The organism is Nonomuraea rubra, from assembly GCF_014207985.1.
GTDB classification, from domain to species: domain Bacteria; phylum Actinomycetota; class Actinomycetes; order Streptosporangiales; family Streptosporangiaceae; genus Nonomuraea; species Nonomuraea rubra.
Genome location: NZ_JACHMI010000001.1, coordinates 7450072 through 7507228, shown reverse-complemented (window position 1 = coordinate 7507228; position 57157 = coordinate 7450072). Strand labels below are relative to the sequence as shown.

Annotated in this window: 51 protein-coding genes and 2 pseudogenes (2 of these 53 running past the window's edge); 26 read left to right on the top strand and 27 right to left on the bottom strand. The window is 73.6% G+C overall.

The features are described 5' to 3' along the window. On the bottom strand, positions 1 to 71 hold the start of the coding sequence (locus HD593_RS34210; protein ID WP_312903910.1) for an extracellular solute-binding protein. Its footprint begins 1300 nt before the window's first position; 71 of the gene's 1371 nt are visible here — the first part of the coding sequence; its start codon is at positions 69 to 71; its stop codon lies beyond the left edge, outside the window. 363 nt (positions 72 to 434) lie between these two features. Between HD593_RS34210 and HD593_RS34205 the strand changes: the two genes are divergently transcribed. From HD593_RS34205 to HD593_RS64605, 7 genes and pseudogenes are all read left to right on the top strand, one after another. Then, positions 435 to 2972, top strand: coding sequence for a glycoside hydrolase family 3 N-terminal domain-containing protein (locus tag HD593_RS34205; protein ID WP_185106072.1), 2538 nt, complete (start codon positions 435 to 437; stop codon positions 2970 to 2972). After that, the gene (locus tag HD593_RS34200; protein WP_185106071.1) at positions 2956 to 3978 is read left to right on the top strand and encodes a LacI family DNA-binding transcriptional regulator; all 1023 of its coding nucleotides are present in this window, start codon (positions 2956 to 2958) and stop codon (positions 3976 to 3978) included. Before HD593_RS34205 ends, HD593_RS34200 begins: the two co-directional genes overlap by 17 nt. A 54-nt stretch (positions 3979 to 4032) precedes the next feature. Continuing rightward, on the top strand, positions 4033 to 5091 hold the full coding sequence (locus HD593_RS34195; protein WP_185106070.1) for an NAD(P)-binding domain-containing protein: 1059 nt from the start codon (positions 4033 to 4035) through the stop codon (positions 5089 to 5091). 152 nt (positions 5092 to 5243) lie between these two features. Then, complete coding sequence (locus HD593_RS34190; RefSeq protein ID WP_185106069.1) at positions 5244 to 6938, top strand: serine/threonine-protein kinase; 1695 nt, start codon at positions 5244 to 5246, stop codon at positions 6936 to 6938. A 92-nt stretch (positions 6939 to 7030) separates the two neighbouring features. Next, on the top strand, positions 7031 to 8044 hold the full coding sequence (locus HD593_RS34185; RefSeq protein WP_312903908.1) for a coiled-coil domain-containing protein: 1014 nt from the start codon (positions 7031 to 7033) through the stop codon (positions 8042 to 8044). Positions 8045 to 8164: 120 nt separating this feature from the next. Continuing rightward, the gene (locus HD593_RS34180; RefSeq protein ID WP_185106068.1) at positions 8165 to 9187 is read left to right on the top strand and encodes an iron-containing redox enzyme family protein; all 1023 of its coding nucleotides are present in this window, start codon (positions 8165 to 8167) and stop codon (positions 9185 to 9187) included. After that, positions 9177 to 9299: pseudogene (locus HD593_RS64605) on the top strand (hypothetical protein); the annotation flags it as partial. The gene HD593_RS34180 and the pseudogene HD593_RS64605, both read left to right, overlap by 11 nt. Here HD593_RS64605 and HD593_RS64600 read toward each other — a convergent pair. From HD593_RS64600 to HD593_RS34165, 3 genes are all read right to left on the bottom strand, one after another. Further along, complete coding sequence (locus tag HD593_RS64600) at positions 9263 to 10387, bottom strand: glycosyltransferase family 2 protein (protein ID WP_185106067.1); 1125 nt, start codon at positions 10385 to 10387, stop codon at positions 9263 to 9265. The pseudogene HD593_RS64605 and the gene HD593_RS64600 overlap by 37 nt on opposite strands. Positions 10388 to 10464: 77 nt before the next feature. After that, complete coding sequence (locus HD593_RS34170) at positions 10465 to 11964, bottom strand: sugar ABC transporter ATP-binding protein (protein ID WP_312903906.1); 1500 nt, start codon at positions 11962 to 11964, stop codon at positions 10465 to 10467. Positions 11965 to 12029: 65 nt separating this feature from the next. Then, positions 12030 to 12830, bottom strand: coding sequence for a DeoR/GlpR family DNA-binding transcription regulator (locus HD593_RS34165; RefSeq protein WP_312903904.1), 801 nt, complete (start codon positions 12828 to 12830; stop codon positions 12030 to 12032). Positions 12831 to 12994: 164 nt separating this feature from the next. On the opposite strand from HD593_RS34165, the gene HD593_RS34160 reads away from it, so the two are divergent. The 5 genes from HD593_RS34160 to HD593_RS34140 all read left to right on the top strand — a co-directional run bounded on the left by HD593_RS34160 (position 12995) and on the right by HD593_RS34140 (position 20089). Then, the gene (locus HD593_RS34160; RefSeq protein ID WP_221525134.1) at positions 12995 to 15511 is read left to right on the top strand and encodes a PA14 domain-containing protein; all 2517 of its coding nucleotides are present in this window, start codon (positions 12995 to 12997) and stop codon (positions 15509 to 15511) included. Positions 15512 to 15573: 62 nt separating this feature from the next. Then, entirely contained in the window at positions 15574 to 16641 is a 1068-nt protein-coding gene (locus tag HD593_RS34155; RefSeq protein WP_185106064.1) for an ABC transporter substrate-binding protein, read from the top strand. Between the two features lies 1 nt (position 16642). Next, positions 16643 to 18172 (top strand): sugar ABC transporter ATP-binding protein, encoded by a 1530-nt coding sequence (locus HD593_RS34150; RefSeq protein WP_185106063.1) that lies wholly within the window; start codon positions 16643 to 16645, stop codon positions 18170 to 18172. Beyond that, positions 18165 to 19139 (top strand): ABC transporter permease, encoded by a 975-nt coding sequence (locus tag HD593_RS34145; protein ID WP_185106062.1) that lies wholly within the window; start codon positions 18165 to 18167, stop codon positions 19137 to 19139. The genes HD593_RS34150 and HD593_RS34145 overlap by 8 nt, the downstream gene beginning before the upstream one ends. Then, a complete protein-coding gene (locus HD593_RS34140; RefSeq protein WP_185106061.1) occupies positions 19136 to 20089 on the top strand; it encodes an ABC transporter permease in 954 nt (317 codons plus the stop codon). The genes HD593_RS34145 and HD593_RS34140 overlap by 4 nt, the downstream gene beginning before the upstream one ends. Before the next feature lie 29 nt (positions 20090 to 20118). Here the strand turns inward: HD593_RS34140 and HD593_RS34135 are convergent, their stop codons facing one another. The 3 genes from HD593_RS34135 to HD593_RS34125 form a co-directional block, all read right to left on the bottom strand. Beyond that, positions 20119 to 21036, bottom strand: a complete 918-nt coding sequence (locus HD593_RS34135; RefSeq protein WP_185106060.1) for a pirin family protein — start codon at positions 21034 to 21036, stop codon at positions 20119 to 20121. Positions 21037 to 21061: 25 nt separating this feature from the next. Continuing rightward, positions 21062 to 22183, bottom strand: coding sequence for an MBL fold metallo-hydrolase (locus tag HD593_RS34130; protein ID WP_246546855.1), 1122 nt, complete (start codon positions 22181 to 22183; stop codon positions 21062 to 21064). Between the two features lie 81 nt (positions 22184 to 22264). Then, positions 22265 to 23053, bottom strand: coding sequence for an oxidoreductase (locus HD593_RS34125; RefSeq protein ID WP_185106059.1), 789 nt, complete (start codon positions 23051 to 23053; stop codon positions 22265 to 22267). A 111-nt stretch (positions 23054 to 23164) separates the two neighbouring features. Between HD593_RS34125 and HD593_RS34120 the strand changes: the two genes are divergently transcribed. Further along, positions 23165 to 23740 (top strand): TetR/AcrR family transcriptional regulator, encoded by a 576-nt coding sequence (locus HD593_RS34120; protein WP_185106058.1) that lies wholly within the window; start codon positions 23165 to 23167, stop codon positions 23738 to 23740. A gap of 10 nt (positions 23741 to 23750) precedes the next feature. Here HD593_RS34120 and HD593_RS34115 read toward each other — a convergent pair whose 3' ends face one another. Both HD593_RS34115 and HD593_RS34110 read right to left on the bottom strand, forming a co-directional pair. After that, positions 23751 to 24440: a DUF3152 domain-containing protein gene (locus HD593_RS34115; protein WP_185106057.1), complete on the bottom strand. Its 690-nt coding sequence runs from the start codon at positions 24438 to 24440 to the stop codon at positions 23751 to 23753. A 129-nt stretch (positions 24441 to 24569) separates the two neighbouring features. Continuing rightward, the gene (locus HD593_RS34110; protein ID WP_185106056.1) at positions 24570 to 25787 is read right to left on the bottom strand and encodes an NAD(P)/FAD-dependent oxidoreductase; all 1218 of its coding nucleotides are present in this window, start codon (positions 25785 to 25787) and stop codon (positions 24570 to 24572) included. A 149-nt stretch (positions 25788 to 25936) separates the two neighbouring features. On the opposite strand from HD593_RS34110, the gene HD593_RS34105 reads away from it, so the two are divergent. Then, the gene (locus tag HD593_RS34105; protein WP_185106055.1) at positions 25937 to 26821 is read left to right on the top strand and encodes a hypothetical protein; all 885 of its coding nucleotides are present in this window, start codon (positions 25937 to 25939) and stop codon (positions 26819 to 26821) included. Between the two features lie 9 nt (positions 26822 to 26830). Here HD593_RS34105 and HD593_RS34100 read toward each other — a convergent pair whose 3' ends face one another. The 3 genes from HD593_RS34100 to HD593_RS34090 form a co-directional block, all read right to left on the bottom strand. Next, complete coding sequence (locus tag HD593_RS34100) at positions 26831 to 27280, bottom strand: hypothetical protein (protein ID WP_185106054.1); 450 nt, start codon at positions 27278 to 27280, stop codon at positions 26831 to 26833. An 88-nt stretch (positions 27281 to 27368) separates the two neighbouring features. Continuing rightward, a complete protein-coding gene (locus HD593_RS34095; protein ID WP_185106053.1) occupies positions 27369 to 28256 on the bottom strand; it encodes an AfsR/SARP family transcriptional regulator in 888 nt (295 codons plus the stop codon). Positions 28257 to 28557: 301 nt separating this feature from the next. Then, positions 28558 to 29490 (bottom strand): zinc metalloprotease, encoded by a 933-nt coding sequence (locus HD593_RS34090; RefSeq protein WP_221525133.1) that lies wholly within the window; start codon positions 29488 to 29490, stop codon positions 28558 to 28560. 171 nt (positions 29491 to 29661) lie between these two features. Here HD593_RS34090 and HD593_RS34085 point away from each other — a divergent pair, with 171 nt between their 5' ends. The 5 genes from HD593_RS34085 (at position 29662) to HD593_RS34065 (ending at position 34262) form a co-directional block, all read left to right on the top strand. Then, a complete protein-coding gene (locus tag HD593_RS34085; RefSeq protein ID WP_185106052.1) occupies positions 29662 to 30462 on the top strand; it encodes a MerR family transcriptional regulator in 801 nt (266 codons plus the stop codon). A 37-nt stretch (positions 30463 to 30499) separates the two neighbouring features. Beyond that, positions 30500 to 32656, top strand: coding sequence for a prolyl oligopeptidase family serine peptidase (locus HD593_RS34080; RefSeq protein WP_185106051.1), 2157 nt, complete (start codon positions 30500 to 30502; stop codon positions 32654 to 32656). A gap of 183 nt (positions 32657 to 32839) precedes the next feature. Further along, the gene (locus HD593_RS34075; RefSeq protein WP_185106050.1) at positions 32840 to 33037 is read left to right on the top strand and encodes a hypothetical protein; all 198 of its coding nucleotides are present in this window, start codon (positions 32840 to 32842) and stop codon (positions 33035 to 33037) included. An 81-nt stretch (positions 33038 to 33118) separates the two neighbouring features. Further along, positions 33119 to 33400 carry a hypothetical protein gene (locus tag HD593_RS34070; protein ID WP_185106049.1) on the top strand — a complete coding sequence of 94 codons (282 nt, stop codon included), beginning with the start codon at positions 33119 to 33121 and terminating at the stop codon, positions 33398 to 33400. A gap of 121 nt (positions 33401 to 33521) precedes the next feature. Continuing rightward, positions 33522 to 34262, top strand: a complete 741-nt coding sequence (locus tag HD593_RS34065) for a CAP domain-containing protein (RefSeq protein ID WP_185106048.1) — start codon at positions 33522 to 33524, stop codon at positions 34260 to 34262. A 520-nt stretch (positions 34263 to 34782) separates the two neighbouring features. Here the strand turns inward: HD593_RS34065 and HD593_RS34060 are convergent. The 5 genes from HD593_RS34060 to HD593_RS34040 all read right to left on the bottom strand — a co-directional run bounded on the left by HD593_RS34060 (position 34783) and on the right by HD593_RS34040 (position 42140). Further along, positions 34783 to 37686 carry a sugar-binding protein gene (locus HD593_RS34060; RefSeq protein WP_185106047.1) on the bottom strand — a complete coding sequence of 968 codons (2904 nt, stop codon included), beginning with the start codon at positions 37684 to 37686 and terminating at the stop codon, positions 34783 to 34785. A 14-nt stretch (positions 37687 to 37700) separates the two neighbouring features. Beyond that, a complete protein-coding gene (locus tag HD593_RS34055) occupies positions 37701 to 38501 on the bottom strand; it encodes a carbohydrate ABC transporter permease (protein WP_185106046.1) in 801 nt (266 codons plus the stop codon). 96 nt (positions 38502 to 38597) lie between these two features. Further along, positions 38598 to 39476: a carbohydrate ABC transporter permease gene (locus tag HD593_RS34050; protein WP_185106045.1), complete on the bottom strand. Its 879-nt coding sequence runs from the start codon at positions 39474 to 39476 to the stop codon at positions 38598 to 38600. A gap of 2 nt (positions 39477 to 39478) precedes the next feature. Continuing rightward, positions 39479 to 40903, bottom strand: coding sequence for an extracellular solute-binding protein (locus HD593_RS34045; protein WP_246546848.1), 1425 nt, complete (start codon positions 40901 to 40903; stop codon positions 39479 to 39481). A gap of 4 nt (positions 40904 to 40907) precedes the next feature. Continuing rightward, positions 40908 to 42140 (bottom strand): PfkB family carbohydrate kinase, encoded by a 1233-nt coding sequence (locus HD593_RS34040; protein ID WP_185106044.1) that lies wholly within the window; start codon positions 42138 to 42140, stop codon positions 40908 to 40910. A gap of 114 nt (positions 42141 to 42254) precedes the next feature. On the opposite strand from HD593_RS34040, the gene HD593_RS34035 reads away from it, so the two are divergent. Both HD593_RS34035 and HD593_RS34030 read left to right on the top strand, forming a co-directional pair. After that, positions 42255 to 43025, top strand: a complete 771-nt coding sequence (locus HD593_RS34035) for a DeoR/GlpR family DNA-binding transcription regulator (protein ID WP_185106043.1) — start codon at positions 42255 to 42257, stop codon at positions 43023 to 43025. 10 nt (positions 43026 to 43035) lie between these two features. After that, positions 43036 to 44376 (top strand): 6-phospho-beta-glucosidase, encoded by a 1341-nt coding sequence (locus HD593_RS34030; RefSeq protein WP_185106042.1) that lies wholly within the window; start codon positions 43036 to 43038, stop codon positions 44374 to 44376. On the opposite strand, the gene HD593_RS34025 is transcribed toward HD593_RS34030, so the two are convergent. Continuing rightward, positions 44331 to 44846, bottom strand: coding sequence for a MarR family winged helix-turn-helix transcriptional regulator (locus tag HD593_RS34025; protein ID WP_185106041.1), 516 nt, complete (start codon positions 44844 to 44846; stop codon positions 44331 to 44333). The two genes, HD593_RS34030 and HD593_RS34025, sit on opposite strands and share 46 nt — an antisense overlap. A 61-nt stretch (positions 44847 to 44907) precedes the next feature. Here HD593_RS34025 and HD593_RS63705 point away from each other — a divergent pair, with 61 nt between their 5' ends. Then, complete coding sequence (locus HD593_RS63705; protein ID WP_281402488.1) at positions 44908 to 46023, top strand: hypothetical protein; 1116 nt, start codon at positions 44908 to 44910, stop codon at positions 46021 to 46023. A 49-nt stretch (positions 46024 to 46072) separates the two neighbouring features. On the opposite strand, the pseudogene HD593_RS34020 reads toward HD593_RS63705, so the two are convergent. The 6 genes and pseudogenes from HD593_RS34020 to HD593_RS34000 all read right to left on the bottom strand — a co-directional run. Beyond that, a pseudogene (locus tag HD593_RS34020) lies at positions 46073 to 46786 on the bottom strand (aminoglycoside phosphotransferase family protein); the annotation flags it as partial. A gap of 110 nt (positions 46787 to 46896) precedes the next feature. Continuing rightward, a complete protein-coding gene (locus HD593_RS60575; protein WP_221525131.1) occupies positions 46897 to 47454 on the bottom strand; it encodes an SMI1/KNR4 family protein in 558 nt (185 codons plus the stop codon). A gap of 2 nt (positions 47455 to 47456) precedes the next feature. Then, positions 47457 to 47882 (bottom strand): VOC family protein, encoded by a 426-nt coding sequence (locus HD593_RS34015; protein ID WP_185106039.1) that lies wholly within the window; start codon positions 47880 to 47882, stop codon positions 47457 to 47459. Beyond that, the gene (locus HD593_RS34010) at positions 47879 to 48199 is read right to left on the bottom strand and encodes a hypothetical protein (RefSeq protein ID WP_185106038.1); all 321 of its coding nucleotides are present in this window, start codon (positions 48197 to 48199) and stop codon (positions 47879 to 47881) included. The genes HD593_RS34015 and HD593_RS34010 overlap by 4 nt, the downstream gene beginning before the upstream one ends. Positions 48200 to 48202: 3 nt before the next feature. Beyond that, entirely contained in the window at positions 48203 to 48628 is a 426-nt protein-coding gene (locus HD593_RS34005; protein ID WP_185106037.1) for a type II toxin-antitoxin system PemK/MazF family toxin, read from the bottom strand. 93 nt (positions 48629 to 48721) lie between these two features. After that, positions 48722 to 49825: an epoxide hydrolase family protein gene (locus tag HD593_RS34000; RefSeq protein ID WP_221525130.1), complete on the bottom strand. Its 1104-nt coding sequence runs from the start codon at positions 49823 to 49825 to the stop codon at positions 48722 to 48724. Positions 49826 to 49887: 62 nt separating this feature from the next. Here HD593_RS34000 and HD593_RS33995 point away from each other — a divergent pair, with 62 nt between their 5' ends. After that, positions 49888 to 50826 carry a helix-turn-helix transcriptional regulator gene (locus HD593_RS33995; RefSeq protein WP_185106035.1) on the top strand — a complete coding sequence of 313 codons (939 nt, stop codon included), beginning with the start codon at positions 49888 to 49890 and terminating at the stop codon, positions 50824 to 50826. Positions 50827 to 50837: 11 nt separating this feature from the next. Continuing rightward, complete coding sequence (locus tag HD593_RS33990; protein ID WP_312903902.1) at positions 50838 to 51605, top strand: acyl-CoA thioesterase domain-containing protein; 768 nt, start codon at positions 50838 to 50840, stop codon at positions 51603 to 51605. A 15-nt stretch (positions 51606 to 51620) separates the two neighbouring features. Here the strand turns inward: HD593_RS33990 and gndA are convergent, their stop codons facing one another. Further along, complete coding sequence (gndA, locus tag HD593_RS33985; protein WP_185106034.1) at positions 51621 to 53045, bottom strand: NADP-dependent phosphogluconate dehydrogenase; 1425 nt, start codon at positions 53043 to 53045, stop codon at positions 51621 to 51623. A gap of 62 nt (positions 53046 to 53107) precedes the next feature. Then, entirely contained in the window at positions 53108 to 53800 is a 693-nt protein-coding gene (locus HD593_RS33980; RefSeq protein ID WP_185106033.1) for an HAD family hydrolase, read from the bottom strand. Between the two features lie 23 nt (positions 53801 to 53823). On the opposite strand from HD593_RS33980, the gene HD593_RS33975 reads away from it, so the two are divergent. Both HD593_RS33975 and HD593_RS33970 read left to right on the top strand, forming a co-directional pair. Next, positions 53824 to 54468 carry an SDR family oxidoreductase gene (locus HD593_RS33975; protein WP_185106032.1) on the top strand — a complete coding sequence of 215 codons (645 nt, stop codon included), beginning with the start codon at positions 53824 to 53826 and terminating at the stop codon, positions 54466 to 54468. A gap of 88 nt (positions 54469 to 54556) precedes the next feature. Next, positions 54557 to 57067: an ATP-dependent Clp protease ATP-binding subunit gene (locus HD593_RS33970; RefSeq protein WP_185106031.1), complete on the top strand. Its 2511-nt coding sequence runs from the start codon at positions 54557 to 54559 to the stop codon at positions 57065 to 57067. 30 nt (positions 57068 to 57097) lie between these two features. On the opposite strand, the gene HD593_RS33965 is transcribed toward HD593_RS33970, so the two are convergent. Continuing rightward, positions 57098 to 57157: the 3' portion of a phosphoenolpyruvate--protein phosphotransferase gene (locus HD593_RS33965; protein ID WP_185106030.1), read on the bottom strand. It continues 1650 nt past the right edge of the window; the window shows 60 of its 1710 coding nt (coding positions 1651-1710); the start codon falls outside the window, past its right edge; it ends in the stop codon at positions 57098 to 57100.

Here is a 57157-nt window from a genome sequence, read left to right as displayed (position 1 = left end):
GCTGCTCCTAGGGGGACGCCCATGGAGACGAGGCTGAGGAAGTTGCGGCGAGAGGTTGTCCTGGACTCCACGCTGATCTCCGTACTTGTATGCCGCGGGCTGGGGTTCGCGGCGCGTTGATCACTGGATGCGATGGCCGGCGGCCGTGGATCGGCATCGTCGCGATGCCACTTTCCACTCCTCCTAAAGTCAGCTCATCGAAACATTTTCGACATGACCGCGGGGTTCGCCAATCTAGATTTCGGCCATAAAGGTGTCAAGACCCAGTCGATCAGGAAACCACTGGATTTCCTGGAGCTCACGTGTAAGGTAACTCCACGCCAGCCTTCGCCAGGTCCGTGGCATGGCGGAAGGTTCGCGCGGAGGTCGCCCATCGGTGTCGAAACATTTCGAAAACTTACGGCAGCACCGCACCTCTTTAAGGAGCGCAGTAGATGACGGCTCTTGATCGGACCCCGACGGCGGAGCGGGCACTTCGCCCGTGGCAGGACCCGGCGCTCGCCGTGGCCGACCGAGTCGAAGCCCTCCTTGCGGAGATGACCCTGGAGGAGAAGGTCGGCCAGCTCGGCAGCCGGTGGCTCGGCAACGACATGAGCCCCGCGTCCGGGGACGCCGGCGAGGCACCGGACGAGACACCGGGCGAGACACCGGGCGAGACACCGGGCGAGGCGCTGAACGTGGCGCCGATGCAGGACGTGTTCGCCGCCTCGGGGACCGTGCCGCTGGAGGAGTCCGTCCGCCACGGGCTCGGCCACCTGACCCGCGTGCACGGCAGCGCCCCGGTCACCCCGGCGGAGGGCGCGGCCGAGGTGGTCCGCCTGCAGCGCGCCGTCCTGGCGGCGTCCAGGCTCGGCATCCCCGCGATCGTGCACGAGGAGTGCCTGACCGGCTTCACCGCGTACGGCGCCACCGTCTACCCGGCGGCCATCGCCTGGGCCGCCACGTTCGACCCCGGGCTGGTCGAGCGGATGGCCGCCGCGATCGGCGCCGACATGCGGGCCGTGGGCGTCCACCAGGGGCTGTCCCCCGTGCTGGACGTGGTGCGCGACTACCGGTGGGGGCGGGTCGAGGAGACCATGGGCGAGGACCCGTACCTCGTCGCCACGCTCGGCGCCGCCTACGTGCGCGGCCTGGAGAGCGCCGGGGTCGTCGCCACGCTCAAGCACTTCGCCGGCTACTCCGCCTCGCGCGCCGCGCGCAACCACGGCCCCGTGCCGATGGGGCGGCGCGAGCTGATGGACATGATCCTGCCGCCGTTCGAGACCGCCATCGCGCTGGGCGGGGCCCGGTCGGTGATGAACTCCTACTCCGACGTGGACGGCGTGCCCGCCGGGGCCGACCCGTGGCTGCTGACCGAGGTGCTGCGCGAGGAGTGGGGGTTCACCGGGACCGTCGTCTCCGACTACTGGGCCGTCCCGTTCCTGGCCACCATGCACCTGGTCGCCGCCGATCCGGAGGAGGCCGGCGTGCTCGCGCTCGGCGCCGGCATCGACGTCGAGCTGCCCGACACGCTCGGGTTCGGGCAGCACCTGGCCGAGCGGGTGCGGCGCGGCGAGCTGCCCGAGGCCCTGGTGGACCGGGCGGTGCGCCGCGTGCTCACCCAGAAGGCGCAGCTCGGGCTGCTCGACCCCGGCTGGACGCCGGAGGAGTCGGTCGCCGGAGCCGGGTCCGTGGACCTCGACTCGCCCGCCAACCGGGCGCTGGCCAGGGAGCTCGCCGAGCGGTCGATCATCCTGCTGGACGCCGGAACCGTGCTGCCCCTGCTGGGCGAAGGCAAGGGTGCGGGCGACAACGCGGGCGAAGGCGACAACGCGGGCGAAGGCGAGGGTGCGGGCGAGAACGGGGGGCGTACGGTGCCGCGCCGGGTGGCCGTGGTCGGGCCCGCCGCGCACGACCCCCGCACGTTCATGGGCTGTTACGCCTTCCCCAACCACGTGCTGCCCCGCCACCCCGGCCTCGGCCTCGGCCTGGAGGCGCCCACCGTGCTCGACGCGCTCACCGCCGAGCTGCCCGGGGCGGAGATCCGCTACGCCCAGGGCTGCGAGGTGCGGGGCGAGGACCGCTCGGGCTTCGCCGGCGCGGTGGCCGCCGCCCGCGACGCGGACGTGTGCGTGGCCGTGGTGGGCGACCTGGCGGGCCTGTTCGGCCAGGGCACGTCGGGGGAGGGCTGCGACGCCGACGACCTGCGGCTGCCCGGCGTGCAGGGCGACCTGCTGGCCGAGCTGGCCGCCACCGGCACGCCGCTGGTCGTGGTGGTCGTCTCGGGCCGCCCGTACGCGCTCGGCGAGGTGCACGCGTACGCCGCCGCGCTGGTCCAGGCGTTCATGCCCGGCGAGGAGGGCGGCGCCGCCATCGCCGGCGTGCTGTCCGGCCGCATCCAGCCCGCGGGCCGGCTGCCCGTGCAGATCCCGCGCGGCCCAGGCGGCCAGCCGGGCACCTACCTGCAACCCCCGCTGGGCACCGACAGCCACGGCATCAGCAACCTCGACCCGACACCGCTGTTCCCCTTCGGGTACGGCGCCTCCTACACCACCTTCGAGGTCTCCGGCCTGCGCCTGAGCCACGAGGAGGTGCCCACCGACGGAGAGTTCACCGCGACGGTCACCGTGCGCAACACCGGCGGCCGGGCCGGGGAGGAGGTCGTCCAGCTCTACCTGCACGACGTGCTCGCCCAGGTCACCAGGCCCGTACGGCAGCTCACCGGCTACGCGCGGGTCCGGCTGGAGCCGGGGGAGAGCGCCGAGGTGGCCTTCGGCGTGCACGCCGACCGCACCGCCTTCACCGGCCGGGACCTGCGCCGCGTCGTCGACCCCGGCGACGTCGAGGTGCTGGTGGGCACGTCCGCGGCGGACCTGCCGTGCCGCGGCGTCGTACGATTGACCGGCTCGTCCAGGCACGTCGGCCACGACCGGCGGCTCGTCACCCTCGCCGAGGTGCGGGGGCGAGGGGGTGCGGATGCCATCCAGTCCTAGACGCGCCACGCTGGCCACGGTCGCGGCCTCGGCCGGAGTGTCGGTCGCGACCGTCTCCAAGGTGCTCAACGGCCGCAGCGACGTCTCGCCCGCCACCCGCTCGCTCGTGCAGTCGCTGCTGCAGCAGCACGACTACGTCGCGCCCGCGCCGCGCCGCGAGCCGCCCGGGCTGGCCACGGTGGAGCTGCAGTTCGACGCCGACCTGAACGCGTACTCCACCGAGATCATCCAGGGCGCGGTGGCCGCCGGGGCGGAGGCCGGGGTCGGGATCGTCGTCAGCATCAGAAGCGGCGCCGCCCGTACCACCGCCTGGGCCCGCGGGCTGGTCGCGGCCGGCCGGCGGGCGCTGATCGCCGTCACCGGCGAGCTCACCTCCGGACAGCCGGCGGCGCTGGCCAGGGCGCGGCTGCCGCTCGTCCTCATCGACCCGCTCAACCTGCCGCGCACCCAGGTCACCAGCATCGGCTCGACCAATTTCGCCGGCGGACTGGCCGCCACCCAGCACCTGCTCTCGCTCGGGCACCGGCGCATCGCCTACATCGGCGGGCCGGCCACCGCGGGCTGCAACCAGGCGCGGCTGCACGGCTACCGGGCGGCCATGGAGTCGGAGGGGGCGCCGGTGCTGCCCGGGTTCGTGCGCTCGGGGCACTTCCGCTACCACGACGGGATGGTGAGCGGGGCGGCGGTGCTCGACCTGCCGCACGCGCCGACGGCCATCTTCGCCGGCTGCGACGAGGTGGCCGTGGGGATCATGGAGGCGGCCCGGGCACGGGGGCTGCGGATCCCCGAGGACCTGAGCGTCGTGGGGTTCGACGACACGCAGATCGCCCAGCTCACCTCGCCGCCGCTGACGACCGTCAGGCAGCCGCTGCGGGAGATGGGCGGGGTCGCCCTGCGCACGGCGCTGCGGCTGGCGGCCGGGGAGAGGGTCGACTCCCACCACGTGGAGCTGGCCACAGAGCTGGTCGTGCGCGGCTCCACCGCCCCGGTCCCGCGCCGCGCCTGACGCCGGCGCCACCCGGCGGGAAGACGCGGCGGCCGATCACGGTTGCAGCCTGTCGTGGAGCAGAGCGAGGCCGTGGTCATCGGCGCCGGGCAGGCGGGGCTGTCGAGCGCCTACTTCCTGCGCCGGTACGGCATCGAGCCCGTCGTGCTGGACGCCGGCCAGGGCGCGGGAGGGGCCTGGCGCCATCGGTCGCCCACGCTGACCATGGAGAAGGTGCACGGCGTCTTCGACCTGCCCGGCCTGCCCCAGCGGGAGGCCGACGGGGACGGCGAGCGGCCCGCCGCCGAGGTGGTGCCCGCGTACTACGCCGCGTACGAGAGCGGGACGGGCCTGCACGTGGTCCGGCCCGTCAGGGTCACGGCGGTCCGGGACGGCGCGGCCGGCCGGCTGGTGATCGAGACGGACGCGGGGGAGTGGGCGGCCAGGGCCGTGATCAACGCCACCGGCACCTGGACCAGGCCGTACTGGCCGTACTACCCGGGCGCGGCCGGCTTCGCGGGGCGGCAGCTGCACTACGCCGGTTACCGGGGGCCGGAGGAGTTCGCCGGGCGCGGCGTGGTCGTGGTGGGCGGCGGCGCCTCGGCGATGCACGTGCTGTCCGAGCTGGCGGGCGTGGCGGCCGCGACGGCCTGGGTCACCCGCAGGCCGCCCGTCTTCAGGGACGACGACTTCGGCCTGGACGCCAGGCGGGAGGCCGTGGCCCTGGTGGACTCGCGCGTGCGCGCGGGCCTGCCGCCCCAGAGCGTCGTCAGCGCCACCGGCCTCACCTACAGCACGGTCGTGCGCGAGTCGATGGAGAAGGGCGTGCTGAACCGGCTGCCGATGTTCGAGCGCATCGTGGAGGACGGGGTGCTGTGGGCCGACGGCACGCACCTGGCCGCCGACACCATCGTCTGGGCGACCGGCTTCCGCGCGGCCCTCGACCACCTGGCCCCGCTGCGCCTGCGCGAGCCCGGCGGCGGCATCCGCGTGGACGGCACCCAGGTCGTCAAGGAGCCCCGGCTCCAGCTCGTCGGCTACGGCCCCACGGCCAGCACGATCGGCGCCAACCGGGCCGGTCGCACGGCGGCCCGCAACGTGCGCGCCCTGCTGTCCGACCCCGTCGCCGCCTGACGGGACGGGGAGCCCGCTCACCTACTATGGGCGGTAGGAGAAATACCGATTGCGGCGGTACGCCGGTTACCCGCGCGGAGGGCCTCGACACGTGCGGTGACGCCGGGATAGCGTCCTGACATACGGATCTTTATCGGGTCAGGAGGTCCCACATGGAGGTTCCCGGCTACACGGAGATCCGGGAACTCGGCCACGGAGGGACCGGCCGGGTGATGCTCGCCGTACGCGAGTCCGACGGCCTGGGCGTCGCGATCAAGCACTTATCCGGCCCCTTACGCCAGGACGCCGCCTTCGTCGCCAGGTTCCGCTCCGAGGCCCTGGTCATCCGGGAGATCGACAGCCCGCACACCGCCCGCGTGCTCGACTACGTGGAGTCCGGCGACGACGCCGTCATCGTCATGGAGCTGGTGGAGGGCGTCACGCTGCGGCGGCTGCTGGAGCACGAGGGCGCGACCGGCGCGGAGGCCGCGCTCACCGTGCTGAAGGGGGCGCTGCTCGGCCTGGCGGAGGCACACCGGCACGGCGTCGTGCACCGCGACTTCAAGCCCGAGAACGTCCTGATCACCGAGGACGGCGACAGCAAGCTCGTCGACTTCGGCGTGGCCGCGCACGTCGGCGAGACCGCCGAGCTGTCGGGCACCCCCTCCTACATGGCGCCCGAGCAGTGGGACGACGCCCCCGCCGGGCCGCAGACCGACGTGTACGCCGCCGCCCTGGTCTTCTACGAGTGCCTGACCGGCCACCGCGCCTTCCACGCCGAGAACGTGGCAGCCCTGGCCTACCAGCACCAGCACGTGCCGCCCCCCATGGAGGACGTCGAGGAGCCGCTGCGCCCGCTGGTCGAGCACGGACTGGCCAAGGATCCGGCGGACCGGCCAGAGTCGGCGGAGGCGTTCCTGGAGGAGCTGGAGGAGGCCGCGCGCGCCGCGTACGGGGAGGACTGGGAGCTGCGCGGGCGGACCGGGCTCGGCATCCTGATCCTGCCGCTGGCCGCGCTGCTGCCCAGGCCGCAGGCGGCCGCCGACGGGGGCGGCGCCACGAGCCTGTTCCACAACACGCTCTCGCCCGTGGGCAAGCTGGCGGTGACCGGCGGGCTGGTGATGGCGACGGCGGCGGCGGTGGTGTCGGCGTTCGTGATCCTGGGCGGGCCCGAGCCGGAGAGCGGCGCGGCGCTGCCGCCCGCCGCCTCCGTTCCGCCCTCCGCCGGACCGCCCGCCGCGACGCCGGCGCCCGAGGAGACCTCCCCGGCCCCGACGGAGCCGGTGCCCACGTCGTCCGAGCCGATCGTGGTGACGCCGCCCATCACGTACGCCGGGCCGCCGACCTTCGCGCCCACCGGCGGGCCGGCCACCCGCGAGCCGACCCGCGAGCCGACCCGCGATCCGACTCGCGAGCCCACCCGTGAACCGACCCGCCAGCCGACGGGCGAACCGTCGGGCGAGCCGACCAGGACCGGCGCGCCGGCGCCGAGCACCCGCCCGCCCGCCACCTCGCCCCAGCCCGACGACCCGGACGACGACCCGCCCGGCGAGCCTCCCGGCAACGGCGAGAACCCGCCCGCCACCACCCAGGCCCCGCCGACCCGCGCCCCCGACCCGGAACCCGCTCCCACCAGGCCGAAGGACCCGCTCGTCTCGATCTCGATCAGCGTGTCGCTCGGCCTGCCGCTGCTCGGCGGCGACGGCGACGGGCTGGTGGACGCCGACGTCGGCCTGGGGCTCGGCTCCAGCCTGCTGGGCCTGATCGTGGTGCCGGGCTCGGTGCTGGCCGGCAGGCAGATCGTGGTCCGCAGAGTACGCAAACGCCGCGAAGCGGAAATAGCCGAAGTTGCGCGCAGGGACGGGTGATCCTCTACTATCGTGCGTCGAATAGAGGGCATTCCGCCGGTCTGATTTCTTCATGACCGGAACCTGCCCTGCGGCTCGGGCTAAGGAGAAGCGTGGCGGTTGCGTCCTCCGCCGTCCGGTTGAACCCTGCCCGGGCCTCCAGCCCGCGCCACGGCTGGGCCGTCGCGGCCACCGCGATGCTGCTGCTGCTGGCCGCCGCCCCCGCGCAGGCCGAGCCCAAGCCCACCGTCAAGCAGCTCAAGAAGGAGCTGACGGCGCTGCAGAAGGACTCGGACAAGCTCATCACCGAGTACTACAACAGCCGCATCGCCCACCAGAAGGCTGAGAGCGCCGAGAAATCGGCCAAGGAGAAGCTGGCCGCCGCCCAGGAGGTCTACGACCGGCACTCCACCGAGCTGCGCGCCATGGCCGTCGCCCGCTACATCGGCGGCGACCCCGGCGCGATGGCCCTGCTCGCCGGCGGCCAGGACCCCGCCACGCTGCTCAGCCGGATGGCGCTGACCCAGCACGTGATCGACGAGGAAGAGGCCGTGCTCCGCGGCTACGCCGAGGTCAGGGACGCGCGGGGCCGGGCCGAGCAGGAGGCTGCCGACCGGGCCGAGGAGCTGGAGCGTACGGTCGGCGACCTGGAGGAGCGCAAGGAGAAGGCCGAGAAGCAGATCGAGAAGATCAAGGACAGGATCGACCTGCTCTACACGGCCCCCGGGATCCGTCGGCCCGACGGCACCTGGGTCCCGCAGCTGCCCCAGGGGGCCGACAACATCACGCCCCGGATGGCGCTGGTCAAGAAGCTCATCCAGGAGCGGTTCGAGGTGCCGTACGGGATCGGGTGCTACCGCGCGATCCAGGACGGCGGCGAGCACCCGCTCGGGCGGGCCTGCGACTTCATGCTGAGCCGGGGCGGCGCGTTCCCGTCGGCGGCCGAGCAGAAACGCGGCGACCAGATCTCCGCCTGGGCGATCAAGAACGCCAAGCGGCTGGGGATCATGTACGTGATCTACCGGCAGCGCATCTGGCACGTCAGGACCGGGGTGTGGCGCACCATGTCCGACCGGGGCGGCGCGACGGCCAACCACTACGACCACCCGCACATCTCGGTCTACTAGCCCCCTGCCTGATCAGCGGGTTTGCGCCGCCTGACGGCGGGCAGCCGCATGGGTGCGGGAAGGGGGGCCACTCGTGGGAACGGCTGGTGCCGGGGAGCCGGCGACGGGCGGGAGCCCGCGATGAGGCTTCCGGCGGCGCGCGGGCCCGTCACCGCGACGCTCTTCGCCCGCCTGACGCGCCCGCCGGAGCACCGGCCGGTCCCGCTGGACCCGGCCCGGACGGACGGCTCGCCCGCCGGCGACGTGCTGGCCGACGCCGACTTCCAGCTCGCCCTGTTCGCCTGCTACGAGCTGCACTACCAGGGCTTCGACGACGTGGACGACCGCTGGGAGTGGGAGCCGGCGCTGCTGGCCGCCAGGGCGGCGCTGGAGCGGCGCTTGGAGGAGGCGCTCGCGCGGGCCGTGCCGCGCCCGGCCCTCGACGGGTCGCAGGGAGTGCGGCGCGCGCTCGTCGAGCTGGTCGCCGCGGACGACGGCCCGTCGCTGTCCGGGTTCCTGGCGCGCCGGGCGGACCTGCGCCAGTTCCGGGAGTTCGTCATCCACCGGTCGATCTACCACCTGAAGGAGGCCGACCCGCACACCTGGGCGATCCCCCGGCTGGCGGGCGGGCCGAAGGCCGCGCTGGTGGAGATCCAGGCCGACGAGTACGGCGGTGGCCGACGCGAGCGCATGCACTCCGAGCTGTTCCGCGCCACCATGCGCGGCCTCGGCCTGGACGACTCCTACGGCGCCTACCTGGACCGGGTGCCCGGCGTCACGCTCGCCATCTCCAACGTCATGTCCCTGTTCGGCCTGCACCGGCGGCTGCGCGGCGCCCTGGCCGGGCACCTGGCCGCGCTGGAGATGACCTCCTCCCTGCCGAACCGCCGCTACGGTGACGCGCTGCGCCGGCTCGGCGGCGACGCCGGCGCCGTTCGCTTCTACGACGAGCACGTGCAGGCCGACGCCGTGCACGAGCAGATCGCCGCGCACGACCTGTGCGCCGGCCTGGCCGCCGCCTGCCCGTCCCTCGCGGGAGACGTCCTGTACGGCGCCGCGTGCGCGCTGGAGCTGGAGCGCCGGTGGGCGGGGCACGTCCTGGCCTGCTGGGAACGGGACACCACCTCGCTGACCGGGCCACCGGGGGACGGCCATGCCGCCTAGGAAGGACGACAGGGTGACCGTGACGCCGTGCGAGGACGGCCCGCTGCTGGTCCGGGGACCGTTCGAGCTGGTGACTCAGGACGGCGAGTCGATCCCCGCCGACCGGGCCACCGTCGCCCTGTGCCGCTGCGGGCGCTCGTCGGCCAAGCCCTTCTGCGACGGCTCGCACAAGGCGGCCGGCTTCCGGGCGGCCAGCGGGCCCGACCGGCGCAGCCACCGGGCCGAGCGAGCCGGCCAGCGCAGCCGCGGGGAGGAGTGAGCCGATCTGCGCAGCCACCGGACGGAGTGCGCCGACCGCCGGAGCCTGCGCCCGGCGTACGGCACGCCGCCGCACAGCGCCGCCCCCAGGGCCAGCCAGCTGCAGACGGCCCGCTCCAGGACCCAGACGGGAGCGAACAGCGCGGCCGTGCGAGGGAAGACCCGGGCGCCGCCCGCCCTGCGCCGCCCGAGCTCCGCCAGCGCCACGGCCACGCCCGCCCCGGCGGCCACCGGGCCGTACCTGCGGCGCAGCACGCAGGCGGCCACCGCGGGCAGCACGGACAGGAACAGCGCCAGGCGCGCGGGCTGCGCCAGGTCGTCGTAGGCCTGGCGGACGCGCTGGCCCCAGAACCGCGCGGCGCCGGGCGGCAGGCGCGGCACGTAGAGGTCGAGCGGCCGCAGCTCCCTGCCGCCGTGCGCACGGACGGTGCGGATCAGCTCCAGGTTCTCGAACAGCACGTCGCCGTCGTAGCCGCCCATCCGGGCGAAGAACGAGCGGCGCACGCCCAGCGTGCCGGGATAGTCGGCGCCGAGGCCGCGGTTGAGCAGGGTCCTGGCGGTGTCCCAGCGGGCGTGCCACGGGGACGGGGCGAAGTGGTTCTGCGGGCGGACCAGGTCGGCGCGGGCGAGCAGGGCGTCCATCCTGGCCAGCGCGTGCTCGTCGTAGCGGACGTCGTCGTCGGCGATGACGACGTGCTCGGCCCTGGCCAGGCGCAGGCCGGTGATCACCCCGTTGACCTTGCCGTTGGCGAAGCGGAGGTCGGGGGCCGGCCGGACGTGCTCCGCCAGGCCGCGCCAGGCGGTGGCGTGCCGGTCGAACAGCTCCTGGGGTGAGCCGTCCACGACGACGATCCGCACGTGACGGCGCAGCGCGCGCAGGTAGGCGGTCAGCTCCTCGAGGCCGGAGTCGTCGTCCCAGCGCAGGGGCAGCACGTAGTCCATCGGCCGGGCCTCCGTTCTCGAATCCCTGATCGACAACAGAAGGCTACACCGTCATCGCACAGAGTAAGGACGGCGCGTCAGTCCTTGGCCAGGGCGGCCAGCAGGCGGTCCTCGGTGACCTCCGGGCCGGTGAGCTGCTCGGTGATCGCGCCGTCCCTGAGCACGACCACGCTGTCGCAGTTCTCCACCAGCTCGGCCACGTCCGACGAGATCAGCAGGATGGCCAGGCCGTCCACGGCCAGCTCGTCGAGCAGCGCCTGCATCTCCAGCTTGGTCGCCACGTCCACGCCCCGGGTCGGCTCGTCCAGCAGCAGCACCTTGGGATGCATGGCCAGCCACCGGGCCAGCAGCACCTTCTGCTGGTTGCCGCCCGACAGCTCGCCGGCGGGCTGTCGGGGCGAGACCGCCTTGATGCCCAGCCGCCGCATGAACGTCGCCACGATGCTGTCCACCTGCGTGTCCGACACGATGCCCGCCCGCGACAGGCGGGGCAGCGCGGCCAGGGCGATGTTGTCGCGCACCGACAGGGTCGGCACGATGCCCTCGGTCTTCCTGTTCTCCGGCACCAGGCCGATCCCGGCGCGCACGGCGCTCCTGACCGACCACTTGCGCGCCTGCGCCGACGCGCGGCCGGCCACCGTGACCTGGCCTGCGTCCACCGGCAGCGCGCCGGCGATGGCGCGCGCGGTCTCGCTGCGCCCGGCGCCGAGCAGGCCGCCCAGGCCGACGACCTCGCCGGCCCGCATCTCCAGCGACACCCCGTCCAGCATGTGGTGCCGGGTCAGGCCCTTGGCCTCCAGGATCGGCGCGTCGGCGGGCACGTCCGGCTCGCCCGCCTGCGGCGCGGGCTCCACCGGGTGGAAGGGGCGGCCGAGCATGAGCGAGACCAGCCGCAGCCGGTCGAGCCCGGCCAGCGGGCCCGTGTGCACGACGCGGCCGTCGCGCAGCACCGTGACGCGGTCGCAGATCCCGTACAGCTCCTCCATGCGGTGCGTGACGTAGATGACCGAGCGGCCCTGCTCGCGCAGCCGGCCGACGGCGGCGAACAGGGTCTCCAGCTCGTCGTGGTCCAGCGCCGTGGTGGGCTCGTCCATGATGACCAGGCGGGCGTCCGCGGAGGCGGCCCGCGCCAGCGCCACGATCTGGCAGGCGCCCTCGCCGAGCGACCCGAGCGGGCGGCGCACGTCCACCTCCAGCCCGTACGCGGCCAGCACCTCCTCGGCGCGCGCGTGCACGGCGGCGGCGTCGATCAGCCCGAGCCGGCCCCGCGGCTCCCTGCCGAGCAGCAGGTTGCGGGCCACGCTCATGGTCGGTACGAGGTTCGTCTCCTGGTGGATGGTGGCGATCCCGGCCCGTCTGGCGTCGGCGGGCCCGGTGAACCTGACCGGCTCGCCGAGCAGGCGCAGCTCGCCCGCGTCGGGCTGGTGGACGCCCGACAGCACCTTCACCAGCGTGGACTTGCCCGCGCCGTTGCCCCCGACCAGGGCGTGCACCTCGCCGGTGCGCACGGACATGGTGACGTGGTCGAGGGCGGTGACCCCCTGGAACGCCTTGAGAACGCCAGCGACCTGTAGCACGGTTGCCTCCGCCTCGATCGTGGTCGAGTAAGGAAACATTCCAGTAACGGTGTTGTCACATTCGATCAGAACTGGGCCACGTGCAGCCGGACCCCGCGCGCGCTCAGGTCGTCGAGCACCTCGCGCGGCGCGGCGTCGTCGGTGACCAGGTGGTCGATGCGGTCGGGCGGCACGGTCTGCACCATCGTGTCGACGCCGATCTTGGTGTGGTCGGCCAGCACGACGACCTCCTCGGCCGCCGCCGCCAGCGCCCGATCGACGCCCGCCACCTGCATGTTCGGCGTGGACAGGCCGCGCTCGGCGGTCAGCCCGTTGCCCGAGACGAACGCCCTGCGCACGCGCAGCCCGGCCAGCGACTGCTCGGCCGCGCTGCCCACCAGGGCGAGGATCGGGCCGCGCAGGGAGCCGCCGGTCAGCATCACCTCGATGCGCGGCGAGCCGGCCAGCACCTGCGCGACCAGCAGCGAGTTGGTGACCACGGCCAGCTCGGAGTGCCTGGTCAGGCGGCGGGCGAACTCCTGGGTGGTGGTGCCGGGGCCGACCACGATCGCGTCGCCGTCCTCGACCAGCGCGCCGGCCAGGTCGGCGATGGCGGCCTTCTCGGCCGCCTCCAGCGAGACCTTGTGCGCGTAGCCGGTCTCGCGCGACAGCTCGCCGGGCAGGGTCGCGCCGCCGTGGTGGCGGTTGAGCAGGCCCTCCGACTCCAGCGCGCGCAGGTCGCGGCGGACGGTGACCTCGGAGGAGTGCACCGCCTGGGCCAGCTCGCGCAGCGACACGGCGCCGTTGGCACGCACCAGCTCCAGGATGCGCTGCCGGCGCTCGGCGGCGAACACGGGCCTGCGTCCGTCACTCTGCGTGTCGCTCACGGCTCCGATCATAGTCGATCCGCCAAGTAGCGTTCACCTCTGACCGAACGAGAACGGATCTGATCGGAAATCTTGACCATCTCGGTCCGTCGGTGCTTACTTTGGAGCGTGTCAGGGTCAAAAGCTGTCCGAACCTGATCGGCTGCGTTGCGAAAGGACCCCCCGTGCGTAAGCGCCTCCCGTTGCTGCTGGCCGTACTGATGTCCGTGTTATGGCAGATGCCGACACCAGCCTCGGCAGCCCTTCCCGAGCGGAACGGGCTGCGCGGCGACTACTACCTCGCCTCGGCGGCGGGAAAGTTCGACTTCGCCGAGCTCAAGGCGAGCATCATCGACCCGAACCTGGAACTGCCCGACCTGAACCCCACGTTCAAGCTGCTGACCGGCAGGGAGGATGACGTTACCGTCCGATGGACGGGGCAGATCACTGCCAAGTACTCCGAGACCTACACCTTCTCCATGATCGGCGACAACGGCTTCCGCCTGTGGGTCGACGGGCAGCCGATCATCGACCACTGGGTGGACGACTGGGACAAGGAGCAGACCGGCACCCCCATCGCCCTGGAGGCGAACAGGAAGTACGACATCAAGGTCGAGTACTTCGAGCACTTCGGCGGCGCCAACCTGCGCCTGCGCTGGCAGAGCCCCAGCCAGCCGAAGGCCGTCGTGCCCATGGACGCGCTCACGGTGCCGGCGGACTTCCAGCCCGACGGGCCGTACGACGCCAGGCTGAACACCACCGGCGACGTCGCCACGCTCACCTACGCCAAGCCGCTCGCCGCGCTGCCCGCCGACGCCGCGAAGAAGCTGGCCGTCACCGTCGGCGCCGCCGCCTGGCCGGTCACCTCGGCGACGCTGAAGAGCCCCGAGACCGTCGAGCTCAGGCTGGAGCACCCCGTCCCGGCGAAGGCGGGCGGCACCGTGCGCACCTCCTACGACGGCGCGGGCGGCATCACCTACGCCGACGGCACGCCGCTGGCCGCCTACCCGTTCGCGCACGTGGTCAACGCCTCCACCTACGTCCTGAAGACCAAGTGGACCGACCAGGTGGACAGGAACAACCCGCTGCCCGAGTACCCCAGGCCGCAGCTCGCCCGCGAACGCTGGCGCAGCCTCAACGGCGTCTGGCAGTTCGCGCCGGCCAAGGAGGGCGAGGCCGCGCCCATCGGCAAGAACCTGGCCGAGAAGATCGTCGTGCCGTACCCGGTGGAGTCGCAGCTGTCCGGCATCGGCCGGCACGAGGAGCGCATGTGGTACCGCAGGACGTTCGAGGTGCCGCGCACCTGGCGCGGCGAGCGGCTGATGCTGCACCTCGACGCCGTGGACTGGGACGCCACGATCTACGTCAACGGCAAGCAGGTCGCCACCCACAAGGGCGGCTACGACCGGATCAGCGTGGACGTCACCGGCGCGCTCAAGGGCTCCGGCGAGCAGGAGCTGGTGGTCGGCGTCTTCGACCCGACCGACAACGGCGCCCAGGCCATCGGCAAGCAGCGGCTCAACCCGAGCGGCATCTGGTACACCTCGGTGTCCGGCATCTGGCAGACCGTCTGGATCGAGCCGGTCGCCAGGGAGCATGTCGAGCGCGTGGACACCGAGCCCGACCTGCGCGGCCAGGCCCTGTACGTGACCGTCCACGGCTCGCCCGGCACCGCCACCGTGATCGCCAGGGACGGCCGCAAGGTCGTCGGCACCGTCCGCGGCGAGACCGGCAAGGAGTTGCGCCTGCCCGTCCCGAACCCCAGGCTCTGGTCGCCGGACGACCCCCACCTGTACGACCTGGAGGTCAGGCTCGGCCACGACAAGGTGGAGTCGTACTTCGGGATGCGCTCCATCTCCGTCGCCGGCTGGCGCATGATGCTCAACGGGAAGCCCGTCTTCCAGATCGGCCCGCTCGACCAGGGCTTCTGGCCCGACGGCATCTACACCCCGCCCACCGACGAGGCGCTGCGCTACGACCTGGAGCAGACCAAGGCCCTCGGCTTCAACGCGGTGCGCAAGCACGTCAAGGTCGAGTCCGACCGCTGGTACCACCACGCCGACAAGCTCGGCCTGCTGGTCTGGCAGGACATGCCGGCCGCGTTCAGGACCACCGACAGGCCGCAGTACGAGGCCGAGCTGAAGGAACTGGTCGACCAGCACCGCAGCAGCCCCTCCGTCATCATGTGGGTGCCGTTCAACGAGGGCTGGGGCCAGTACGACCAGGCGCGCGTCGCCAACCTGGTCAAGAGCTGGGACCCGTCCCGCCTGGTCAACAACATGAGCGGCATCAACTGCTGCGGCGCCGTGGACGGCGGCAACGGCGACGTCAAGGACTTCCACATCTACCCCGGCCCCGGAAACCCCGGCAAGCCGTCCGGCAGCCGCGCCAACGTGATCGGCGAGTACGGCGGCCTGGCCCTGCCCGTGGTCGGCCACACCTGGTCCGGCGGCGGCTGGGGATACGCGGTCGAGCCCGACCCCGAGGCCCTCACCACCCGCTACGTGAACATGGCGAAGGAACTGGAGAAGCTGCACGCCTGCGAGCAGCTCAGCGCCGCGATCTACACCCAGACCACCGACGTCGAGACCGAGATCAACGGCCTCATGACGTACGACAGGGCGATCACCAAGCCCGACGTCAGGCGCGTCCACGACGCCCACAAGGCGCTCACGAGCGCGATCGACCCCGCCTGCAGCTGATCCACCCGCCGTGCCCGGGGGCCTCGTCCCCGGGCACGGCACCTGATAGGAAAGGAACCGCGATGACCCCCCACATCCGGACGGCCGCCCTCGCACTGGCCGTCCTCCTCACCGCGGCGGCCTGCGCCAAGGCGGAGGAGCCGCAGGCCGCGCCCGCCGCCACCAGCACCGCCGGGCAGCAGGTCGTCCAGAGCCCGTCCGGCACGGCCGGGCCGACGTGCACGCTGCAGCAGTTCGGCGGCACGAAGTTCGACCTCAAGACGGCCGTGGTCGGCTTCTCCCAGTCGGAGAAGGAGGCGAACCCGTTCCGGATCGCCGAGACCAAGTCGATCAAGGACGAGGCCGCCAAGCTCGGCATCACGAACCTCAAGGTCACCAACGCCCAGTCGCAGTTCTCCAAGCAGATCACCGACGTGCAGCAGCTCATCGCCCAGGGTGTGCAGCTCCTGGTCATCGCGCCGCTCAACTCCGACGGCTGGGAGCCGGTGCTCCAGCAGGCCGCCGCCAAGAAGATCCCCATCATCACGGTCGACCGCAAGATCAACGCCAAGGCGTGCAGCGACTACCTGACGTTCATCGGCTCCGACTTCTACGAGCAGGGCAAGCGCGCCGCCGACCGCATGATCGAGGCCCTGAACGGCCAGGGCAAGGTGGCCATCCTGCTCGGGGCGCCCGGCAACAACGTCACCACCGAGCGTACGAACGGCTTCAAGGACCGCGTCAAGGAGAAGGCGCCCGGCCTCACGATCTCGTTCGAGCAGACCGGCGAGTTCGCCCGCGAGAAGGGGCAGCAGGTCACCGAGCAGCTCATCCAGTCCAACCCGGACATCAACGGCATCTACGCCGAGAACGACGAGATGGCGCTGGGCGCGGTCACCGCGCTGAAGGGCGCGGGCAAGGAGCCCGGCGACATCAAGATCGTGTCGGTGGACGGCACCCGCAGCGCCGTCCAGGGCATCGCCGACGGCTGGCTGCACGCGGTCATCGAGTCGAACCCGCGCTTCGGCCCTCTCGCCTTCGAGACCGCCCAGAAGTTCCTCGACGGCGACGCCATCCCCGACAAGGTGATCATCTCCGACCGGGACTACACCACGGAGAACGCCAAGGACTCCCTCGGTGAGGCGTACTGAGTTGGAAGCGGTACTCGAGGCCAAGGGGATCAGCAAACGCTTCCCCGGCGTGCTCGCCCTCGACGACGTGTCCCTCGCCCTGCGTCCGGGCGAGGTGCACGCGCTGGTCGGCGAGAACGGCGCGGGCAAGTCCACCCTGATCAAGGTCTTCACCGGCGTCTACCAGCCGGACGGCGGCGAGCTGCGCTACCGCGGCGGCCCCGCCGCCTTCGCCACCCCCATGGAGGCGCAGCGCGCCGGCATCCAGACGATCTACCAGGAGGTCAACCTCGTCCCCATGATGTCGGTGGCCCGCAACCTGCTGCTCGGCCGCGAGCCGCGCGGCAGGTTCGGGGTGATCGACGCCGCCGCCATGTACGGCGAGGCCGAGCGCGTGCTGTCCGGCTACGGCGTCGAGACCGACGTCCGCCGCCCGCTGCGCACGCTCGGCGTCGGCGCGCAGCAGATGGTCGCCCTGGCGCGGGCCGTGTCCGTGGACGCCCGGGTCGTCATCATGGACGAGCCCACCTCGTCCCTGGAGCCGCGCGAGGTCGAGACGCTGTTCGGGGTGATCAGGAGGCTGCGCGACAGCGGCATCGCCGTCATGTACGTCAGCCACCGCCTCGACGAGCTCTACCAGGTGTGCGAGCGGGTGACGGTGCTGCGCGACGGCCGCCTGGCCCACACCGGGCCACTGGCGGAGCTGGAGCGGATCGAGCTCATCTCGCTCATGCTCGGCCGCGCCCTGAACGAGGTCCGCTCCCAGGGCCTGACCAGCTTCTCCCGCGACCAGGCGGCGGGCCCCTCGGGGAACGGGCAGGTCCCGGTCGTCGAGGCGCGCGGCCTGACCCGGCGGCACGTGCTCGACGGCGTGGACGTCAGCGTCAGGCCGGGAGAGGTCGTCGGCCTGGGCGGGCTGCTGGGCGCGGGGCGTACCGAGACCGCGAAGGCCATCGTCGGCGCGCTGCCGCTGGACGGCGGCCAGGTGCTCGTGGCCGGCGCGCCCCTGCGCGGCGGCTCCACCGCGGCGGCGATCAGGGCCGGCGTCAGCCTGCTGCCCGAGGACCGCAAGGCGGAGGGCATCATCCCCACCCTGTCCGTCCGCGAGAACATCGCCCTGGCCGCCCTGCCCGCCCTCGGCAGGGCCGGAGTGGTGTCCGAGGCGAAGATCGACAAGGTGGTCGAGATCTTCATGCGGAGGCTGAGGATCAAGGCCGCCTCGCCGCACCAGCTCGTCTCCGAGCTGTCCGGCGGCAACCAGCAGAAGGTGCTGCTGGCCCGCTGGCTGGCCGTGCGGCCCAAGGTGCTGCTGCTGGACGAGCCCACCCGCGGCATCGACGTCGGCGCCAAGGCCGAGGTGCAGGCGCTGATCGACGAGCTGGCCGAGGAGGGCCTGGGCGTGCTGCTGATCTCCTCCGACCTGGAGGAGCTGGTCGAGGGCGCCGACAGGATCCTCGTGCTGCGCGAGGGCGCGGTCGTGGGCGAGCTGTCGGGCGACGAGGTGACCGAGGAGAGGATCATGGCGACGATAGCGGAGCAGTCGGATGGCTGAGCTCACCTCGCGTCAGGGTGGCGGGCGCGTCGCCGTGCTCAAGCCCCAGGTGTACGCCTGGGTGCAGGACTACGGCGTGTACGCGGCCGTGCTGGCGCTGCTGCTGTTCAACGTGCTGTTCACCCCGCACTTCCTGGACGCCGCCAACTTCCGCACCCAGCTCGTCCAGGTCACCCCCATCGTGATCGTCTCCCTGGGCATGGCGCTGGTGATCGGCACCCAGGGCATCGACCTGTCGGTCGGCTCGGTGATGGCGCTGGCCGCCGCGCTGACCGTGCTCTACCTCGGCTACGGCTGGCTGCCCGCGCTCGTCGTGGCCGTGATCGGCGGCGCGGTCGTGGGGGCCGCGGGCGGGGCGCTGGTGGCGTACGTCGGGGTGCAGCCCATCGTGGCGACACTCGCGCTGCTGGTCGGCGTGCGCGGCCTGGCCAACGTGCTGGTGCCGCAGCTCGTCGAGTTCCGCAACCCCGGCCTGATCGCGCTGGGCAGCAGCTCGGTCGCCGGCATCCCGGTCATCGTGCTCATCGCGGCGGCGCTGACCGTGATCGTGCTGTTCGTGGTGCGGCGCACCACGTTCGGGCGGCAGGTCGTCGCCATCGGCGGCAACCGGCCGGCCAGCGAGCTGTCAGGGCTGCCCGTGAAGCGGGTGCTGCTCACCGTGTACGTGATCTCCGGCCTGCTCGCGGCCCTGGCCGGGGTGCTCGCCACGGCCCGGCTGCAGGCCAGCGACCCCACCTCGCTCGGCCTGTTCATCGAGCTGTCGGCGATCACCGCCGTCGTCGTCGGCGGCACCCCGCTGACGGGCGGCCGGATCAGGGTGCTCAGCACGGTCATGGGCGCGCTGCTCATGCAGCTCCTCGCGGCCACGCTGATCAAGCACAACCTCCCGCAGTCGTGGACCCAGATGGTCCAGGCGGTCATCATCCTGGCCGCCGTCTACGCCACCAGGAAGCGGGGCACGCGATGAACCGCGAGCAAACCAGCCGGCTGCTCCAGCAGCACGGCGCCGTCATGGTGCTGGGGCTGCTGGTGATCGTGGGCAGCCTGGCCTTCGACACCTTCGCCACCCCGACCAACGCCGCCAGCGTGGTCGTGTCCTCGTCGTTCCTGGCGATCATCGCGATCGGGATGACGTTCGTGATCATCAGCGGCGGCATCGACCTGTCGGTGGGGTCGCTGTTCGTGCTCGGCGGGGTGCTCGCGGCCTACGGCTCCCAGTACGGCATGCTGGTGGCGCTGCTCCTGCCCCTGGTGGTCTGCGGCGTCGTCGGCCTGCTCCAGGGCCTGGTGATCGCGCGGACCGGCATGGCGCCGTTCATCGTCACCCTGGCGGGCCTGCTCGGCGTCCGCGGCCTGATGCTCGCCATCTCGGACGAGGGCGCCACCACCTACCTCGTGAAGGACCAGGCCTTCGCCGCCCTCGGCCAGGGCGAGCTGCTCGGCCTGTCCTACCCCGTCTACGTCACGATCGCCCTCGCCCTGATCGCGATGGTCCTCCTGCAGCGCACCGGCTTCGGCCAGAACGTCTACGCCATCGGCGGCAACGAGCAGGCCGCGGCCCTGATGGGCGTGCCCGTCGCGCGCACCAAGGTGCTCGTGTACGTCATGTCGGGCCTGCTGGCGGGCCTGGCCGGCGCGCTCAACGCCGCCCGGCTCTCCTCCGGCGTGACCATCCTCGGCATCGGGCTGGAGCTCGACGCCATCGCCGCCGTCGTGATCGGCGGCACCCTGCTGACCGGCGGGGCGGGCGGCATCACCGGATCGGTGGCGGGGGTGCTGCTGCTCGGCGTCATCCAGAGCCTGATCAACCAGGTGGGCAGCCTGACCTCGGCGTTCCAGCAGGTGGTCAGCGGGGCGTTCCTGGCGCTCGTGGTGGTGGCGCAGCGGCTGCTGAGCAAGGCCCAGCGGCTCACCTGACCGCCGCGCCGACCACAGCTGGCGGCGGGCTAGCGGACCCGGCCGCGCGGCTTGAGCCGGGTGCCGGGCAGGACGGGCGCGGGGAGCGGCGCGCCGTCGAACCCCTCGACGGTGCCGAACCCCTCGCCCTCCATCCACTCCTTGCGATAGGCGGCGATCTCGTCGTGGGAACGCCCGACGAAGTTCCACCACATGACGATCTCCTCGCCGAACGGCTCACCGCCGATCAGCAGCACCCGCCCGCGCCCCGACAGCCGCACCCCGGACCGCCCCGGCGGCAGGTACACCAGCGGCCCCCGCCCGACCTCGGCCACCTCGCCGTCGAGCAGCAGCAGCCCGTGCTCGAACGCCGGATCCACCGGCACCTCGCAGTCGCCGTCCACCGCGATCTCGGCCCCGGCGAGCGGGCTGTAGGCGGTGGCGGGCGAGGTGACCCCGCCGAGCGTCCCCATGACGACGGTCGCCGCGAAGCCGGGCCCGGACAGCACCGGCAGCGCGGGGTGGTGCTCGAAGCCCGGCTCCACGTGCCGGGACGCGTCCGGCAGCGCCACCCAGAGCTGCACGCCGTGCAGCACCGACCCGGCCGGCGACTCCTCCGAGTGGGAGATGCCCCGCCCGGCGGTCATCAGGTTGAGCCGGCCGGGGCGGATCTCCTGCAGCGTGCCCAGGCTGTCGCGGTGCAGCACCTCGCCCGCGACCAGCCAGCTCACCGTCTGCAGCCCGGTGTGCGGATGCGGCGGCACCCGCATGGTCGCCTGCTCCGGCCCGTAGGCGTCCACGAAGCACCAGGCACCGATCATGCGCCGGTGCACGCCAGGCAGCGTCCTGCTCACGGACATCGCGCGCGGGCCGCCCAGCGGCACCTCGCGCCCTTCCAGCACCTCGCGGCCGGCGACCTCGCCGGCGCCGCCGCGGATCTCCCGCGGGTCAAGCTCCAGGTTGCTCACGGCAGAACTGTACGACCCGGGGTGGTCAGTGCAGCATCTCCCACCAGCCTTCCACGGCCGGAGCGGCCGAGGCGTCCACGGCCTCGCCCGGCCGCGGCACGGCGATCTTCACGTCGCGGGCCTTGGCCTCCCGCCACAGCCGCTCCACCGGCTCGGCCCACGGGTGCAGCGCCAGCGTGAACGTGGCCCAGTGCACCGGCAGCAGCAGCTTCCCGCCCAGATCGAGGTGGGCGTTGACGGCCTCTTCCGGGTTCATGTGGATGTCCGGCCAGGCCGGGCTGTAGGCGCCGATCGGCATCAGCGTCAGGTCGAACGGCCCGTGGGCCGACCCGATCCCGCGGTAGCCCTCGAAGTAGCCGGAGTCGCCCGCGTAGAAGACCCGCCTGGACCGGCCGGCGACGACCCAGGAGCCCCACAGCGTGTCGTTGCGGGTCAGGGACCTGCCGGAGAAGTGGCGGGCGGCGGTCGCGACGAAGCGCAGGCCGCCGACCTGCGCCTCCTCGTCCCAGTCCAGCTCGATGATCCGGTACGCGGGCACGCCCCACCGCTCCAGGTGCGCCCCGATGCCCAGCGGCACCAGGAACGGTGCCTTCTGCGTGCGGGTCAGCGAGCGCACCGTGGCCAGGTCGAGGTGGTCGTAGTGGTCGTGCGAGATCGCGATCGCGTCCACCTGGGGCAGCTCGCCCAGCTCCACGGGCACGGGGTGGTGCCGCTTGGGGCCGACGAGCTGCGAGGGGGAGGGGCGCCGGCTCCACACCGGGTCGAACAGCACCCGCTTGCCCTCGATCTCCACGAGCGTGGAGGCGTGGCCGTACCAGATGGCGCGCACCCCGTCGGCGGGCGGCGGGTCGGCCGGCGGGACGCGCAGCGGGATGAGACCGGCGGGCCGCCGCTGCTCCCTCTCCTTGGCCAGCTCGCCGAGCAGCCCGACCGGCGGCGTGGTCATCATCGTGGTCTGCTCGGGCATCGTGTTCACGAACGAGCCGTCCCTGAACTGCGGCGAGCGCCGGATCCGCGCCGCCCGGTCCGGCCCCGACTCCAGCGGCCGCACGCCCAGCTCGGCGGGCACCTCGCGCAGCGCCCATCCGGCCGCGGCCAGGGCCGCGCCGCCCACCAGGATCCGCCGTGCCGTCCGCATCCCTGTCATTGCCACACTCCCCTGGATCTTCGTCTGTTCCGCCCCAACCGGACGGAACTCCCCGGTGTTCCTACGATATATCGCGATACGTCAGACGGTCTTGATCGTTCCGCCGTCGATGACGTAGTCGGCGCCGCTGACGCTTCCGGCGTGCGGCGATGCCAGCCATGTCACCAGAGCGGCGACCTCGTCCGGTTGGACGAACCTACCGGTCGTCATCCCGGCGTTCGACGGCAGCCCCGCCAGGAAGTGCTCGTGGTCCACGCCGTGGGCCCGCGCCATCGCGGCGCCGTACCCGTCGGGGGCCTCCCACATCGAGGTGAGCACGGCGCCGGGGGAGACCGTGCTGACCCGTACGCCCTGCGGGCCGAACTCCTCCGCCAGGGCCTTGCCGAAGGCGGTCAGCGCGGCCTTGGCCGTCGCGTACGCGATCGGGCCCATGCCCGGTGCCCGGGCGCTGTTGGACGAGATGTTGATCACCGTGCCGTGGCGGCGCAGGAGGCTCGGCAGGGCGGCGCGGGTGGCGCGTACGGCGCTGAGCAGGTTCAGCTCGTGGACCTGGTGCCACACCTCGTCGCTCACGGTCAGGAAGCCGCCGGCCAGGGCCGCGCCCCCGTCGCCGCCGCCCACGTTGTTGACCAGCAGGTCGATCTCGCCCAGCTCGGCCGCCGCCCGGCCGATCATCTCGGCGGGCCCCTCGGGGGTGGACAGGTCGGCCGCCAGGAGAACGGCGCCGGTCTCCTTCAGCTCGGGAGAGGCTGTGCGCGCGGCGGCCGCGATCCGCACGCCCTCGGCGGTCAGCGCCCGCACGATGGCGAGGCCGATGCCCCTGCTCGCGCCGGTCACCACGGCGGTCTTGCCGGTCAGTCGCATGTCCATGCTCGGGTGCTCCTCGTTAGTCGCTTCAGCTCTGATGCGGTCAATGTAGAACTTGCAACACTGATGATGCAACTTCGGGGTTAGAGGAGACGATGCCGTACCCTGTGCGATGTGAGTGAGACGACGCGAGCCCGGCGGTCCGACGCCGAGCGCACGGTGCGCACGATCCTGGAGGCCGCCGAACGCGTGCTCAGCAGGAACCCGGCGGCCAGCATGGAGCAGATCGCCGAGGCCGCCGGGGTGGCGCGGACCACCGTGCACCGGCGCTTCGCCTCGCGCGAGGCGCTGGTGGACGCGATGGCGGCGTGGGCCAACCAGCGCTTCGCCGAGGCCATCGACGCCGCGCACCCCGAGACCGCCCCGCCGCTCGTCGCGCTCTACCAGGCCACCGCCAACGTGCTGCGCGTGAAGATCGACTGGGGCTTCGCGATGAGCCGCACGTTGTCGGACGACCCCGAGGTGGTCAGGGTGCACGCCGAGGTCGACGCCCGCTGCGAGCGGCTGTTCCGCAGGGCGCAGGAGGCGGGCGTGCTCCGTGCCGACGTGGACCCGCTCTGGGCCAGGCGGGTCTACTACGCGCTGTGCCACGAGGCGGCGCAGACCCGCGACGGCGAGCCCGACGCCCTGGCGGCCCGCCTGGTCGACACGCTGCTGCGCGGGGTCGGCACCGGGCAGGGGCTCGCCTGAGCGCCGCCCGCTAGCGCTCGTCGGAGCCGCGGTGGGGGTAGGGCCACGGGTTGGGGCGGCAGTGGCCCAGCGACTTCGACTGCTGCACCATGACCGGGGCGGGGCGTCCGGGTCCCGGGCAGCTTCGGTGGCGGTGGCCCAGGGCGTGGCCGACCTCGTGGCTGATCAGGTAGCGGCGGTAGGCGGCCAGGTCGCCGCCGTACTGCGGGACGCCCTCGGCCCAGCGCAGCGCATTGATGACCGAGCGGTGGCCGTTCCAGCAGGACAGCTCGCCGCCCGTACGCAGCGGCAGGCACTGGCGGACGGTCAGGCGCGGGCTGGACAGCGCGACCCGCACCCGCACCGGGCCGTGGTCCACCCGCTGGAAGCGGGCCCAGCCGCGCACGTCGTTGAGCGTGCGGTGCACCTCGGCGGCGAACCGGGCGGGGTCGAACGGCAGGCCGCGCTCCACCTCGACGAGGTACCGCACCACCCGCCCGCGTCCCCGCCTGGCGGGCGCGCCGCCCCGGACGACCGCGTAACGGCCGGAGGCCGAGCGCGGGACCCGCACCTTCTCCGGGGCGGGGGCGGGAGCGGGCGCGATCGGCCTGGGCGGCGGCGCGGGCCTGGACGGAGCCGGGACAGGGGCCGGCGCCGGCGGTTCCGCCGCGCAGCCGGCGGCCGCCACGAGCAGCAGCAGGAGCAGCGCGAGCAGCGGCAAGACGGCCTCCCCACATCGTCACGGTGGGGAGGTATCCGATGCTACGTGGCCGCTTGTCCCGCTTGAGGGGCAGGGGTGCCTATAGTCCGATTTAACGCGGTGGGCGTACGGCTGGTGGCGCGTACGGCTTCAACGTGGTGGCGCGTACGGCGCGATGTCGAGCGGCGGTGTCTCGCCCAGCGCGAGCGCCGCGGCGACCTCGCCGGTGAACGGCCCCGCCGTCAGCCCGTACGCGCTCAGCCCCGTCGCCACGATCACCCGGTCGGTGAGCGGCCCGATCAGCGCCCGCCCGGGCGCGTACACGGGCCGCAGCCCGACCCTGGTCTCGGTGACCGTCGCGTTGAACAGCCCGGGCGCCACCCGCAACCCCGCCTCGATCACCTCGTCCAGGCCGCCCATCGTGACCCGCGGCGAGAACCCCACGTCCTCGACCGTCGCCCCGACCACCACGCGCGAGTCGGGGAACCCCAGCAGGTACGGCCCGGTCCTGGGCAGGATGATCGGCCACCACGCGGTGTCCACGCCCTCCATGGTCGCGTGCAGGATCTGGCCGCGCCTGGGGAAGACCGGCAGCTCCACCCCCAGCGGCCGGCACACCTCGCCGGTCCACGCGCCGGCGGCCACGATCACCATGTCGGCCTCGACCGGCACGCCTTCACCCGTCAGCCGCAGCGCCTCCGGGCTGGCGGGCGCCGCGGCGGCCGGGGCGGCGCTCAGCGGCGCCGCCTGCCGCCACGACGCGGGCTCGCCCTCGGCCGGGGCCGCGGCCGCGACCGCGGGGCTCCACTGCGTGGACTCCTCGGCCTGGTACAGCAGCACCCGGCCGTCCGGGGTGAGGGTGGCGACGCCCGTACGCACCTGCGCGCCCCCGGCCATCGCGGCCCGCAGCAGCGCGTCGCGCACCGAGCAGCCGTCGACGCGGGCCGCGCCCGGCACCAGCAGCGCGCTCAGCCCGTCGGACAGCGGCGGGAACAGCTCCGTCGGCGTGTCCACGTCCACCACGTCGCCCATCTCGGGCGCGGCGGCGTGGCGGCGGCGCAGCAGCGCCCGCACCGGCTCCAGGTCCACCGGGTCCTCGGCCACCAGCAGGGCGCCCACCTTGGCGTACCCGATGTCCTCGCCCAGCTCCTCCACCAGCGCCGGGTAGGCGCGGGCGCCCTCGCGGGTCAGGCGGTACCAGTCGTCGTCCTCCGGATGGTCCACCCACGGGCACACGATGCCCGCGCCCGCCCGCGTCGCCCCGCCCTGGCAGCCGGCGTCCACCACGGTCACCGCCGCGCCCCGGCGGGTCAGGTGGTACGCCGCGCCGGCCCCCACGATGCCGCTCCCGATCACCACAACACGCATGGTCACAATGATCGCAGCCGGGGTGACCTGGGCCGACGACCGGATGGCGCACTTGCCGCGCGGTATACCCCGTCACGGGCTACTCCGTGCCTGAGAGGGGGCCCCGATCACGACTGTCCTGCTTCGGCCGCGCGGTCTAGTCTCAGCGCATGGACGTCGCGGTCACCAGGATCGAGCTGCCGCAGCCCGTCCGCGCGGCCGCGTCCGACGGATCGACCGTCTGGTGCGCGGCGGGCGACGGAGTACGCGTGTACACGCCGGCGGGCCGGCCCCTGGAGGGCGGCGGCACGGCGCCGGAGCTGCGCTCCCTGGCGGCGGTGCCGGGCACCGTGACCGCCACGGGAGCGGTGCCGGGCACGCTGGCGGAGACCGTCCTGGTGCCCAGGGCGTTCATGGGGACGCCGGCGCCTGACCCGCTGCCGGATGGCACGCTCGCGGGCGCCGGGCACGGCCGCGTCCACTGGCTCGGCCCGTCGGGAGCCCCGATCGCGGGCGCCCGCTTCGACGGCCGGGTGGTCGCGGGCGGCGGGGCGATCTGGGCCGTCGGCGGCGGCGTGGCCCGCCGGCTGGCCGCGCCCGGCCTGCTGGGGGAGCCGCTGGAGCTGCCCGGGCTGGACAGGTGCGCCGTGGAGGGCGACCGGCTGTGGTGGACGTCGGAGCACGACGACGTGCTGCGCGGCGGCCCCAAGGAGGTGGGTCTCGGGCGGCGCGAGCGCGGCGCCATGACCGTGTGCGCCGGGTCGTTATGGATCAGCGTGACCGGCGGGCTGCTGCGGGTGTCGGCCTGGTCGGGCGAGCCCGGACGGCTCGTGCGGGCGCCGGAGGGGCCCGTGCCGTTCCTGGTGTGCGCCAACGGGGTGCTGGCGGGCGGCGGCCGTGACCTGTTCGCGTTCGCCCCGGCCGCAGGCACCCCGCTCCGCGTGATCAGGCTGGGGCTGGACGCGCCGCCCGCGCTGGTGATCGCCGCGGGCAGGCACGTCTGGGTGTTCCCCGAAGGGCTGCCCGGCGCCCTCATCGTGACGCCGTCACCCTGATCCCGGCCTTTAGGGGATCTTGTACTCCTGCGCCGTCCCGCAGTAGCTGATCCCGATGGGCGAGTTGCTGTACCGGCACACCTGCACGACCACCCGGTCGATGCTCAGCAGCCCGTTGCTCAGCTGGAACGCGTACTTGACCTGCTCGTTGTCCGCCTTGTGCGTCTCGGAGTCCACGAGGTCGGTGCCCCGGTAGCCGCGGAACGTGACCGTGGAGTGCAGGTCGTCGGGGAAGCAGATCGTCGGGAGGGCCTCGTCGGACAGTAAGCCTTCGACGGTGACGACGGGGTGGATGACCGGGCCGTCGTACCGTTCGAGCGTGCCCTCCGCGACCCCGCGGTGGCACGTGTCGCCCGAGTCCGCGGCGAACTTCACGGCCTCGGCGGCCATGGCGGGCGGGGCGGCCAGCAGCCCGGCGGCGAGCACGGCGGTCATCGTCAACCCTGCGAGCAGACGCACGACATCACCTTCCGTTGTGTGAGGGAATGTGTGAGGGAATCCGATCACCCATCCTGGACGGCGCCCGCCGACATGCCTGTGCCCGCCGTTACACCGAGCTCCACACGAACGCCAAGAATCGGCGCTCCCCCTCGCCCCCGCCCTCCCCTTCGACCTTGCCTTCGACCGCCTTCCCCGAGATCAGGCAGCCCCCGGCGCACGGCTCCACGACGCCCGTGAACACCGCCACGCCTCCCTGCCGCGGGCCTGGCCGCAGCAGGCACGCGTGGATGCGGCGCAGCTCGGCCGAGGGGTCGGTGCCCAGCTCGTCGGCCAGGCGGCGGCGCAGCCGCTCGTACAGGGTCAGCGCCTCGGCCTGCCTTCCTGACGCCTTCAGCACCACGAGCAGGCGCCCCCACAACGACTCCCGCAGCGGGTGCCCGGCGGCCAGGCCGAGCAGCTCCGCGACCAGCTCGCCGTGGCGGCCCTCGGCCAGCCCCAGGTCGACCCGGCGCTCCACGGTGCTCAGGTGCAGCTCCTGCAGCGACGGCGAGACGGTCGCGCGCAGCCAGTCCGAGTCGATGCCCTCGAACGGCTGGCCGCGCCACAGGCGCCTCGCCTCCTCCACCAGCTCCCGCTCCTCCGCCGTGCCGCGCGCCCTGCCCGCCTCGGCCACCAGCGCGCGGAACCGCAGCACGTCCACCTGGCCGGGATCGACGTCCAGCACGTAACCGTCAGGGGTGGTGCGGATCGCCGCCCGGCCGATCGCCCGGCGCAGGCGGGTGACGTACGTCTGGACGCTGCGCCGCGCGTTGGCCGGCAGCTCCTCCCCCCACAGGGCCAGCGCCAGCCGCTCCACGGTCACCGCGTCCCCCGCGAACACCGCCAGCACGGCCAGCAGCGCCCGCAGCCTGCTGGTGGTGAGCAGGACCGGCGCCCCGTCCAGCCGCACCTCCAGCGGCCCGAGTAACGCGATGCTCAGACCTCCTCCATCCATGCGTCCACTGTCGCGTCGCGGGCGGCCAGGGACATCCGCTGCTCGGCGCTCGCTCCGCTACACCACGTGCCGTAGCGGCGGCCCCCGGGGAACCGCCCCGCGGGAGTACACGGCGAGCCCGCCAGGTACGGCGGGCGGACCGTCCGGCGGGTACGGCCAGCGCCGACCGTCCGGCGGGTACGGGCAACGGACCGGGCGGTGGGTGCCGCCAGCGGACCGTCCGGCGGAGGATCCGCCGCCACCGGGAAGCTGCCGGCCCGGTTCGGCCCGGCATCGGAAGAGGTCGCCGGATAGTGGCAGGTCAGGTGGGGGAGCCGAGCCGCATGCTCTGCCTGACCTGCGGCGCCAGGAACGACGAGCGCGGCCCGGCCAGCGCCGCGTCCATGCGCTCCGCCTGTCCCTTCGTGAACATGTACATGGAGGCGTCCTCCACGTAGTCCATGTAGTTCATGAACATGTCGCCGTGCGGGCCGTTGTCGCAGCTCAGCTTGGGGAAGGCGGGCGTGCCGCGGTTGTGGCCGCCCTGGTTGGGCGTGTCGTCCACGAAGTCGCTGCCCGAGCAGCCGTCGCCGTCGTCGCCCCAGATGTGCCGCAGGTTGAACCAGTGCCCGATCTCGTGGGTGGCGGTGCGGCCGCCGTCGTACGGGGCCTCGGCCGTTCCTGTCGTGCCGAACGCGCGGTGCAGGATCACGACCCCGTCGAGCTCGGCGGGGCCGCCGGGGAACGTGGCGTACCCGAGGGCGGTCTTCAGCTCGCACACCCACACGTTCAGGTAACGGTCGGCGGGCCAGGCGTCCGAGCCGCCCCGGTCGCCGAACTTGACGCCGTGATCCGGCTCGAACGCCTCGACGGCGGTCTCCTTCCGTACGACGCCGGAGGTGGGGTTGCCGTCGGGGTCGGTGTCGGCCAACTTGAACTCCAGCCGCGCGTCGGCCACCAGGTCCCGCCACACCTCCGGCACCTTGCCCACGTCCGGGTTGACGCGCCTGAAGTCCTCGTTGAGCACCTTGAACTGGCTGTCGATCTGCTCCTGGCCGATGTTCTGCTCGGGGGTGTGGTGGACGACGTGGACCACGACCGGGATCGTCACCACCTCCTCCCTGGCCGCGGCCCTGGCGTTCTTCCTGGCGAACGTCTCGTTCTCGATGGCGGCCAGCGCCACCGCGTAACGCGGGGACGTGGCGATGAGCTGGTGGTGCACGGGCATGGTCGCGCAGCGGTCGGCACTGGGCACGGGGGCTCCCTTTCCATGGGCGCGGGGGGCGTACGCCGGAGGGATCGGGGGACGCCGCACCACCCCGCTGGGGATGTTGGCTTTCTGCACCTCTACCCATGGCGTAGTCGTTCAATCACGCAGAGTGATGGAGTTGAACCTCCCGCCACGGGAGGTCCTACCGTCGTACCCGTGACCCGCGACGACGACGGAGAGCGCCGATGGAGCATCGGTGAGCTGGCCAAGGCCAGCGGCGTGACCATCCGCACGCTCTACCACTACGAGGAGATCGGCCTGGTCCCGGCGAGCGAGCGCACCTCGTCGGGCCACCGCCGCTACACCGGGGCCGACCTGCGGCGGCTCTACCGCGTGCGGGCGCTGCGCGGCCTCGGCCTGACCCTGGAGGAGATCCGCGGCATCCTCGACCGCTCGTCCGACGACCTGACGGCGCTGCGCGCGCTCCTCGGCGCCCAGCTCGCCGAGCTCGACCTCCAGGCCGTCCGCATCGACCAGCTCAGAGAGCGGATCGGCGGCCTGGTGACGCTGCTCGACCAGGCGGTCATGCCCGACCCCGAGCGGGTCATGGCGGCGCTCGAGCTGCACTCGGTGTACGAGTCGTACTTCGACCAGGAGCTGCGCGACCACCTGGCACGCCGCCGGGCGGAGCTCGGCCAGGACAGGATGGCCGGCTACCGCGCCGAGTGGCTCGGCTTACTGCGCGAGGGCTGCCGGCTCATGCGGGCCGGCACCCCCGTCGACGACCCGCGGGTGCAGGAGGTGACCGGGCGCTGGGAGGCCATGGCGGCCGGCCTCCAGGTGAGCGACCCGAAGGTGGCCGAGCAGCTCCAGGGCGCCGGCATGGCGCTGTGGCGCAGGGCGGGCGCCCAGGTCAGCGCGGAGATCAGCCGCCAGATCGACTGGCTGGAGGCCGACGACCTGCCCGCCGTCCTCGACTACTTCCAGCGCGCCAGGGCGGCGCGGGAGCACGGCTGACAGCCCGCGGGCTGCCTCACACGACAAGGAGATCGGCATGACCCTGCGGTATCCCGCCGCGCCCGTGCGGCCGGAGCGGAACGAGGCCGGCGGGCTGGTGTTCGACGACCCGTACCAGTGGCTGGAGGACGACGGCGGCGACGGCGTGGCCGACTGGCAGCGGGCCCAGGACGAGCTGGCCCGCTCCCACGTGCACGCCTGGCCGCACTACGACCGCCTCGCCGCCCGCGTCGGCGAGCTGGTCGAGCAGATGGACGCGCGCAACCTCGTGGTGCCCGTCCGGTACGGGCCGCGCTGGTTCCGCGGGCGCGTCCCGGACGGCCGCGACCTCATGGTGCTGGAGGCCGCCGGCGACGTCACCGGCCCCTGGCGTACGGTGATCGACCTCAACGAGCTGTCCACCGGCGGCACCCCGCTGCGCATGAGCCCGCAGCCGTCGCCCGACGGGCGGCTGCTGGCGTACTCGCTCGACGCGTCCGGCCGGGAGCTGCCCGAGCTCAAGGTGATCGACCTCGACACGGGCGAGGTGCTGCTGGACGGCGTGCCGCAACAGCGCCCCGGCCTGGTGGCCTGGCTGCCCGACAGCACCGGCTTCTTCTACATGGCCAACCACGTGGCCGCCGCCGGCGCCGACCACCTGGCCGGCGCCGCCGCCGACCAGGCGCCCGGTGCGGCGGCCCGGCCGCCGTTGTGCTGGCGGCTGTTCTTCCACCGCCTCGGGCAGCCTCCGCCCACCGAGCCCGAGCCGCTGGACATCCCGCACCTGTTCGCCATCCCCAGGATCTCCCGCGACGGCCGGTGGGCCCTGCTCCAGGTCGACCACCTGCGCCCCCGGCCGCACTACCTCGCCCGCCTCGACGAAGCCGCGGGCGGGAGCGGGCCGCCGTCCTGGCGGTGGCGGGAGTTCATCACCGACACCGAGCACCTGTACAAGGGCGTGCTCACCGGCGACTCCTACGTGGCCGTCACCACGGCGGGCGCCCCGCGCGGCCGGCTGGTCCGCATCCCGCTGGACAGCCCCGGCGACCCCGGCTCCTGGACCGAGCTGGTCCCCGGCGGCGACGCCGTGCTCACCGGTGTCACGCTGGTGGGCGACCGGCTGGTGCTCGGCGAGCTGGTCGACACCGTCTCCCGCATCCGCGTCCTCGACCTCGACGGCAAGGAGCTCGGCGAGGTGCCGCTGCCCGGCCCCGGCTCGGTCAGCTCCGTCGCCCAGGGCGTCATCGCGCTCGGCGTGATGGACCAGGTCATCGGCTGCGAGGACGCCATCACCTTCGGCTACACCTCCTACACGCAGTCGCCGACGGTCTACCACTACGCCCTCGGCACCGGCGAGCTGACCAGGCTGCAAGGAGCGGGCCACACCCTGCCCGGCCTGGTCACCACCCGCATCTGGGCCACCTCGGCCGACGGCACCCCCGTGCCCTGCACCCTGGTCCACCGCGCCGGCCTCGACCGCTCCCGCCCGCAGCCCACGCTCATCCACGGCTACGGCGGCTTCAACGTCGCCGAGCTCGCCTCCTACCTGGGGCCGGTGGCGGCGTTCGTCGAGGCGGGTGGCGTGTACGCGCACGCCCACGTGCGCGGCGGCGGCGAGTTCGGGCTCCAGTGGTGGGAGGGCGGGCGGCTGCACGCCAAGCAGAACAGCTTCGACGACCTGTACGCCATCGCCGAGCGGCTCATCGCCGACGGGATCACCGCACCCGACCGGCTGGCCGTGCAGGGCGCCTCCAACGGCGGCCTGCTCACCGGCGTGGCGGTCACGCAACGGCCGGACCTGTGGCGGGCGGTGGTGTGCGGAGCGCCGAAGCTGGACCTGATGCGCGTCGCCCGCGACCCCGTCGGCGCCGCTGCGACCCTCCCCGAGTACGGCGACCCCGACGACCCCGCCGACGCCCCCGTGCTCATGGCGTACTCCCCGTACCACCACGTCCGGCCCGGCATCCCGTACCCGGCGATCCTCCTCGACGCCGGCGCCAACGACCCGCGCTGCCCCGCCTGGCACTCCCGCAAGTTCGCCGCCCGCGCCCAGGCCGCCACGACCTCCCCGCACCCGGTGCTGCTGCGCGTGTGGCAGGGGGCCGGCCACGGCGGGACGAGCTGGACCACCATCGTCGAGCAGCAGACCTACTGGCTCGCGTTCGTCATGCGCGAGCTGGACCTCGTCCCGCTCCCCGGCCCGGTCCGGCGGTGATCGTCATGTCACTCCGATGCTCTAACGTACGGCCGTGGGCCGCCGCGAACCCGCGGCACGGCCCCGTCACCGACGAGACCGCGCAGGAGGCACCGAGTGAACCACCAGTGCACGCGCCCTGGCTCCACCGGCCACACCCGGTGGCAGTGCCCGGAATGCGGCACCTTATGGGAGCCGCTCCCCATGGCGGCGGTACACCCGCCACCCGCGCCGGACAGACCCCGCATCAGCAGGAGCACCCTGGTGGTCGTCCTGTCCATCGCCGCGGGGGCGGTGTGCCTGGCCGCGGCGGCGATCTCGACGAAAGCGCTCAGCATCGCGATGTGCGCCGTCATCCTGGTCGCCCTGATCTGCTCGTACCGGCTCAACAACCGGGAGTGAGCCGCGGAGATGAGGAACGCACACCCGGAGATGACGAATCGCATCTAGGTGCCTCCGGCGGGCGGCTCCTACGGTCGGTGCATGACCTTCCAACGACGTGCCACCGGCGCGGCGGGGATCGCCGTGCTCGCCCTGTCCATGCTCGCCGCCCCCGCCCGGGCGGACGGCTCCCACGAATGTTTCTCCGGCGAACGCAGCCCGGCCGGGGACATGTACACGCTGAGCGGCTGGGGGTGCAGCGGGGCCGGGTACGCGGACGTGACCGTCATCCTGCGGTTCGGCGCCGCGGCGGGCACCTACGTGTGCGGTTACGTCTTTCCCTGGAACGGCACCCTGTCGGGGAACAGGTGCCGGATTTCCTGATGGCGGGCGCCTGACGGCGGCCGTTCACCTTCCACCGGCACCGCTGCCTGAGTAAGGGCTACTCATGCCCGCGGCCCAGGGCCGGCCTTATCACTGGAGGACCCAATCGGAAGGGGTCCTCATGAGTGACCTTTCGCCCTTCGCCCCCGCCCCCGCCCCCGTCCCCGTCAAGACCCGGGCACGGCGCACCCTGCGGCTACTCGGAGCCGCGGCTACGGCGGGCAGCGTCGCGATCGGCCTCGCGGCGCTCAGCAGCGGTACGGCACAGGCTTCGGCCGCTGGGAGTGGCGTCGCGTCGGGTGGTACGGCGGTCGGTGGTGCGGTGCGGGGTTCGGCCGGGGCGGGGATCGGGTGTGACGTCGCGGCGGCGTACTACGACACGGCTCCGCAGAGCGGCAACCTCGCCATGGTGCGCCAGGCGGTGCTCTGCCTCATCAATGCCGAGCGCGCCCGGGCCGGCCTCCGTCCGTACACCCGCAACAGCGCGCTGGACGCCGCGGCGGCCTCGCACGCCGACGCCGCCGCCCGGCTGAAATGGTGGCGGCCCGGCGCGAACTCGCACACCAATCCGCAGACCGGCTCCACCCCGGGCAGCCGCATCACGGCCGCCGGCTACTGCCCGAACCCGCTGTCGTGGGCGTACGCGGAGACCACGTACACCGGGTGGGGCGGCTCCGGCACGCCACGGGCCGCCGTGCACTGGTGGGTGCACGTCAGCACGTACGGGCACCGCCAGATCGTCCTGAGCCCGACCCTGGTGGACGCCGGCGTCGGCGCCGCGGCAGGGGCGGCGGACCCGGCCGGTGCCGGGGCGAGCGGCGGGGGCACATTCGTGGTGGACTACGGCCGCTGCCAGCGGTAGCGCCGCCCTTCCGCCGCCACTGTCCATGCGGCTGTCGTCCGTGCCACCGGGGCGCGTGCTGCCACCACCCGCGCGCCCCGCCCCCGCGCGCCCCGCCCCCGCGCGCCCCGCGCCCGGGTGCCCTGCACCGGCGTGCCTGTGGCCACGCGCCGTCGCCGCGCTTGTCGCCGCTGTGCGTGCCAGCACTGCACGTGCCGCCGCCATGTGTCCTGCCGCGCCGACGCGCTGCTGCCACGTGTGCCGCCGCTGCGGGTGCCAGCGCCGCGCGTGCTGCCACGACGCGTGCCGTTGCCGCGTCACCTGCCACCGCGTGCCCTCCGGCCACGCGCGCTGAGGGCGCGTGCGATGCGGTCGCGTGCGCTGAGGGCGCGTGCGCTGCCAACACAGGCGCCACGACCGGCCGCGCCACTCCGACCAGCCGTCCCAGCCGGGTGGCGTGGCAGGTGCTCGCTTCGCGAACCACCAGCGGGGCACCCCACCCGGTCGACGTTCGCCGGGTGGGGGTGGGTCTGCCGCTAGGTCACCGTACGGGCACCTGGGAAGCCGCGGTTCCGCCGTCGGGGGACTGCCAGCCGGCCACCACCGTCGGCCGGGCGCCCAGGGGGCGGGTCAGTGGGACGGTGACGGTCGTGGTGCCCTTGGTGGGGATCGGGACGACGCGGCTGCCCGCCGTGCCACCATCGTCCCGGACGAACAGGTGGGCCTGGCCGCGTGAGGCGGCTCGGAAGGTTACCCGGACCGCCTCGTGCCCGGCGGTGGCGGAGACGGCGCGGGCCGTCTGGGAGGGCGGGGACGCGGGGCCCGACGGCGGGACGTGTACGCGTACGGACTGCTCCAGCGACTGCGGCGAGTCGAGGCTCGACAGGGCGGTGTCCGGGATGATCGGGTCCGGCGGGGTGGTGGGGCGGTCGGGTGGGGGCTGGTAGGCGGGGAGGGTGGCGAGGCCCCATCGGTACGGGTCGCCCTGGACGCCGCCCCATGTCGACCAGCCGATGCGGGTCTGGCCGGTTCTGTCCTGGGTGTCGGAGTCGTAGACGAGGATGTTCAGGCCCAGGTGAGCCGGGTCGACGGCGCCGGGGAGGACCGCGAGGGGGATGGACAGCTCCACCGTGTACGCGCCGGCGGAGACGTTCGAGGCCACCCGCATGCCCGGGGCCGTCTCCTCGCCGGGGCCCTGGCGGTTGTCGGCGTCGCGGAGGTGGCAGGGCGGGCCTTCGGCGGTCGCCGGCAGTACCGCGGTCTTGAAGGTGGTGGAGGTGTTCTCGGAGGTGCCGCGCGGGTCGAGGGTGATCTCCACCGAGTCGGTACGCCAGTGCCGCTTGCAGTCGGAGGCGGCCAGGCGCGTGCCGGGCACGTCGTCCCGTACGTGCACCAGCACGTACAGCGTGTCGTCGTGCCAGGTCAGCTTGGCCGTGCCGGAGCAGTCGGCCGCGGAGGAGCACGCGGTGCCCTCCCAGAGGCGGGAGATGTCCAGCGCGGGGCCGCCGTACTCGCCGCCGGACTCGGTGCCGTCCACGGCGGGAGCGGCGGGCGCCTGCGGCACGGTGGTGGCGGGGACCAGTTCCAGGGCGGGGCGGCTGGTGGTGGTGCCGTCCGGGCCGGTGGCGGTGAGGGTGTAGGTGTAGTCGCCGCCCTCGTTGGAGGTCTCCAGGGTGGGGTCGGAGTTGGTGACGGTGAACGGCAGCGTGGTCGTCGATCCCGCCGCCAGGCCGGTGTACGGCGCCTGCGTGCGGTCGGCGGTGAAGCCCGGCGGCAGGTCCACGCGTACGGTGCCGGAGGCGGGCGCGTCGCTGACGTTCGTGACCTGGACGCCGACCTGCCTGGTGCCGCCCGACGGGAGGGTGAGGACCGGGGTGACCAGGCCGCGCAGCTGCGGCACGCCCGTTTCGGCGATCCACTGCTCGTACTGGGCCACCTGGGGGAGCGGCTGCTGCGCGCCCCGTACGGAGCGGACCACCTCGACCTGCCGGTCGGTGTAGCCGCCGCCGTGTTCGGTGGTGAGGGTCGCCGCGATGCGCGCCCGGCCGAGGGCGGCCCCGGACGGCGGTGTGACCTTGAACGTCGCCGATCCGCTCCGCCCCGCGGCCAGCCGGCCGAGGCCGGCACTGCCTGGCCCGGGGGAGACGGCACCTGGTACAGGGGAGGTGGTGCTCGGTCCAGGGGGGACGGCGTCCGGTCCGGGCGAGGTGGCGTCCGGTCCGGGGGAGGTGGCGGTCTTCGGGGTGGTGCCGGTGCTCGGAGAGGTGCTGACCTGCCAGCCCTCCGGCACCCGCAACGCGACCGAGGACCGGCCGAGCGGCTCACGGGGCGGCGCCTTCACCGAGACCTCGACGGTGAACGGCGTCCCGGGCCGCACGTCGAACACGCTGGTACGCAGCCCGAACAGGGTCCCGAGCGGCGCCGTGCCGCTCGCCCTGGTCAGCGCCCCGTCGAGGACGGCCGTCGGGGCCGCGGCGGCCGCGCTGCCCGGAGCGGGGAACGGCACCCGCGCGTCCACCTGCGTGAAGAAGTCGCAGCCGAGCTGGGCGGGATCGGACGGCACGTCGGGGAAGCCGGCCCAGCCCTGGGAGGCGTACACGCGCTGCGCCTCCCGCTCCACGGCCGCCCACGTCCGGCCCCGGCTCGGCGAGGTGCGCCCGCTCCACACGCCGAACACGTTCTGCGCCGCGTTCGCGGGACGGAACGTCGAGGCGCAGTCGGGCCCGGTTCGCGAGGTGCCGCGCGCGCCGCCGGTGAGCAGGCGCGCCGGCGCGAAGGGACGCAGGCCCTCCTCGCGGAGCTGCTCGGGGAACGCCTCGGGGTCGGCCGCCGCGCGGAACGCCTCGACGGCCAGCCGGGCGGCCTCCTGGTGGTTGCCGTGGTTGCCCGGGGTGGGGGCCGGGTCCATGGTGAGCAGGATCTCGGGACGGGTCAGGCGGACGAGCCGCACGACCTTCTCCAGGGTGTCGCCGCCCCACACCTGGTCGGTCAGCGGGGCGCTGACGGTGTAGTAGAAGTCGACGTCGTCGAGGTTGAACACCTCGCGCACGCCCGCCTTCCCCACCGCCGTCCGCTCCTCGGCCTCGCGCAGCAGCCCGAGCGCCGGGCCCTCCTCGGGCCCGACGGCGTTCCCGCCGCCCTCGCCCCTGGTGACGGTGACGACGCCGGTGCGCACGTCGTGGTCCTCGTTCCACTGGCCGAGCGTGGACAGGGTGAACGCCTCGTCGTCGGGGTGAGCGCCGATGAACAGCGCGTCGAGGTCCACGGGCGGCGCGGCCCCCGTGGCGGCCCCCGTGGCGGCCCCCGTGGCGGCCCCCGTGGCGGCGGCTGTGGCGGCGGCCGGAACGGCGGGCACGAGCGTGAGCGCCGCCGCCACTGCCAGTGCCGCCGCGGCGCGCCGGGCGCGGGTGCCGGGTGCGGGCCCGGTGGGAGTGCTGACGTGCATCGGAACCTCCCGGGTTACTCGCGGACCGCCCCCTGGAGGAGCCCGCGGACGAAATGGCGCTGGAGGAACAGGTAGAAGATCACGACAGGCGTGGCCACGATGACGGAACCGGCCGCCAGCAGGGTGAACCCGGAGGTGTACTGCCCCTGGAAGAAGGCCAGCCCCAGCGGCGCCGTACGCAACGACTCGCTGGTCACCATGATCAGCGGGATGAGGAACTCGTTCCACGTCCACATGAACACGAGCACGGTCAGCGTGACCACCGCGGGCCGCGCCGCCGGCAGCAGCACCTGCCACAGGATGCGCCAGCTCGACGCGCCGTCGAGGCGGGCCGCCTCGACGATCGCCCGGTTCGAGGCCAGGAAGTACGCCCGCATCCAGAACGTGCCGAACGCCACCGACAGCGCCACCTGCGGCAGCGAGATGGACCAGAACGTGTCGATCAGCCCGAGCGAACGCAGGTCGAAGTAGAGCGGGACCGCCACGGCCTCGCTCGGCATCATGATCCCGAGCATGAACAGGTAGAACAGCACGGACCGGCCTCGGAAGCGCATCGTGCCGAACGCGTACCCGCTCATGATGGACAGCACCACGCTGACGACCACGACGAACACCGACACGGCCAGGCTGGTGCGCAGGTAGGAGCCGAACCGGCCGATCTCCCAGGCGGCGGCGAAGTTCGCCAGGCCGGCGGTGCCGCTGCTGTCGGCCGGGCCGAGCGCGGCCGCCAGGATCACCACGATCGGGTAGAGGGCGAAGGCGGCGAACACCGACAGGATGACGTAGTTGGCCACCCGCTCCCCACGCGAGATCACGCGGCCCTGCCCGACGTGCGACGTAGCGGGTTCACGCGGCCCTCCCGGACGTGCGGCGGCGCGGGTTCGTAGCGCTCCCGGGTGTGCGGCGCGGGTTCACGTGAGCCTCCTGTCGGCGAAGCGGTTGATCCCGAACGAGAGCACGAAGATCACCACGGTGAGCGTGACCCCGATCGCCGCCGCCGACCCGACCTGTCCCAGCCCGAAGGCCCGGTGGTAGACCTCGTACGACGGCACCGAGGTGGAGTCGCCCGGCCCGCCGCGCGTGGTGACGTACACCAGGTCGAACGTGCGCAGCGCGGCGATCACCGTCAGCGTCAGCGCCACCGCGATCTCCGCGCGCACCGAAGGCAGCGTGACCGCGAAGAACTCCCGTACCGCCCCGGCCCCGTCGAGCCGCGCCGCCTCGTACAGCGACGCCGGGATGCGGCTCATCCCGGCCAGCAGCAGCACCGTCACCAGCCCCGTCTCGAACCACGTGCCGACCACCCCCACCGCGGGCAGCGCGAACGTGTAGTCGCCCAGCCAGCCGCGCGTCAGCGAGTCCAGCCCGAGCGCGCCGAGCAGCGAGTTGAGCGAGCCGTCGGGGGCGTACACGCGCCGCCACGCCACCGCCACCACCACCATGGCGATCACCTGCGGCAGGAACACGACGGTGCGGAAGAAGCCCAGCCCGCGCACCTTGGCGTGGTTGAGTATCGCGGCCAGCGCCAGCCCGATGACCAGCGGCCCGGCGGCGTAGAAGACGATGAGGACCAGGGCGTGCGCGAACGCCGCCCGCAGGCCCTCGTCCGCGACGACGGCCACGTAGTTGTCCAGCCCGGCCCAGGTGCCGAGCGACAGGCCGTCCCAGTCGTACAGGGAGATCTGCACGGCCCGGCCGATCGGGTACAGCAGGAACACCGCGTAGACGGCGAAGGCGGGCAGCAGGTATAGGTAGGCGACGCGGCGGGGCTCGCCGGGGGGTGCCGCCATGCTCAGCCGTTGCTCTCGGCGAAGGTCTTGTAGTCCTTCTCCAGGGTGGCGAGGAACTCCCGTGGCGCCGCCTTCCCGGCGAGCAGGTCCTGAAGGGCCGCGCCGAGGGTGTCGGCGAAGGTGGGGGTGGCGTAGTCGAGGTACGGCACCAGCCCGTCCTTCCCGGTCACCGTCCCGAACGCGGTGAACACGTCCTTCTGCGGCCCCTCCGCCACCGTCTGGGCGGCGGTGTCGGCGACCGGCAGGTTGCCGGTCTCGGTGAGCACCTTCATCGCCTCGGCGTCGGTGATGAAGTCGATGTACGCCGCCGCCGCGTCCGGGTGCGGGCTCTTGGCCGTGATGGCGAACGGCAGCCCCGTCCCCCCGGTCGCCACCGGCGCGGCCCCGGCCGTGGCGCCGGGCGGCAGCATGAACCCGAGGTCCGCGCCGAGCGCCTTCTGCAGGTCGGCCAGCAGCCAGGTGCCCGCGATCAGGAAGACGCCCTGGCCCTTGCCGAACGCCTGCCACGCCGCGTCGTAGCCCTGCCCGTTGAAGCCCTTGGCGAAGTACCCCTTGCCGACCCAGCTCGCGAGCTGCTCGGCGGCCCTGACGTTCTCGGGCGTGTTCCAGGAGGCGCCCTTGCGGCCGAAGGCGAGCGTGCCGATCTGGTCGGGCGGCACGCTGCGGCCCTGCACGGTGCCGAACACGTGCACGGCCGGCCACTTGTCGAGGTTGCCGAACTGCAGGGGCACCTCGCCGGCCGTCTTCGCCTTGTCCAGGGCCGCCTCGAACTCGGCCCACGTCTCCGGCGGCTCCAGGCCGAGCGCCTTCAGCCTGGCGGCGTTGTAGAAGAGGCCGACGACCTCGCCGACCTGCGGCAGGCCGTACAGGTTGCCCTCGCCGAAGAGCTTGCCGTCGGCGCTGTAGCGCGAGTACCGCAGCACCGACTCCGGGTACCGCTCCTTCCAGCCGTACGCCTCGGCGTAGGCGTCGAGCGGGCGGAGCTGGCCCGCCTTGACGAACGCGCCCATGGCGGAGCGGCCGTTGTTGGCCTCGACCACGTCGGGCGGCTTGTTGCCGCTCAGCGCCAGGCGCAGCGTGGTGTTCAGGTCGTCGAACGAGCGGGAGACCCGGTTCAGCTTGATGTTGGGGTACTTGGCCTGGAAGGCGGCGTTGAGCTTCTCCATCTGGGCCGCCTGGCCGCCGCGGACCTCCTGGTCCCAGACGGTCAGGGTGACGTTCCCGAGCGCGGCGGCGTCGGTGCGGACGGCCGTGGCGCTCGCCCGGGGGGAGGACGGGGGAGGGGCGGAGGAGCCGGGCGCGCACGCGGCCGCGAACACCGCCGTGCACACGGCCACCACGCCCGCGGCCATGAGCGCTCCGAGGCGCCTCCGGCCGGTCAGGGCCGGCGCTCCGGCCTCGTGCGGCTGTCGCTTGTGGGGGGTCAACGGCTCACTCCTTCCGCGCGGGCGCGCGAGGCGCATCCGGGTCCCCGTCGCCGGAGGGGGTCTCGCCGGCGGGGTGGGTCACGGTCTGATCCGCCCGCTTCCCCGGTACGGCCGGCCCCATGCCGACGTCGGCGTACCGGGCGATGGTGGCGGCGGCACGGCGCACGGCTCCCACCGGGACGGACGGCACCAGCCGGTCGAGGAAGGCGTAGCGGCGGGCCAGCGCGCTGCCGTACGCGCCGCTGTGGTCGGCGGCCGCGCGCACCTCGTGCCACCAGTCGGCGATGTCGCCCCACCCGGGCGCGGCCAGCGAGCCGCCGAACTGCTGCACCGCCAGCGCCGCGCACACCCCGGCGAACGCCAGCCGGTCGGCCAGCGGCCAGTGGCACAGGGTGCCGAGCACGATCCCGGCGCCGAACACGTCGCCGGCGCCCGTCGGGTCGAGCGCTGTCACCCTGGGCGCGGGCACGAACGCCTCCTCGCCCGTCGCCGAGTCGATCGCCATGGCGCCGTTGGGCCCGTCGGTCACCACGGCCAGCGGCACCTTGTCGGCGATCGCGTACAGCGCGTCCCTGGGAGTCTCCGCGCCGGTGTAGGCCATCGCCTCGGTCGCGTTCGGCATGAACGCGTGGCAGCACTCGAGCTGGTCGAGCACCGAGCGCGACCAGACGCCCGACGGGTCCCAGCCGACGTCGGCGAAGATGAGCGAGCCCTCGCGATGCGCCAGCTCCGCCCAGTTGCACGCGCTGCCGGGCTCGCCCAGCGGCTCCTCCGCCGACAGGCTCACGATCACCGCCCGGGACCGCGGCGGGGAGCCGATCATCTCGGAGGCCGTCATGGGGGCCGGATGGCCGTGCGTGACCATGCTGCGGTCGCGGTCGACCGCCATGGAGACCGTCACCGGCGAGTGCCAGTGCTCGAACCGCCTGGACCTGGACAGGTCCACCGCCTCCTGCCGCTCCAGCGTGCGCCAGCAGAAGTCGCCGTAGTCGTCGTCGCCGAACGCCGCCGCCAGCGACGTGCGCAGCCCCAGCCGGCTGGTCGCGATGGCCAGGTTGGCGATGCCGCCGGGACACGAGCCCATGCCCTCGGCCCAGATCTCCGTGCCGGCGGCGGGCATGGCGGGCAGGCCGGTGAAGATGATGTCCAGGAAGACGGTCCCGGCCAGGAAGACGTCGAACTGCGGACCCTCCGGGGTGCGCTCGCCGGCGAGAGGGTCGTACGCCTGGACAGACACGGGAATGAGTCCTCCTCGACACACCGTCGGTTGTGCGCAATCTTGCACGTTTGCTCGAACACTTCAAGTGCACGATGCTCACTTCTGCGCGAATTTGACTGATAGGATCCCGCTGTGCTCCAGCGCCTCCGGCATGCCGAGATCATGCGCCGCGTCCGCACCTCGGGCGCCACGAGCGTGCGCGATCTCGCCAGCCAGCTCGGCGTGAGCCCGTCCACCATCCGCAGGGACCTCGAGGCGCTCGACCGCGACGGCACCCTGCGCCGGGTCAGGGGCGGCGCGCTGGCCAGCGCCGGACCGGGTGCCGACGCCGACGCCGACCGGCCGTTCGCCGAGGTGATGGGCACCGACGAGCAGGACAAGGAGGCGGTGGCCGCCCGCGCCGCGCGGCTCGTCGCCGACGGCGACGTGATCCTGCTCGACATCGGCACGACGACGATGCGGCTGGCCAGGCGGCTGCGCGGGCGCCGGGTCACCGTCGTCACCTCCAGCCTCGCCGTCCTCGACGTGCTGCGCTCCGACCCCGAGGTGGAGCTGCTGCTGCTCGGCGGCATGGTGCGCAGGGCGTACCACTCGCTGGTGGGGGTGCTGACCGAGGCCGCGCTGGGCCAGGTGGTGGCCGACCGGGTGTTCCTGGGCGCGAGCGGGGTGCGCCCGGACGGGCAGCTCGTGGACACCACGCTGGCCGAGGTGCCCCTCAAGCGGGCCATGATCGCGGCGGCCGGGCAGGTGGTGCTGCTGGTGGACCGGCACAAGTTCCCCGGCACGGGCGCGCTGCGGGTGTGCGGGCCCGAGGACATCGACATGATCGTCACCAACGACGGCGCCGACGAGGCCACGCTGCGCGCCTGCGCGGCCGCGGGCGCCGAGGTCCTGCTGGCGTGAAGGGGTGAGGATGAGGCTGGCCGTTCTCGGCGGCGGGGGGTTCCGGGTCCCGCTGGTGTACGGCGCGCTGCTGCGCGACACCGCCGAGCCGCGGGTGGAGGAGGTGGTGCTGTACGACGTGTCTCCCGGGCGGCTGGAGGCCGTCTCGCACGTGCTGCGTGGCCTGGCCGCGGGCCACGACGACCCGCCGGCCGTCAGCACCACGACCGACCTCGACACGGCGCTGCGCGGGGCGGACTTCGTCTTCTCCGCCATCCGGGTGGGCGGGCTGGCGGGCCGCACCGCCGACGAGCGGGTGGCGCTGGAGCTGGGCCTGGTCGGGCAGGAGACGACCGGGGCGGGCGGCGTCGCGTACGGGCTGCGTACGGTGCCGGTCGCGGTCCGGGTGGCGGAGCGGGTGGCCACGCTCGCGCCGGACGCGTGGGTGATCAACTTCACCAACCCCGCCGGGATGGTCACCGAGGCGATGCGGCGGGTGCTCGGCGACCGCGTGATCGGCATCTGCGACTCGCCCCTCGGGCTGGTCCGGCGGGCCGCCGCCGCGCTCGGGCTCGACCCCGCCCGCGTCTCGCCCGGCTACGTGGGGCTCAACCACCTCGGCTGGCTGCGCGGCCTGACGTTCGAGGGGCGCGACGTGCTGCCCCGGCTGCTCGCCGACGACGACCTGCTGGGGCGGGTGGAGGAGGCGCGGCTGTTCGGGCCTGACTGGGTGCGGGCGCTGGGGGCGATGCCGAACGAGTACCTGTACTACTACTACTTCACCCGGGAGGCGGTGGCGGCCGGCTCGGGGCGTACGCGGGGGGAGTCGCTGCTGGAGCAGCAGGACCGCTTCTACGCCGCCGCGCTCGCCCGCCCGGCCGAGGCGACCGCCGCGTGGGCGCGGGCGCGCAGGGAGCGGGACAGCACGTACATGGCCGAGGCCCGCGACACCACGGGCGCCGGCGAACGCTCGGCCGCCGACCTGGAGGCGGGCGGGTACGAGGGCATCGCGCTGGCCCTCATGGCCGCCATCGCCCGCGGCGAGCCCGCCACCATGATCCTCAACGTGCGCAACGGCACGGCGGTGCCGGGGCTGCCGGAGGAGGCCGTCGTGGAGGTCCCCTGCGCGGTGGACGCCGCCGGCGCCCGCCCCCTGGCCGCCGGGCCGCTGCCCGGGCCGTTCCTGGGGCTGATGCAGCAGGTCAAGGCGGTGGAACAGACGGCGATCGAGGCGGCGCTGACGGGGTCGTCCCGGCTGGCGGTGGCGGCGTTCGCGCAGCACCCGCTGGTGGACTCGGTGACGACGGCCCGGCTGCTGCTGGACGGCTACCGCGCGCGCGTCCCCGAGCTGGCGGCCGTCTTCCCCTCCTGATCCCCGGCCTCCAGCCTGGCCGCCGCCGTGGCCTGGATGCCGCTGTCCAGGAAGCGCCCGATGACCCGCCGCTCGTCGGCCGTGAACGCCTCGATGGCCTCCGTCAGGTGCCGCCCGAGCGGGGCGAAGAAGCGGCGGGCGAGCTCGGCGGCCTGCTCGTTGAGCACCACCTCGACCTTGCGCCGGTCGGTGGCGCTGCGCCGCCGCTCGACGTGCCCGGCCTGCTCCAGCCGGTCGATCAGCGCGGTGGTGGCGGGCGGGCTCAGGTTGAGCGCCGCGCCCAGGCCGCCCGGGGTGAGCGGCGTGCCGGCGTGCGCCGCGTCGAGGATGGCGACGAGGGCGTTGAGGTCCGTACGGTGCAGCCGGTGCAGGGCGGCGAACCGTTCGGCGAACCGGTCGCTCTCCACGTTCAGCGCCCGCATCATCACCATCAGCTCGAACGCGTCAGGCGCGCCCCCGTTCGCTGTCATGCCCACTAGCATTCCATGGTGGAAAGTTTCCATGATGGAAAGACTTGAACGGAGTCCTCCCATGACGGCGCTGCGGAACGTCGGCGCGGGCCGCGCCTTGCTCCTCGGCGTGGTGGCCAGCGCCGCCATGACCGGCCTGATCTGGCTGCTCGGCGGGCGGTTGCAGGACGTCGAGCTGCTGCCCGACCAGGGCGCGGCCTGGTACTACTGGAAACTCCCCGACCCCACGCTGTGGACCCGGCTGTCGGCCTGGCTCGGCTACGCGGCCCACCAGATCGTTTTCTGGTGGCTGATCTACTACGCGCAGACCAGGGTCCGCCGCTACACCGGCGGCCTGCACCGGGTCAACGTCGCCGCCCTGGCCGTCAACACCGCGTTCATCGCGCTGCACGTCCTGCAGACCCACCTGTTCTACGACGGCCTGGCGCAGGACGTGTCGATCTTCAGCTCGCAGGGCTCGGTGATCCTGCTGCTGGTGGCCGTGCTGCTCATGGAGAACCGGCGGCGCGGCCTGTTCTTCGGCAAGCCGGCGCCGCTCGGCCGGGCCGTCGTCGGCTTCGCCCGCCGCTACCACGGCTACCTGTTCAGCTGGGCCGCCGTGTACACCTTCTGGTACCACCCCGCCGAGGCCACCTCCGGGCACCTGATCGGCTTCTTCTACATGTTCCTGCTGCTCCTGCAGGGCTCGCTCTTCCTCACCAGGGCGCACACCAACCGGTGGTGGACGTTCACCCTGGAGGCCACGGTCGCCGTGCACGGCACGCTGGTCGCCGTCATGACCTCAGGCCCCGGCGGGGCGTGGCCGATGTTCCTGTTCGGCTTCCTCGGGGTGTTCGTGATCACCCAGATGCACGGGCTGGGGCTGTCCGCGGCCGTCCGGTGGGGGCTGGCGGCCTGCTACGTGTCCGCCGCCATGGTCGTGTACGGGCTGCGCGGCGAGCTCTGGGCGGCGGCCGGCGAGGCCGTCAGGATCCCCGCGATCGAGTACGTCCTGGTCGGCGTGCTCGCGCTGCTGCTCTGGCTCGGCCTGCGCACCGCCGCGCTCTTCAGGCGCCCCGCCCCCTCGCCGGCCCCTGTCTCCTCGCCAGCCCCTTCACAGGCGCCTGCACCTGCTCCTGAACGTGCACCTGCACCGGATCCGTCAGCAGCTCCGCCAGATGTTCCGCGAGCTCGGTGAGCCGGTCCAGCGGGGCGCCGCCGCGCGCCAGGCGGAACCCGTGGCGGTGGCCCCAGAACGCGCCCCGCACGGCGTGGAACTGGGCCCACCGCCGCACCCGCTCGCGATCGAGCCCGGCGGCCGCGGCGAAGCCGGCGAGCACGCGGTGCACGGCCGCGCGCAGGTCGCCGGCCTCGGCCAGCCCGGGCGCGAGCGACTTGAGCAGCGTGCCGCCGTCGTAGGCGGGATCTCCCGCGTACCCCTTGGGATCGACGGCCAGCCACGGCTCCCGGCCGGCGCGCAGCACGTTCCGGGGGTGCAGGTCGCCGTGGAGCAGGAGGTCCGGCTGCACGGGGCCCAGCTCGCGCGCGGTCGCCACAGCGGCGTCCACCACGCGGGCGGGCAGCGCGTGCGGCAGCTCCCCGGCGTCCTTGCGCAGCTCCTCCTCCCACTCGCCGGCCTGCTCGCGCAGCCGGGGCAGGCCGGGCGGCGCGGGGATCGCGAGCCTGCGGCTGAGCCGGCCCGCGACCGTCACCATCTCCTCCACGTCGCCGGTCTCCGCCAGGGTGGCCGGTCGCACCCGTTCCAGCAGCATGGCGAACCGCTCGTCGGCGCGCTCGTACAGCCGGACGGCGCCGCGCCCGCCCCACGCGGCGAACGCGTCCGGCTCGTGCACGTTGCCGGGATGCGGGAACGACACCTTGATCACGGCGTCGTCGCCGGTCGCCCGCCGCACGGGCACGACGACGCCCACGCCGCCGTGCAGCACCTCGCCGCCGGGCACGCACTCCCACCGCTCCAGCAACCCGGCCACGATCGCGGGCAGCCCGGCCAGCCACGCCGCGCCGGGCTCGCCCTCCCGCTCGACCGTGGCCCGCGCGAACGCCTCGGGGATCACGCGTCGTACCAGGGCCTGCCCTCGGCCCAGTGCCGTACCCAGCCGGCGAAGCCCGGATCGGCCGTGGTGTGGCCGAACTCGGCGCCGAACGGGGCGGCGCCCTCGCCGGTGATGTTCCAGATGTGGCCGCGGTGCGGGCCGGTGACGATCAGGTGCCAGTACATGCCGCACCCGTCCGTGCCCAGCACGATCGAGCCGTGGTCGTACACCGGCCCGAGCAGCGCCTCGATCTCCTCCTCCGGGCGCGGGTCGTCCTCCCACACCCACGGCTCCGTCAGCGGGAACGGCTCGGCGGGCACCCGCTCGGGCCGGTCGTCGCCCCAGTCGTCGGGCAGCTCGGCCAGCGGCTCCAGCCCGAAGTCCGGCGGGCCCGTGTAGGAGCCGTCGCAGATCTCGGCCACGAACGTGCGGTATGGCTCGGGCAGCACGATCCCGTGCCCGGCCTCGAAGGCGCGCACGGCGTCCCATCCCAGGGGCGGCCCGCCGCCGGGGAAGGCCGCGCGCAGGGCGGCGAGGTCGCCGGGGCTCGCGTGGTCGGTGTTCACACCCACCATGATCACACCTCGCCGGGGCCGGTGACGCCTGTCACCGAGCCGGTCTCGTCGGTCGTGTACCGCCCTTTGGACAGGTCGAGCAGCACCAGGGCGTTCCCGAACGGGTCGGCCACCACCGTCACCCTGCCGACCGGGATGTCGGCGGGCTCGGCCAGCGTCCGCCCGCCCGCCGCGACCACCTCGGCTGCGGCCTCGTCCGCCGATTCGACCAGCCAGGCGGGCGCCAGATCGGGGCCGGTGGACAGGACGAGCTCCGCGTCGCTGTCGGGCAGCGCGAGCCCGGCCTGCCCCAGCTCGTCGTTGCGCCACAGCAGCTCGTGCCCCAGCCGGTCCCGGTAGAACCGGAGCCCGGCCTCCAGGTCGGGTACCGGGACGGCGACCGAGTCGATCTTCCTGATCAGCGGGGACGCCCGCCGGCCCGCGCTCAAGACTCCCCGTGGTTCATCGGGAAGAACCGCTCGGTGACCGCCATCCAGGCCGCGAACACCAGGCACCCGCTCTCGAAGGCGACCAGCCGGGAGTCCCACGCGTCGCCGGGCCGCTCGGCCCGCGCCGCCGAGCGCAGCAGCGCCAGCCCGCCGGCCAGGTTGGCCGCGCCCCACAGCAGGTTGACGCCGGGCCCGGAGCCGCGGCCCGCCAGCGGCGTCAGGTGCCGGCGCCCGGTAACGGCCGTGGCCAGGTGCGGGGCGCTGTTGGCCACCAGCAGCCCCGCCACGAACGACCGCGCGGCAGGCGTGAATCTCACCGGTCAGGCCCCCCATCCGTGGGTCTTCATGAGCCTGGCGGCGACCCGGGCGAACCGCTCGCCGTCGAGCACCGCGCCCTCGCGCCTGATGTCGTCCTCGTCCAGCACGAACACCCGGTCCAGCCGCACGTACGACACCCGGCCGTCCCGCCCCCACTCGCCCAGCTCCAGCCAGTCGGGCCCGTCGTCGCCCTTGCTGGAGAGCATCATGCCCAGCAGCCTGCGGCCCGTACGCCCCACGACCAGCAGCGGCCGGTCCTTGCCCCGCGCCGGGTCCTCCTCGTACGGCACCCACGCCCAGACGATCTCGCCCGGGTCGGCCAGGCCGTCGAGGTCGGGGGAGTAGGCCAGGGTGACGGCCTCCCGCAGGGAGTGGATCTCGCGTACCGCACCCCGGACCGGCCGGGGATCCTCACCTAGATCGCGCATCCACCGGAGCATACGGATCCTCCGAGCGTCAGGCCAGCCCCCGGGAAACCCACAGGCCAGCCCGGGAAACCCTCAGGCCAGCCCGGGAAACCCTCAGGCCAGCCCGGCGAAGAACGCCCGCACGTCCTCGGCGAGCAGGTCGGGCGCCTGGAGCGCGGCGTAGTGCCCGCCACGGGAGAACTCCGACCAGTGCACCACGTTGTGCACCTGCTCAGCGTAGCGGCGCACGGTGGTGTCGCCGGGGAAGACCGCGATCCCGGTGGGCGTGCTGTCCGGCTCGGCGGGCGGCGCCCAGTCGGGGCCGCTCTCCTTGTACAGGCGGCCCGACGTGCCCGCGGTGCCGGTGAACCAGTAGATGGCCACGTTGGTCAGGATGTCGTCGGCCTGGAGCCCGCCGGCGTCCTGGCCCCAGGAGGAGAAGGCGTCCTGGCCCCAGGAGGAGAAGGCGTCCAGGTTCCAGGCGAGCAGCCCGGCGGGGGAGTCGGTCAGGCCGTAGGCGAGGGTCTGCGGCCGCGTCCCCTGGATCACGGCGTATCCGGAGATCTCCTGCCACTCTTCGACGCCGGCGGCCCGCGCCCGTTCCTCCTCCGTCAGCCCCGACAGGTCGTCGGTGGGGAACGCGGTCACCGAGGCGTTCAGGTGCACCCCCACCACCCGGCCGGGCGCGGCGCGGCCGGTCGCCGCCGAGATCAGCGAGCCGAAGTCGCCGCCCTGCACGCCGAACCGGCCGTACCCCAGCCGGTCCATCAGCGTGACCCACGCGGCGGCCACCCGCCGCACGCCCCAGCCCGCCGAGCGGGCGGGGCCGGAGAACGCGAAGTTCGGGATGGACGGGATGACCAGGTGGAAGTCCCGGCTGAGCGGCCCGGCCACGCGCGCGAAGTCCGCGAACGAGCTGGGCCAGCCGTGCGTCATCAGCAGCGGCAGCGCGCCGGGCCGGGCCGAGCGGACGTGCGCGAAGTGCACCCGCTGCCCGTCGATCTCGGTCGTGTACTGCGGCAGCTCGTTCAGCCGCGCCTCGTGCGCCCGCCAGGAGTAGCCGTCCCGCCAGTACGCGGCCAGCTCCCGCACCGCCTCCGGCGGCACCCCGTACGACCAGCCGGCGCCGTCGACGGCGTCCGGCCAGAGGGTCCTGTCCAGGCGCTCGCGCAGATCGTCGAGCCGGTCCTGGGAGATGTCGATCACGAATGGGTCCATGCCGGGCACGTTAGGCGCCATCGCGGCCAGTTACGGGCCACAATGGCGGCACAATGGGCGGCATGCTGGACACCTCCGCGAGACTCCTGCGCCTGCTGTCCCTCCTGCAGACCCGGCGCGACTGGTCCAGCGCCGACCTGGCGGAGCGGCTCGGCGTCGCCCCGAGGACCGTGCGCCGCGACGTCGAGCGGCTGCGCAGCCTCGGCTACCCGGTGCACTCGGCACCCGGCGTGGCGGGCGGTTACCGGCTGGGCGCCGGCGCCGAGCTGCCGCCGCTGCTGCTCGACGACGAGGAGGCCGTGGCGGTGGCGGTCGGGCTGCGTACGGCCGCGAACGGGACCGTCACCGGCATCGAGGAGACCTCGCTGCGCGCGCTGGCCAAGCTGGAGCAGGTCCTGCCGGCCCGCCTGCGCCACCGGGTGAACACCCTGCAGACCCACACCGTGCGGATCAACCGCGACGGCCCCACCGTGGACGCCGACGTGCTCACCCGCATCGCCGCCGCCTGCCGCGACCGTGAGCAGCTCCGCTTCGACTACACCGGGCACGGGGGAGAGACCGCCTGCCGCAGGGCCGACCCCCACAGCCTCGTCACGAAGGGCAGCCGCTGGTACCTCGTCGCCTGGGACGCCGACCGCCGCGACTGGCGCACCTTCCGCGCCGACCGGATGAGCCTGCGCACCCCCAACGGCCCCCGCTTCGCCCCGCGCGAGCCGCCCGCGCCCGACGTGGCCGCCTGGGTGCAGCACCGCCTGGCCCACGACATGTGGCCGTTCGAGGCCCGCTTCCTGCTGCACGCCCCGGCCGAGCGGGTGGCGGGCGGCGTCTCCGGCGCCGTCGAGCCGCTGGACGGCGAGCGGTGCGTGCTCACGCTGCGCGGCGACGACCCGCACCTCATGGCCGTGGTCGTGGCCTTCCTCGACGTGGACTTCGAGGTGCTGGAGCCGGTCGAGCTCAAGGAACGGCTGCGCGCGCTCGGCAGCCGCCTGATCTCTGTCTAGAATATCGTTCTGTGACGTCAGCGTTCTTCACGCGCAAGCGGGACGAGCTCGTCCCCGCGCCCCACGCCCGTGGCCCCTGGTCCCCCGACATGCTCCACGGCCGCCTGCTCGGCGGGCTGGCCGCCCAGGCGCTGGAGGAGCGCCACGCCGAGCCCGGCCTGCGCTTCGCGCGGCTGACCGTCGACCTGTTCCGCAACAGCCCGATGTTGCCCGTCACCGTGGAGACCACGCTGGTCAGGGACGGGCGCAGGATCCGGGTGGCCGACGCCGTGATCTCCACCGAGCAGGGCGTGATCGCCAGGGCGAGCGCCGTGCTGCTGCGCGAGAGCGAGCAGCCCGCCGGCGAGCGGGCGCTGGTCACCCCCGCCTGGGACGAGCCGCCGCCCGCCGCGCCGCCCACCGAGGGCGACGGCTGGCGGCCGCCGTTCGACCTGTGGTGGGTGACGCCCTTCGGCGAGCCCGGGCGGGCCTGGATGCGCGAGAAGCACCTGCTGGTCGACGACGAGCCGCTGACCCCGTTCGTACGCGTCGCGCTGGCCGCCGACTTCGCCAGCCCGCTCGCCAACGCCCAGCGCGACGGGCTGCGGTTCATCAACGCCGACTACACGCTGACGCTGGCCAGGCTGCCCGAGGGCGACCTGGTCGGGGTCGAGTCGACCGGGCACGTCAGCGCCGGCGGCGTCGCCACAGGTCAGGTGACCATGCACGACCCCGCCGGGCCCATCGGCTTCTGCGTGGTGACGGCGCTCGCCAACCCCGTGATAGGCGGCGGGCGCTGAGCGGATGAAGGGGGGCTACGCCGGCCGCTCCGCACGGTCGCCGGACCAGTCGGTGTGGAAGGTGCCCTCCTTGTCCACCCGGCGGTAGGTGTGCGCGCCGAAGAAGTCGCGCAGTCCCTGCACCAGCGCCGCCGGAAGGCGGTCGCGGCGCAGCCCGTCATAGTAGGCCAGGGCCGAGGAGAAGCCGGGCGTCGGCACGCCGATCCGCACCGCCGTGGTGACCACGCGCCGCCACGACTCCTGCGCCGCCTCCAGCGCGCCCGCGAACGTCGGGTCGGCCAGCAGCGTCGGCAGGTTCGGGTTCGCGTCGTACGCCTCCCGGATCCGGTCCAGGAACTTGGCCCGGATGATGCACCCGCCCCGCCAGATCGTGGCCATGGCGCCCAGGTCGAGATCCCAGCCGTACTCCTTCGAGGCCGCCGCCATCTGGTCGAAGCCCTGGGCGTAGGCCACGATCTTGGAGGCGTACAGGGCCTGCCGCACGTCCTCGATCAGCTCGCGCCCGCCGACGCCCGACAGCGCCGGCCCGGCCAGCGGCCGGGCCGCGGCCCGCTGCTCCGGGTGGCCCGACAGCGCCCGCGCGAACGTGGCCTCCGCGATGCCCGTCACCGGCACGCCCAGGTCGAGCGCGCTCTGCACGGTCCACCGGCCGGTGCCCTTCTGCTCGGCCTGGTCCACCACGACGTCCACGAACGCCTTGCCCGTCTCGGCGTCCACCTGGTCGAGCACCTCGGCGGTGATCTCGATCAGGTAGGAGTCGAGCTCGCCCCGGTTCCACTCCCTGAACACCTCGGCCAGCTCCGCCGGCGTCGCGCCGAGAGCCTGCCGCAGCAGGTCGTACGACTCGGCGATGAGCTGCATGTCCGAATACTCGATGCCGTTGTGCACCATCTTCACGAAGTGCCCGGCGCCGTCGGGGCCCACGTGCACCGAACACGGCACCCCGTCCACCTTGGCCGAGATGTCCTGGAGGATCGGGCCCAGCGCCTCCCACGACTCCTTCGAGCCGCCCGGCATGATGCTCGGGCCGTTCAGCGCGCCCTCCTCACCGCCGGAGATGCCGGTGCCGACGAAGTGCAGGCCGCGCTCGCGCAGCGCGGCCTCGCGCCGCCGCGTGTCCTCGAAGTGCGCGTTGCCGCCGTCGACGATCATGTCGCCCGGCTCCATCAGGTCGGCGAGCTGGTCGATCACCGCGTCGGTGCCGGCGCCCGCCTTCACCATGATGATCGCGCGCCGCGGACGCTTCAGCGAGGCCACGAAGGCGGCGAGGTCCTCCGACGGGATGAACGTGCCCTCCCCGCCGAACTCCTTCACCAACTGCTCGGTACGGCTGTGCGACCGGTTGTGCACGGCCACCGCGTACCCGTGCCTGGCCAGGTTCCTGGCCAGGTTGCGCCCCATGGTCGCCAGACCGGTGACGCCGATGTCTGCCAAGTCCATCTCAGCTCCTCTTCGGGGAATACGCATGATCCAGCTCGCGGGTTCGCAGGGATATTCCCATGTCAATCACTTCCGCGGACCCCGAGCTCGTCCAGCCTGTTCAGCATGTCCGCCGGGTCGGCGTACACCATGAACGCGCCCGCGCGTTCCAGCTCGTCCCTGCCGTAACCGCCCGACAGCAGCCCGATGCCCAGCGCGCCGGCCCGGCGGGCGGCGAGCAGGTCCCAGACGCTGTCGCCCACCACCATGGCATGCGCCGGATCCACCCCGGCCAGCGCCGCACCGGCGAGGAACAGGTCGGGGTCCGGCTTGGCCCGCCGCACCAGGTCGCGCGTGACCATCGGCGTGTCCTCCGGCAGCCCCAGCATGCCCAGCGCGAGGCGGGCCGTGCGGGCGTACCCGCTGGTGCAGATCGCCCACGGCACGCCGCGCGCGCTCAGCTCGGCCAGCAGCTCGCTCGCGCCGGGCAGCGGCTTGACCGAGTGGACCTGCTGCTCGTACGCGTCGGCGTGGTGGGTCTGCAGCTCGTCGATCTGCTCCCTGGTCAGCTTGAGGCCCGTCTCGCGCAGCAGCGCGCTGACGAACAGCCCGCCGCTCATGCCGATGCGCCGGTGGATGCGCCACACCGACAGGTCGATGCCCATCCCGGACAGCGCCTGCCGCCAGGCCACCACGTGCTGGTAGACGCTGTCGATCAGGGTGCCGTCCAGGTCGAACAGGAACGCGGGCGTGGGTGCCTCCGGGAAGTCGTACATGCGTCCATGACACCATGGGCGGCATGCGGATCATCATCGCGGGGGGACACGGGAAGATCGCGCTGCGGCTGGCCGCCCGGCTCGGGCCGGGAGCGGTGGGCCTGGTACGCAATCCGGCGCACGTCGCCGACGTCGAGGCGACCGGCGCCGAGGCGGTGGTGTGCGACCTGGAGCGGGCGAGCGCCGAGGAGGTCACGCGGATCGTCGAGGGCGCCGACGCCGTCGTGTTCGCGGCCGGCGCGGGCCCCGGCAGCGGCGCGCCGCGCAAGGACACCGTGGACCGCGGCGCGTCCGTGCTGCTCGCCGAGGCGGCCGAGCGGGCGGGCGTGCGGCGCTTCATCCAGATCTCCTCGATCGGGGCGGGCAAGCCGCTCGCGCCCGGCCGCGACGAGGTGTGGGCCGCCTACATCAAGGCCAAGACCGAGGCCGAGGAGGACCTGCGCGCCCGCGACCTCGCCTGGACCATCCTGCGGCCGGGCCGCCTGACCGACGAGCCCGGCACGGGGCTGGTGCGGCTGGCCCCCGAGGTGCCGCCGGGCGCGGTGCCGCGCGACGACGTGGCCGCCGTCATCGTGGCGCTGCTGGACAACCCCGCCACGGCCGGGCGGACGCTGGAGCTCGTCTCCGGCGACACGCCGATCATCGACCTCGTCGCGTCGAACGAGTGACCTCCCCGGGCTGAATGCTTTGCCGATCGCTGGCATTGACGGGCGGCGGGCGCGGCTAGATGTCCCCTGAGCACGAGGGGGACCTGCGATGTCGGACATGCCGTTCAGATCGTTCTTTGGTGGAGACCCGTTCCGCGGGTTCGAGGAGCTCACCGGCCGGGTGTTCGGCGGCATGGAGGGCTGGCCGCCGTCCCGGCCCAGCGTCCAGCGGGTGGACGTGGGCAGGCTGCTCAGCGCCGAGGCCAGGCAGGTGCTCAGCAGGGCGCTGGAGGGCGCGGGCCAGCGGGGCGCGGCCGACCTCGACGTGCTCGACCTGCTCGACGCGCTGGTCGACACCGACTCCGGGCAGGCGCTGCTGCGTACGGCAGGGGTGGACGTCGGGCGGCTGCGCGACCGCATCGACGCCGCGGCCGGCCCCGGCGAGCCCGCCGAGCCGCCCACCACGCTGTCCCCGGCCACCAAGCGGGCCATCCTCGACGCCCAGCGCATCTCCCGCGCCCTGCAGTCGTCGTACATCGGGCCCGAGCACCTGCTGCTCGCGCTGGCCGCCAACCCCGACTCCACCGCCGCCCGCCTCCTCCAGGAGCAGGGCGTCTCGGCGAACGAGCTGCAGCAGGCCATGATGTCCGGGCCGGCCCGGCAGTACGGGGGGCAGCCCGGGGGCGGCGACGGCCGCCGCGCCGGCGACACCCCCTCGCTCGACGAGTACGGCCGCGACCTCACCGAGGAGGCCAGGCAGGGCCGCATCGACCCGGTCGTGGGCCGCGAGGACGAGATCGAGCAGTGCATCGAGGTGCTGTCGCGGCGCACCAAGAACAACCCGTGCCTGATCGGCGAGCCCGGCGTCGGCAAGACCGCGATCGTCGAGGGCATCGCCCAGCGCATCGTCAACGGCAGCGTGCCCGACACGCTCAAGGACCGCCGCGTCGTCGCGCTCGACCTGACCGGGATGGTGGCCGGCTCGAAGTACCGGGGCGAGTTCGAGGAGCGCGTCAAGAAGGTCATCGACGAGGTGCGGGCGCACGCCGACGAGACCATCGTCTTCATCGACGAGGTGCACACGCTGGTCGGCGCCGGCTCCGCCGAGGGCGGCATGGACGCCGCGAACATCCTCAAGCCAGCCCTGGCCCGCGGCGAGCTGCACGTCATCGCCGCCACCACCATCGACGAGTACCGCAAGAACATCGAGAAGGACGCCGCGCTCGAACGCCGCTTCCAGCCGATCCTGGTCCCCGAGCCGACCGTGGAGCAGACGGTCGAGATCCTGGCCGGGCTGCGCGACGCGTACGAGGCGCACCACCAGGTCCGCATCACCGACGAGGCGCTGGAGGCGGCGGCCGGCCTGTCCGCCCGCTACATCTCCGACCGGTTCCTGCCCGACAAGGCCATCGACCTCGTCGACCAGTCCTCGGCCCGGGTCCGGCTGCGCTCCCGCACGCCCGGCAGCGACGTACGGGAGCTGGCGGAACGCCTCGACGCGCTGCGACGCGACAAGGACCAGGCCGTCGCCGGCGACGACTTCGACCGCGCCAAGGAGCTGACCACGCAGATCGACAAGCTCCGCCCCGAGCTGGAGCGCGCCAGGCACGGGACCGATACGGTGCCGCAGGTCATGGTGGAGGACATCGCCGAGGTCGTCTCCCGGCGCACCGGCATCCCCGTCACCCAGCTCACCGAGCAGGAGCGCGACCGCCTCATGCGGCTGGAGGAGCACCTGCACCAGCGCGTCATCGGCCAGGACGAGGCCGTCGTCGCCATCGCCGAGGCCGTACGCAGGGCCAGGGCCGGCCTGTCGGACCCGAACCGCCCGATCGGCAGCTTCCTGTTCCTCGGCCCCACGGGCGTCGGCAAGACGGAGCTGGCCAGGGCGCTGGCGGCGGCGCTGTTCGGCGGCGAGGACCACATGGTGCGCATCGACATGAGCGAGTTCCAGGAGCGGCACACGGTCTCGCGGCTGATCGGCGCGCCGCCCGGATACGTCGGGTACGAGGAGGCCGGGCAGCTCACCGAGGCCGTCCGCCGCCGCCCGCACGGCGTGATCCTGCTCGACGAGATCGAGAAGGCCCACCCCGACGTGATGAACATCCTGCTGCAGATGCTCGACGACGGCCGCCTGACCGACGGCCAGGGGCGCACGGTCGACTTCACCAACACGATCGTCATCATGACCAGCAACCTCGGCGCCCAGCTCATCCTGGAGGCCACCGGGGACGTCGAGGAGCAGCTCATGGACCTGCTGCGCCGCTCGCTGCGGCCCGAGCTGCTCAACCGCATCGACGAGACGATCGTCTTCAAGCGGCTGGAGCGCGAGCAGCTCCGCCAGATCGTGGACCTGCTGCTGGAACGTACCCGGCAGCGGCTGCGCGGCCAGGACGTGACGCTGGAGGTCACGGACGCGGCCAAGGACTGGCTGGCGGGGCGCGGCTACCAGCCCGAGTTCGGCGCCCGGCCGCTGCGCCGGACGGTGCAGCGCGAGCTGGACAACCGGCTGTCCACGATGTTGCTCACCGGGGAGGTGGGGGAGCACGGCAAGGTGACGGTGGACGTGGAAGGCGACCGGCTCCGCCTCAAGGCCCACAACCCGGAGCCGGCCACCTGACCACCCGGTCGGACGGGGGTGTCTCGAAGATCATTCGAGTGCGGCGCGGGCCCGTTCGCGGCACTCGTCCAGGGTGAGGCCCGCCAGCGC

Bases quoted from the DNA above. Each gene is read 5' to 3' on its own strand.
- HD593_RS34205 (WP_185106072.1), top strand. From the start codon at position 435: ATGACGGCTCTTGATCGGACCCCGACGGCGGAGCGGGCACTTCGCCCG.
- HD593_RS34200 (WP_185106071.1), top strand. From the start codon at position 2,956: ATGCCATCCAGTCCTAGACGCGCCACGCTGGCCACGGTCGCGGCCTCG.
- HD593_RS34190 (WP_185106069.1), top strand. From the start codon at position 5,244: ATGGAGGTTCCCGGCTACACGGAGATCCGGGAACTCGGCCACGGAGGG.
- HD593_RS34180 (WP_185106068.1), top strand. From the start codon at position 8,165: ATGAGGCTTCCGGCGGCGCGCGGGCCCGTCACCGCGACGCTCTTCGCC.
- HD593_RS64600 (WP_185106067.1), bottom strand. From the start codon at position 10,387: ATGGACTACGTGCTGCCCCTGCGCTGGGACGACGACTCCGGCCTCGAG.
- HD593_RS34155 (WP_185106064.1), top strand. From the start codon at position 15,574: ATGACCCCCCACATCCGGACGGCCGCCCTCGCACTGGCCGTCCTCCTC.
- HD593_RS34145 (WP_185106062.1), top strand. From the start codon at position 18,165: ATGGCTGAGCTCACCTCGCGTCAGGGTGGCGGGCGCGTCGCCGTGCTC.
- HD593_RS34140 (WP_185106061.1), top strand. From the start codon at position 19,136: ATGAACCGCGAGCAAACCAGCCGGCTGCTCCAGCAGCACGGCGCCGTC.
- HD593_RS34130 (WP_246546855.1), bottom strand. From the start codon at position 22,183: ATGACAGGGATGCGGACGGCACGGCGGATCCTGGTGGGCGGCGCGGCC.
- HD593_RS34125 (WP_185106059.1), bottom strand. From the start codon at position 23,053: ATGGACATGCGACTGACCGGCAAGACCGCCGTGGTGACCGGCGCGAGC.
- HD593_RS34110 (WP_185106056.1), bottom strand. From the start codon at position 25,787: ATGCGTGTTGTGGTGATCGGGAGCGGCATCGTGGGGGCCGGCGCGGCG.
- HD593_RS34105 (WP_185106055.1), top strand. From the start codon at position 25,937: ATGGACGTCGCGGTCACCAGGATCGAGCTGCCGCAGCCCGTCCGCGCG.
- HD593_RS34095 (WP_185106053.1), bottom strand. From the start codon at position 28,256: ATGGATGGAGGAGGTCTGAGCATCGCGTTACTCGGGCCGCTGGAGGTG.
- HD593_RS34080 (WP_185106051.1), top strand. From the start codon at position 30,500: ATGACCCTGCGGTATCCCGCCGCGCCCGTGCGGCCGGAGCGGAACGAG.
- HD593_RS34075 (WP_185106050.1), top strand. From the start codon at position 32,840: ATGGCGGCGGTACACCCGCCACCCGCGCCGGACAGACCCCGCATCAGC.
- HD593_RS34070 (WP_185106049.1), top strand. From the start codon at position 33,119: ATGACCTTCCAACGACGTGCCACCGGCGCGGCGGGGATCGCCGTGCTC.
- HD593_RS34065 (WP_185106048.1), top strand. From the start codon at position 33,522: ATGAGTGACCTTTCGCCCTTCGCCCCCGCCCCCGCCCCCGTCCCCGTC.
- HD593_RS34060 (WP_185106047.1), bottom strand. From the start codon at position 37,686: ATGCACGTCAGCACTCCCACCGGGCCCGCACCCGGCACCCGCGCCCGG.
- HD593_RS34050 (WP_185106045.1), bottom strand. From the start codon at position 39,476: ATGGCGGCACCCCCCGGCGAGCCCCGCCGCGTCGCCTACCTATACCTG.
- HD593_RS34030 (WP_185106042.1), top strand. From the start codon at position 43,036: ATGAGGCTGGCCGTTCTCGGCGGCGGGGGGTTCCGGGTCCCGCTGGTG.
- HD593_RS34025 (WP_185106041.1), bottom strand. From the start codon at position 44,846: ATGACAGCGAACGGGGGCGCGCCTGACGCGTTCGAGCTGATGGTGATG.
- HD593_RS63705 (WP_281402488.1), top strand. From the start codon at position 44,908: ATGACGGCGCTGCGGAACGTCGGCGCGGGCCGCGCCTTGCTCCTCGGC.
- HD593_RS60575 (WP_221525131.1), bottom strand. From the start codon at position 47,454: ATGGTGGGTGTGAACACCGACCACGCGAGCCCCGGCGACCTCGCCGCC.
- HD593_RS34005 (WP_185106037.1), bottom strand. From the start codon at position 48,628: ATGCGCGATCTAGGTGAGGATCCCCGGCCGGTCCGGGGTGCGGTACGC.
- HD593_RS34000 (WP_221525130.1), bottom strand. From the start codon at position 49,825: ATGGACCCATTCGTGATCGACATCTCCCAGGACCGGCTCGACGATCTG.
- HD593_RS33995 (WP_185106035.1), top strand. From the start codon at position 49,888: ATGCTGGACACCTCCGCGAGACTCCTGCGCCTGCTGTCCCTCCTGCAG.
- gndA (WP_185106034.1), bottom strand. From the start codon at position 53,045: ATGGACTTGGCAGACATCGGCGTCACCGGTCTGGCGACCATGGGGCGC.
- HD593_RS33980 (WP_185106033.1), bottom strand. From the start codon at position 53,800: ATGTACGACTTCCCGGAGGCACCCACGCCCGCGTTCCTGTTCGACCTG.
- HD593_RS33975 (WP_185106032.1), top strand. From the start codon at position 53,824: ATGCGGATCATCATCGCGGGGGGACACGGGAAGATCGCGCTGCGGCTG.
- HD593_RS33970 (WP_185106031.1), top strand. From the start codon at position 54,557: ATGTCGGACATGCCGTTCAGATCGTTCTTTGGTGGAGACCCGTTCCGC.